This is a genomic window from Nostoc sp., from assembly GCF_036916735.1.
In the GTDB taxonomy this organism is placed as follows: Bacteria; Cyanobacteriota; Cyanobacteriia; order Cyanobacteriales; family Nostocaceae; genus Nostoc.
In genome coordinates, this window is the sequence record NZ_JBALFV010000014.1 from 1 (window position 1) to 57,671 (window position 57,671).

The window sequence follows — 57,671 nt, forward strand, 5'->3', positions numbered from 1 at the left end:
CCTGTTAGAGCAAGTTCTGACGGTGAATGAAGAATCCCCAGCCTTTACGACTAAGTGAGCGAAGCGAAACTTAGTCAGGCTGGGGAGTGTCAACCAGACTTTGACTTACACGACGAGCGATCGCTAGCAGCACATCAGCAATATCGACATCGGTCATTTCCAAGTCATCACTAGACTCAAAATAGACTACATGAAAACCTAACTTTTCTAGTTCTGCCTGTAACCGTAATAGTTCTGTCGATTTCCCACAACCAATATGTCCAGTAAATAAAGTGCAAGTGGGTTCATTCGGTTTAAAAAAAGTAATTTTCTGCTTCAGCCTGCCAAGAATATCACCACCCCGGACTGAGGAAAAATCTATATAATACTTGCCATCAGAGCTATTGCTGACAAACAGAGTTCTGCTGGGATCGCTAGCCTGATAAAATTCCCGTAAATCTATGGGCATAATGCTGGTAGTGCAATTATCTCGTATTGTCCTAGATATCCTTGTTCATAAGGATAAAGTTATTTACATCATTGCATCTCAATATTTCGGATAATTTTCTTTACTCTGTGATCTGTGCGCCTCTGCGGTAGCCTGCGGCAAGCCACTGCGCGTCTACGTTAAAGAAGAATAAAACCACAGAGGCGCAGAGGGCACAGAGAAATAAAATGTAACTAATATGAAGTGATGTGGAAAAACTTAGACTATTTTTTGATACTATTTAAGTCCGGACTCCTTAAATATTGATTGACGTATGAGCAAAGGTACCCTGTTTGACAAAGTTTGGGACTTACACACCGTTGGTACACTTCCCTCAGGGCTGACGCAACTATTTATCGGGCTTCATCTAATTCATGAAGTCACCAGTCCCCAAGCCTTTGCTATGTTACGCGAGAGGGATCTAAAAGTACTGTTTCCAGATCGGACTGTGGCCACAGTCGATCATATTGTGCCCACAGAAAATCAGGCGCGTCCCTTTGCCGATGACTTGGCAGAGGAAATGATTCAGGCGCTGGAAAATAACTGTCAAGAAAATGGCATTAATTTTTATAATATTGGTTCTGGCAGTCAGGGTATAGTTCACGTCATCGCTCCAGAACTTGGGCTGACCCAACCCGGAATGACGATCGCTTGTGGAGATAGTCACACATCAAGTCATGGCGCATTTGGTGCGATCGCATTTGGGATTGGTACTAGCCAAGTCCGGGATGTTCTCGCTTCCCAAACCCTCGCCCTCTCAAAACTGAAAGTCCGCAAAATCGCAGTTTACGGCACTCTCAACCCTGGTGTTTACGCCAAAGATGTAATTTTACATATCATCCGCTCACTTGGTGTTAAAGGTGGCGTGGGCTATGCTTACGAATTTGCCGGTACGACCTTTGAGCAAATGAATATGGAAGAGAGAATGACTGTCTGCAATATGGCGATCGAAGGTGGTGCTAGATGCGGCTACGTCAATCCTGATCAAGTTACCTACGATTACCTCAAAGGCAGAGATTTTGCACCCATTGATGCAGATTGGGATAAAGCAGTAGCTTGGTGGGAATCCATCAAGAGTGATACTGATGCCGAATACGATGATGTAGTGGTATTCGACGCAGCAGAAATTCCTCCTACCGTTACCTGGGGGATTACTCCTGGTCAAGGTATCGGTGTCAACCAGTCAGTACCTCAACCAGAAGAACTGCTGGAAGAAGACCGATTTATTGCCGAAGAAGCTTACCGCTACATGGATTTATATCCTGGTCAAGCAATCAAGGGTACAAAAATTGATGTCTGCTTTATTGGTAGTTGCACCAACGGCAGAATTAGTGATTTGCGAGAAGCGGCAAAAATCGCCAAAGGTCGCCACGTTGCAGAGGGAATCAAAGCCTTCGTTGTCCCTGGTTCGGAAAGGGTGAAGGAAGAGGCAGAAGCTGAAGGATTAGATAAAATCTTTCAAGAAGCCGGATTTGAGTGGCGCGAACCAGGATGTTCCATGTGCTTGGCGATGAACCCCGATAAGCTACAAGGAAGACAAATCAGCGCTTCTTCCTCCAACCGCAACTTTAAAGGAAGACAAGGTTCCTCTTCAGGTCGGACATTGTTAATGAGTCCGGCGATGGTCGCCACTGCTGCGATTAAAGGCGAAGTCTCTGATGTACGCGAGTTACTGTAACCCCATCTTGTGACAAAGAAAACTCTCTTAAACTTTCTTTCTTTCCTTTGCGTTCTTTGCGACGGCAGTCGCTACAACGGGGGGAACCCCCGCAACGCGCTGCCTCTTCTTTGCGGTTCGTTTCTTATATAAATCTATGGTGAGTGAAGTAAAAACAGTTTCAGGGCGCGGTATCCCCTTAGTGGGCAATGATATAGATACCGATCGCATTATTCCGGCGCGATATTTGAAAGCCGTTACCTTTGATGGGTTAGGCGAAGGCGCGTTTATCGATGACCGGACAGCACTTAAAGGCGAACATCCCTTCGATCAACCCCAGTACCAAGGCGCGAATATTTTAATAGTCAATCGTAACTTTGGCTGTGGCTCATCACGGGAACACGCACCCCAAGCGATCGCCAAATGGGGAATCCAAGCTTTAATCGGTGAAAGCTTTGCGGAAATCTTTTTTGGTAACTGTGTGGCAATGGGTATACCTTGTGTGACAGCTGATGCTGTTACTATTAAACAACTACAAGATTTAGTCGCTGCCAATCCTCAAGCTGCCGTAACAGTGAATTTGGAAACCTTGCAAGTGCAAATTGATGATTATATTGTTTCAGTTGCGATCGGTGAAGGTACAAGAAGCACATTTATTTCTGGAACTTGGGACGCTTGCGGTCAGTTAGTAGCTAACGCTGACCAAGTTCAGGCAACAGCTACAAAATTACCCTACGTCGGTTGGGGCAATTTAGCCGCGAGTTAATATTCTCTCGTTCCCTGGCTCTGCCGGAGAATGTTAATTTATAGATTTTACCTACTCTTATTTCAGATTTGGCATAGTAGACATATAGCTCAGTAATTCTAGACTATGCCATTAATAAACCCTCCTCTTACTAAAGAAGATTTTATTAACTCTCGCTGGCAGGACGTGATTAATAGTAGCGAGAGAAAAGAATGTAGTGCTTATAACAGAGTTTTCTGGAACAAGGCACGGGAAGCAAAAGAGGCAGGAAATGTTAGAGAACAGTATGTCTTTGAGATTTTGGCGTTCATAACCGATGCTGCAATCAAGCCAGAATCAACAGAGGAGTTTTTTGCTAAAGTTTTCCAAAATCTTACTGATGAACATTTAAATTTTCTTACTGAAATTGCTCCTGAAGTATCAAATCCAGAACTTCAAGCACGAATTGCGGACATTCTCTGGGTCAAAAAGGGCAATTATCAAATGTCACGGTTAGCTGTTACAGCCTACTTACAATCTGCCGCAGAATTAGAAGATCCTGAAAAATGGAGTCGGTGTTTCGAGAGGATTGAAAGAGCGCTTCGGCTAGCACGCAAAATTAATTATCAACCTGAATTAGTTGTTGCACATATAGAGGCAGTTCTTAATCGCTACAACGGAGAAGATCCACTGTGGTTGTCAGTAAAGCTTATGAAGCTTTTGCAAGAATACAAACTCGGTAATCCAACTAAATATGCTGCTCTGGCTGAGAAAGCAGCAATTATAGCAGAATCTTCCCAAGACTGGGATAAGGCAAGAAACTACTGGGAAATTAAAGCAGAATGGCATCGCATTGACAAAAATGCTGAACAGACACACGCAGCACGAATGCTTGCTGCCGAAACTTATGTAAAGGAAGCTAAAGATTCATTGACAAAACACCCTCAGCCTTATTCAAAGGCATCAGATGATTTACAAAAGGCGTTAGAAGCATTTGAAATATTAAAAAGCCAAGGTACAGAGGAAGGAAAAGCAGCAGCAAAAGCTAGATATGAGGAAGTTCGTAAGCTTCTACCAGAGTATCAAAAACAATCCTTGAATGAGTTAATAACAGTATCTTCTCAGTTTAATATCAGCGCTGAGGTAGAACTAGCTAGAACCTATGTTAAAGGCAAAAAATTTCAAGATGCAATATTTGCCTTAGTTCTTTTGGGAATTCCACCTAAAGTTTCATACCTTCAGCAGAGCGTGGAGAAGACACCTTTGTTGTTTCAGTTCATGCCAATAACAATTATGAATGAGATGAGTAAGGTTGTAGCCCGTCAATCTAGTAATTCAGATGAAGCAGAGAAAGCAATTCGTTTTGAGATGTACAGGAATGCAGTTCTCTATCACAAACTTTACGCCCAAGCTTACATTGAGCCAGCTAGGGATCAAATAAATCTGGAACATAGTGTAGAAGTAAAAGACTTATTTCCATTTGTTTCAAACAACCTCTTTGTACCTCCTGGGAGAGAATATCAGTTTGCAAAAGGGCTTTACGCTGGACTAATCGGAGACTTTTTCACATCCACTCATATTCTCATTCCTCAAATTGAAAATTCTATCCGTTATTTACTCCGAAGGCAGGGTGCGTTACCCTCAAAAATTGACATCAATAAGGGAATTGAAGATGAGCGTGATTTGAATACTACTCTTTTTCCCCGCAACTATCCACAAATAAACTCAATTTTTGATGAAGACACACTTTTTGATCTCCAAGGTTTGTTAATTGAGCGTTTTGGTTCAAATTTAAGAAATCGCATGGCTCACGGTTTAATTAATGATAGTGAGTTCAACAGCCCTATTATGTCTTACTTCTGGTGGGTCACATTACGGCTTTGTTGTTTGCCAATGTTGAAACATGAACAGCAGGTTGAAGAGTCCAATCCTTGGGTAAAATTTGATGGTATTTTCAAAGATGACCCGCTTTTTGATGATTTTGTAGAAGATATGGATGCAAATCGACGTGAATTAGATGCAGAGGTCGCTGCTTCTGAAGCTTCTTTAGAGGAGAATCAGTCAGCTTGAGCCAATATATCCTCGATACTGATCATGTTACTCTTTCTCAACATGGTAATTCTAAAATTATACAACGCGCTCAAGCTGTCGGAAGTTCCAACATATTTATTACAACAGTTACACTCGAAGAACAGTTGAAAGGTAGACTAGCTTCTATTAGCAAGTGTGCTACTAAACCAGAACTGCTAGTAGTTGCTTATCGAAATCTGCGAATAACTCAGATTTACTTTTGTAGTATGAATTTGCTAGATTTTGATGAGGCAGCATACAATTGCTACCAAAGTTTGCGCCAGCAAAAAATCCAGATAGGTACGCAAGACTTAAGAATTGCTGCGTAGGCGTAGCCAGCACTTCGACAAAGCTCAGTGACCACCGTAGGCATCGCTCTCGCCAAGGGAGCAATTCTTGTTACGCGTAATCACAAAGACTTTAGCAAAGTTCCTAATTTATCTCTTTAGGACTTACGCAAAAACCCTCTCAAACTCTCATTTCTCCGTGACCTCTGCGCCCTCTGTGGTTCGTTTTCCGTAACCTGTGCGTAAGTCCTACTCTTCAGGATTGGACTATGGAGGGATATTCTTAAAAGATGGACATCGCATACACAACAATAATTTATCTGCATACCCTGCGAAATATATAATATAAATTTCTTATCTAATAAAAATTAATATTTTGATTAAGTTGTGTTGATTTTACGCGAATAATTCTCAACTATTCCACTAATTTGTTATGTTTGAAGGCTTGACTAAAAACAGTCACTTTTGATATTCTCAAATGACTCGATAAAATTAGGGATAATTATAACTTTTTAAGGTAATTGCTCAGATTTTTGTTGCTACTTTGAAAAAAGTAGCCTTAGCGATCGCAATCTAATTTGTAACACTAAGATTTAACTTGTTACAGCTGGCTTGTAATCATACAACCATTTATAAAAATCTTCGTTGAGCGTCATTTGCCGTTGCTGTGTCTGTTCAGGAGATGTGAATGTGTCGTCATAGTAGCGCATCTCCCCCCAAGCACTGCGAGCTTGGATGATTTTTGTCCGCTCAATGCGACGCTGTTCGTAACTAGTTAAAGCTTCTTGAAGATTAGCTGACTGGGAAAAACACTCTTGCAGTTCGTATGCGTCTTCAAAAGTGGTATTAGCTCCCTGTGCCATAGCAGGTGCCATCGGATGGGCGGCATCACCTAAAAGAGTTACTCTGCCTTGGCTCCAATGGGTTAAGGGTGGGCGATCGCAAATCGGCCCCTCCCAAATTTGCTCGGCTGGTGTCGCTTCGACCATCGCCCGAAAGGATTCGTCCCAGTCGGCTAATTCATGGAGAATGCGAGATTTTACTTCCTCAGCACTGTGAGAAAGGGAATACTCAGGCGATAACTTCCGGCTAATCCAACTGGTATAGCCGCCACCCACATTGAGAATGTACATAAACTGTTTATTGCCTTTGACAAAAACTAGTTCATAGTCATTAAATAGCTCGTGGTGATATTTGATGACGGCACGCCAACACATACTACCGATATAATTAGGCTTACCCTCGCCAAATAAAGTTTCTCTAATTACAGAGTTGACGCCATCAGCCCCAATCAGCAAATCTGCATATACCGATTTTTCGCCATCAAAATGAATTTCCACACCGTTTTCATCTTGCTTAAAGCCGATGCAGTGATGATTGAGGTGAATGATGTCAGATGGCAATCTAGACGCTATAACTTGCTGCAAACGATACCACCAAACAGTCAACAACGGTTGTCCGTATTGCTCCAAGTATTTGGTTGCGTTAGTTCGGATTGTTTCTCCCTGAATATTCTTTAAAACTGTGTGGTGAACCTCACATCCTGAACTTTTGAGGGTTTCGACAATTCCCGGTGCGATCGCATCTAAAAAATTCAAGCCATTAGGAGCTAGTCCTAGTCCAGTTCCAGCCGGACGAAATTCTTGGGCTTTTTCATATACTTGAACGTCTATCCCTTGGCTTATCAGTGCTATTGCAGCAGCCAAACCGCCTGGGCCAGCACCGACAATAGCAACTTTCTCTACTATCGGTTTGGATAATTTTTGAGTTAGATTTGTGTTCATATTCTGAGGTTAATTCTATGAGTTAAAAATATCAGAATATTATATCAAATAAAAGATATAGATTGATGTTTTTATTATATTTGATGAGCTTGATGACAATTTATTATCTGAATTAAGCTCCGATGAAGTCTCTGAAATTATTGGAGTTTTACAGTTCTCAATGATTAAAAGGGTACGAGAGCTTTTTATACTTTTGGAACGTTTGTACAGGCAGAACGCCAACTTTTATAACCTGGAGAAAGCACTGATTATGATGGACAATATATTTTATATAATTCTTCAATAAGCGCATTTATACCAATTCTCTATAAGCTTGTACTAAATAATTACCTCTATCTTCCTTGGCGTTCTTGGCGGTTCGTTTTTCAAGATTAAGTGCATCTTCATGGAGAATTGGTATTAGACCAATATTATCATCGAAACTCGATTCAGATGACATAGTAAGTTTTCGTCGGGAGCAAAATACAATAACTCTTGGTACTGGATTTACAACTCTTGCTCTCACTGCTGAAGGCTAAAAACTAAAACTGGCGTAGGTTGGGGAGCCACTGCACCCTTGCGGTTTTCCCTATGAGCAACTCGCGTGCGAATTCTATTCGCCTTGGCTGTGCCTCTAGTACGTGGTCTATTTACCGAAAATAGCTGTAAAACATGATCAAAACGCCCAACTCATCATAATACAGGTGGGTTAGGCTAAACCCAAACCCTGAAGAGTTAGGAGGCTGGGACGAGATTCAGGCGAAATTATTTGATAAAGATGCAATTTATGACAAAATTCGAGCGAAAAAGTCAACTTAAGGTTAAAAGAGTGGTTAAAAACCGTGTCTAAACAGTCAAAACCCGCGCAGGCAGGTTTTAGTTTAAATTTAGGTTAATAAAAAATTATTTATTCTTAACCACTGTTTTATAATGCCCCTTAACTACAGCATCTTGCTCAAGTTATCGCAGATTAAGGGGAAAATTTGATGAACCAGGGGCAACGTACTCCGAAATCAAGAAGATATTTGACTGAATTAGTTCAGACATATATTATGAAAGCTTTGCACACTGCCAGACAGTGGCGCGTACAACTAATCCGATGGTTGTATAAGTATTCTTCGTGGGGTGTTGCGTCTCTATTCTTAGTCGGACTTAGCTTAAGTATCGTGATGGCTGCCTGCTCTCCACGTAATATTGATAATACTGGTAATGCTGGCGCAGCTTCCCAGAGTGATGTAACTCTAACGTTTGTTTCTTACTCGGTTACTAGTGCAGCATACCAGCAGATTATTCCCAAATTTATCGAACAGTGGAAGAAAGAACATAACCAAAACGTCACTTTCAATCAAAGCTATGATGGCTCAGGTTCCCAAACTCTTGCCGTGATTGACGGTAAAGAAGCTGATGTGATACACCTGTCACTTGCTCTTGATATTAATAAACTTGTTCAGGCAGGTTTTATTCAATCGGGATGGGAAAAAGAAGCACCTAATGATGCAATTGTGACCAAATCTGTAGACGCGATCGCTATCCGTGAAGGTAATCCCAAAAATATCAAAACTTGGGCAGATTTGGCACGAGATGGCGTAAATGTGATGATGCCTGACCCCAGAACCTCTGGCGGCGCTCGCTGGAATTTCCTTGGTCTGTGGGGTTCTGTGACAAAAACCGGCGGAAATGAAAATCAAGCAATGGACTTTATCTCCAAAGTTTATAATAATGCACCTTTGTTGCCCAAAACTGCTCGCAATGCCAGCGAAGTGTTCTTCAAAGATGGTCAAGGTGATGTTCTGCTCAACTATGAAAATGAGATGATTTTATCGGCACAAAATGGTGAAAAAGTTGCATTTGTTGTGCCTGATGTAAATATCTCCATCGACAATCCTGTTGCTGTTGTAGATAAAAATGTCGATAAACACGGAACTCGCCTGATTGCGGAAGCGTTTATCAAATTTCTTTACACCCCAGACTCGCAACGAGAGTTTAGCAAATTGGGATTTCGTCCTGTTGACTTGACGATCGCCAAAGAAACGGCAGCCAATTTTCCCAAAATTAAAACTATCTTCAAAGCTGAAGATTTAGGAGGCTGGGATGAAATTCAGAAGAAATTCTTTGATGAAGGTGCAATTTTTGACAAAATTCGAGCTAAAAAGTCTTAGAATTTTTGTTATTTAATCATCTTCTCTAAAGCGATTTGCAAATCTTTTGTCAAATCGCTCACACCTTGTCTAGCTGCATAGCGATCGCCTTGAGAATTTTTCCAGCGTTCGGTTACTGAAATTGGCTCTCCCACAGTGATTTGTGCCTCTCGCAAACCTAACCGAGGTCGCCCCGGAAGTGTTGTATCCTGAATTCTAGAAAGCATATCGAATACAAGCAAAGCTGTTTCTGCAAACCGTTCCGCCGTCGGTTGTTCTTGAATATAAGTAGCTGTGACTGCAACAAAACTTTCCACTATCCGCATGTGCCGCATTCGCAAGTCTGCTTCTTGGGCAATCCAGTCTGCCAAACCACGTTTAAAAGGTGGTAAAGCATTGATATCTGGCAAATCTTCCCGATAAATGTAATTCCAGCCAGCCTCTTCCAAGCGACGACAGCGATCGATAGAATTTCCCTGCGCTTGAACTCCAAAATATTGTTCGGCAACTTGTAAAGCCTTATCTAGTAGGCGATGAAGTCGGGCAACCAATACCTGATTAGGACTAGCAGATTCATCAGTTGAGATGGTTTTTGGGATATCTTGATGATAGAAGCGACGATAAAACTCTTCCATCTCGGTAATCAGATATTCAGCCAACCTACAGAGGCGTTGATAGTAAATTTCTTCGCTTTTACCCTGCTCAATTTCTATTGCTGCCAAGCCACTATCAGCTTCTAACTTACTCAGCAGCAAATCCAGTTTAGACCAAGGTGGCTCAACGTAGCGATACTGGATAGCGATCGGTACAATAATCACAGTCTCAGTCCGATTAGCTTTTTGCAAGTCTTCTACACACCAGAACCCCATTTGAGCAACACCAGGTTCTAAGGGGCTAACAATACCACTATGACCATTAGTACCGCCTTCTGGTGCGACTGCGATCGGTAGTTTGCCATTAGCAAACAACTCCCGTGCAGTTTGAATAGCTTGGCGATCTAGTCGCCTACCGCGATGAACCGGCACACCCCCCAACTGTGAAAACAACCAACCCAGCCACTTTCCAGCCCAAATCGTCATACCGCGATCGTAGAGAAAATAGCTGTGAACAAGGGATTGCAGTGTAATATCTTTTTGACGAGCAACCTGTGGCACAATGCGGGAAAGCAAATATTGCATACACAGAGGATCTTCCACCTCTGGATGGCGAAATGCCAGCAAAAAGCGAATTTTCCCAGCCTGAAATTGTTGATAAAGTTCAGCTAATACCTCAACATTCTTGGCTTCAACACGGATAATACCAGCCGTTAGCCAAGGTCGAGTGCGAAACCGTAGTGCGATCGGCAGTAACCACCGAAAAATCTGGAGTACCAGTGGGTTCAAACGTTGGGGAATGAATTTTAATGGTGGTTGAGTAGACTGAATCGATCTAGACAAGTCGCTCTCCAGATTATATTTTTAGCGATTGTACAACGTGGGGTCTTGGTTTTGCGTAAACTCAAAGAGAAGTCTATGCAACGGAAGCCACTTGCTGATAAAAATTAGTTTGGATGTTTAGGAAAATTTCGGAATAAATAGCCAAACACTGCTAAATTCAACACAAGAATCAATATTTTTATCAGAGAAATCCCCCGAATTAATTCATAAATTTCTGGTGGAATACTGATACCGACAAGTCCTAACACCAAGACATGTGCCCAACGCTTTTCGTACCATAAACCAATGGCTTCAATACTAGTAACAATAGCATAGACTCCTGTTCCAATACCGCTAAATGCCAAAGTTCGGGGATTTAAATTGAGAACTTTCTTTAAAAGCCAATCAATAATTATCGATTTACCTTCTAAAACATAATTTTCTGAAAACACCTGTAGAGCTTGATAATTTTTTAATGTCAATAATAAAGCGATCGAAGTAACCATAAGCAGCAAGGCGGTAAATGATTTGTAGAGAACAATTGCCACTAAACCCAATGGACGCTTTTTCAAACAACCTCCTAAGTAAATATAGTAATCCGATTTGATTTTTAAACTTCTTTGCGTGGTGCGCGAAGCGCTATAGGCAGGGAGTTGGCTTGCCGTGACTTGTCCTGAGCTTGTCCTGAGCTTGTCCTGAGCGTAGTCGAAGTAGCATAGCTCAACGGGAGTAGGGAATCAGCCTTTTCCAGCTGAGGGCAAGTTTTTTCAGGGCAATTAAATGCAATAAGTTAATGAGCATTTAAGTTGCATAAAACCAGGGCTAAGGCCCTTACTACAAGCGAATCAGTTTGGAAAAATGAATGGCGATTAGCTTACTAACTTCCCTCTGCCTTAACTTCTTGCCTACCAAGGCTAGCAAAAACCGCAAGCATTGCAAATTAAGATAAATTATATCGAATGGAGGTTAGCGGACTCGAACCGCTGACATCCTGCTTGCAAAGCAGGCGCTCTACCAACTGAGCTAAACCCCCATAAAATTAAAATAGTAGGTAAGTTTGGTTGTCGAAGTTATTGTAACTTATATTGTTCCATTACCAAAGGGATGAAGCCAGAAAATATCCAAGTTGTTGCAGCACTGTATAAATTCGTCAAGCTGCCAGATTTTGCCCAGAAACGAGATCCTTTGCTGTCTTACTGCCAAGCGCAAGATGTGAAGGGGACAATTTTGCTAGCACAAGAAGGCATTAACGGTACAATTGCCGGTTCGCGTCAGGCAATTGATTCTGTTCTTTGGTTTCTGCGTACTGACCTTCGTCTAGCAGACCTAGAATATAAAGAGTCCTATACCGAAACTTTGCCCTTTGAGCGGATGAAGGTGCGGTTAAAGCCTGAAATTGTTACTTTGGGATTGCCTGAAATTGACCCAAATGAACAAGTTGGCACTTATGTCAGTCCTCAGGAATGGAATGATTTGATTTGTAATCCAGAAGTAACCGTGATTGACACCCGAAATGATTATGAGGTGAATATCGGTACTTTCCAAGGAGCAGAAAATCCCCAAACTAGCTCATTCCGGGAATTCCCCGATTATGTGCTACGCCACCTCGACCCAACTAAACACAAAAAAGTTGCTCTGTTTTGTACAGGCGGCATTCGCTGTGAAAAAGCCTCATCCTTCATGCTTGCCCAAGGCTTTGCAGAAGTTTATCATCTCAAAGGCGGGATTCTCAAGTATTTAGAGGAAGTTCCAGCACAGGAAAGTTTATGGAAAGGGGAATGTTTTGTCTTTGACGATCGCGTAGCTGTCAGTCATGGGTTAGAGAAAGGAAGTTATGAGTTGTGCTTCTGTTGTGGATATCCGATTTCTGAGTCAGATAAGGTATCTCCAAAGTATGAACAAGGTATCTCCTGTCCCTATTGTTTTGATAGCCTCACCGAGGATAAAAGAGCGCGTCAGCAGGAAAAATGGCGGCACTACCAAACCCAAGTTCTTAATTTCAAAAATCGGAATGTGAGTTAATCACAAAAGCGAGTTTGAAATGCGATCATTCATGGTTCTTCAGTCAAGGATAATTCGGAATTTAAGGGTAAAATTACTGTGAATGTCGTACCGATTCCAATTTGACTTGTGACGCTGATTTGACCTCTGTGAGCATCAACGCACCTTTTAACGATTACTAATCCTAATCCTGTACCCTGAATTGATTGGACATTTGAGGCTCGATAGAATGACTCAAAAAGTCGCGCTTGGTCTGATTCGGGAATGCCTATACCTTGATCTTGAATATAAAAGATTGCTACTTTATTAATCGGGTCGCAGATTAAATCAAACTGAATCTTTCCACCTGTTGGAGAATATTTAACAGCGTTTGAAAGTAGGTTTTCAAACAGGTAATGTAAGAGTCCTTCATCCATTACAGCGTCGGTGCGATCGCTATGACAGGTAAAAACAATTTCATACACGCTACTTTCAACAATAGAAAAATCTTCAATTAACTCTCGACAAAATTTTTCTAAGTTAAGTGGCACAGGGTTGTATACGAGTTTTTCTGCTTCCGCTCGACCCATAAATAACACCTCTTCCATCAGTTTTTCTAGAGATTGCACAGCACCTTGAATTCGCTTTAAATAGATGGCTCTTTTTGCATCTGTCAAATTCGCTCCTTGCATTTCTATGAGTTCTACTGCTGTTTGAATAACAGTCAAGGGATTACGGAACTCATGAGATACGGTCGAGATAAATAAAGACTTGAGACGATTAAGTTCTTGCTCTTTCTGCAATGCTTGCTCTAGCAATTTTGTTTGGCGTCGTTCACTAAGATCCCAGAAAACAATTACTACACCATTTATCTGGTTAAATCGTCGCTTTAGTGGTGAAGCACTATCGCCAATTGGAACTCTTTTTCCGTCTCTTGTAATCAGAGATGTGAATTCCCCTAAATAAACAACCTGTTGCTCTTGCAACACTTTTGTTACCGGGTTTTCTAATGTAGTCCCTGTAACTTCATCGACAATATGAAAAATCTTCGCCGCTTCATTTCCTAAAGCATCTTTTTGCTGCCAGCCAGTCAGCGCTTCAGCTGCGGGATTCATGAATGTCATTATTCCCTGCTCATCTGTAGCGATTACGGCATCACTCATTGAATTTAAAAGGGTTGCTAACTGATCTCGATTTTCTCGCAGTTCACGCTCTAATTGGTGTTGTAGAAGACCGATTTCGATCGCTATTCTTAAATCTTTTATAGTAAAGGGTTTAACAATATATCCGAAAGGTTGAGTAATTTTGGCTCTTTCTAAAGTATGATCGTCACCATAAGCAGTTAAAAAAATTACAGGAACGTCTAACTGCTCACGAATCAGACTGGCAGTAGCAATACCGTCTATCTCACCTTTAAGAATAATATCCATTAATACTAGCTCTGGTTGAGTTTCCGATGCCTTGGCAATGGCAACTTTTCCAGATGAAGCTGTACCCGTAACAATGTATCCTAGTTGACTGAGTTGGCTGGCAATAGTTCTAGCCACAATCACTTCATCTTCAACGACTAAAATCCTAGCTTGACCCATTTGATATTTACTAATGCAAAGTTAACTGCGTAAATTGAATTTTGAATACTGTTCCATGATTGCGTTCTATAGTAATGTCACCTTCTAGTTGTTCTGTAACCAAGTCATATACTAACGACAGTCCCAAAGAATCAGTAGTTGTCCAATCTAAATTATCTGGTAAACCAATCCCATTATCTCGGATAGTCATCTCGATCCTATTACCAACATTACGTAAAGCAATACTGATTGTGCCTGCTTCTTGGTTAGGAAAAGCGTGCTTGAGAGCATTGGAGATTAATTCGTTAATAACTAATCCACAAGCAATAGCTTGGTCAACATTCAAACTCACTGAATCTATATCAGTTTCTAGACCAATTTTCCCAGGCCATATTTGATATGAAATTAGCAAGCTTGCTGCCAAATTCTCGATATAGTCAGCAACATCAATTTGCCCAATGTTAGCGGAAGTATATAAATTTTTATGAATTAGAGATATTGATTCAATTCGATTTTGACTTTCTCGAAGGACTTTGATGGCTTCTGGATCTTTGAGTGTTTGAGACTGAAGTTGTAATAAACTAGAGACAATTTGTAAATTATTTTTAACTCGATGATGAACTTCTTTTAATAGAACTTCTTTTTCAGCCAAGGCATTTTTTAACTTGACTTGAGCTTTTTGTCTTTGAACAAGTTCAGTTTGAGCTTGCTCAAGGATGCTGGATTGTTGAATGGCGATCGCTAATTGGACTGTCAGTTGATCGAGCAAATCTAATTGATTTTCTTCCCACTCGCGGTAATCAGAGCATTGGTGAGCAATCAGTAAACCCCAAAGGTGAGAGCCTGGGTTTTGAGAGCTTACTTCTAGTAAAATGGGCACGACTAAATTTGCTTTGACTTCAAACTGTTCTAACAAACGAATATGGCAATCACTTAATCCGGCTTCATAAATATTAGCGATCGCTCGTTTGCGTCTTTGATAATACTCCACTCCTGCGCCTGTTTGAAAACACGTATCATAAATCTGGACGTTCAAAGAAACTGTCCATCCAGGTTCCACCGATTCCGCTACAATCGTGCCGATCATCTCTGGGTTAAACTGATAAACTACCACTCGATCAACCCCAAGTAAATCTCGCACTTCTTGAACTGTTGCATTCAGAATATCTTGGAGATTTAATGATTGACGAATTCGTTGAGCAACGGTTCGCATCAATTGCTCCCGCTCGGCTTGAGCTTTTAGAGCCAGTTCAGTTCGCTTACGTTCTGTGATGTCTTGCCCAATACCGATAATTTGACCATTTGAAAGTTTAACATTAGTCCAAGATGTATCGAGTAAATTACCATTTTTCATCTGAGTTTTGAAATCTCTCCAATTGCTTTGTGCAGACTGAATAAAATTAATTACATACTGTCGATATTCAGGATTAGGATATAGCGCTTCTAGGACATTGGTAGCTTGGAAGCTTTGAAGTTTCCAGCCTAAAACACTTTCCCATTCTTGGTTCACCCATTGAAGTTTACCATTGGTATCAATTAGTGCAATCATCAACGGTATACTTTCAAAAACTATCTGCAAAAACTTATTTTGTTCTTGAAGTTTGGTTTCTAAGCCTTTGCGTTTTGTAATGTCACAAAAAACAGTTAAAATCGCTGCTTCATTATTAAAATTTAAATATTGCAGTGAAGCGATCGCCCAAAAATAAATCCCATCTGCTCTTTTTAATTGAAGTTCATAATTATGAATAAAGCCATATTGATTCAGGGCTTTTAACAGAAATTCTAAATCGGCTGATTTATGATATAAATCTAAAACTTTTCGATTAATTAAATCCTTTGGTAAAAATCGAAAAGTTTTAATTAACTCTGGATTAGCATATAAAATCAACCCGTCAGACACACGCGAAATAATAAAGGGAACAGGAATGGCTTCAGAAATGACTCGAAATCTAGCTTCACTTTCCTGAAGGGTTCTTGCTATTCGTTTGTGTTCTGTTATGTCTCGTATATTAACCAACCGAGCGTTATAACTGGCATAGTCTATTTTATGTGTGACAATTTCAACATCAATAATATCTCCGCATTTTCGCCGATGTTGCCATTGTCCAGCAAAATGTAAGTTAGAGTGCCTTTCTCTTAAATATTCTATGAAGATAGGCACATCTTCTGAAGGTCGAATGTCAGTTATTCGCATTTGCAAAAACTCTTCTCGTGAGTAGCCATAGTGGACAACAGCAGCTTCATTTACATCTAAAAATTGCAGATTATTCTGGTTATATACCCACATTGGATTAGGATTTTTAGAGAAAAGAAGATTAAAACTCCTTTGGCTATCATCAATAACTTTTTGCCGATGTAACTCTAAATATCTAATTACTTGCGCTGCTAACTGTTGTAAAGCTACTTGCTCTTTAACACTCAAATTTCGCGGAAAAAAATCAAGTACACAGAGACTACCTAATGCAAAGCCGCTTGAAGTAATTAGGGGAACACCTGCATAAAAGCGGAAATAATGATTTGATGTTACAAGGGGATTTGTCGCAAACCGTTCATCTGACAAAGTGTCCGAGATGATTAATATTTGATTTTGTAAGATAGTATAACTACCAAAGGAAATACTTCGAGGAACTTCTGATATAGTTACTCCGATTTTCGATTTGAACCATTCCCGCTCTGTATCAACTAAGCTAATAAGAGCGATTGGTGTTTCACAAAAGTTAGCAGCTAGTTGAGCTAGTTCATCAAAAATTTCTTCTGGTGGGGTATCTAAAATTTGATACTGATTCAGTACTTTTAAACGTTGGCTTTCATGCTCTGTAAATAGCATTATTGATTGTGATAAAAAATATTTTGTAGTACTAGATTTAATTTGCGAAAATTTTAAAATATAATTAATTATTTATAAATAATGTGAGTTTTGTAATTTATGAAATTTGCTGAAAATTTAAATGTATAATAGTTGATAATTTTCCATAAAAAAACTTAAGAACAACACCTATGCTTTTTGATAGTTAAGAATAAAAACAAGGGTCTGTACTTAAAGAGATTTGCCAAACAAGTATATATTGGTTCAATTTTCATCGGAATCTGGCAGTGTAAAGTATGTCTGATAGTTTACACTAAGTAAAGACCACTTGTAGATAGACGCAAAGAACATAGAAAAAACTCTCTGCACCTTTGCGCCTCTAGGATTTTTATCTTGGGCGTCCCAAAGTAGTAATGTATAGAACAGCTTCATCAGCAGGGATACCCAAAACTTCATTTACTTGGTCATCAAAAAAACCACCGATACCACTGACGCCTACATTCAGATGTATGGCTGCTAAATTCAAGCGTTGTCCTAAATGACCGGCATCCAGATGTAAGTAACGGTAAACGCGATCGCCATATTGGGCGATCGCAGCTTTCAAATCGGCTGTATGAAACAACACTGCTGCTGCATCCCGCCCTAATTCTTGCCCTAAACAGAGAAAATGTAACTCTCGCCGAAAGTTTTTAAAGCGAATTTGGCGTAATTCTTGGGCTTTGGGTGCGTAATAATAACAACCTGCCTCCAATCCTTTCACTCCGCAAACAGCAATAAATGTTTCTATTAAATTCAAATCAAAGTAATCTGGAGAAATATCTAAACTTTGGTCGATGTAATTTTGCGGTTGGTAAGTGAAATCGAGTAAACCTTTTAATTCATCGAAAGTTAAATCATCACCATTATAAGCGCGGGTAGAGCGTCGCTTATACATAGTGGTTTCTAATTCTGATAGCTTTTGTCCCCAGTTTATCGGTGCACTATTGGTAGGAATTTTCAAACAGAAAGGAAAGTTATATTTATCCTCTAAAGATTTTTCTTGTTTGATAGTTGGTAAATTAAGATTGCCAGTGACACCTGATGGAATCTGGGTGTGTCGATGAAAATATGTCAGCAATTCACCATCGGGGATTTGGGGATAACTGGTTTCGGTAGTGGAAGGAAAAGCAGTACATCCCAATGGTAAATTTTGATTCACATCTAACAAATCTGCCAGAGGTAAGACAGCGATCGCACCTTCTTGTTGCGGATCTATATAAAGCAGATCGTTTACCGATTCATCCACAAAACCGCCGATTAAGTGAGGGCGATAGTCAGTAATCGCACCAGCTAACTCGATATTGCCCAATAGGTGTCCCGCATCTAAAAAAATCCGCCGATAAGCCCGATCTTCATAGCGCCACGCAGAACGATAAAATACCGCAGTCACAATTATTGCTAATTGGGTATTTTCTAGAGAAGGATGCCAGAAACAAGCTGCTTGGAGATTTTGCCAAACATCACTTTCCCAATAATGCATGAGAGAATGAGTGCGACACTGGTAATTATATAGACCGGGTGGAAAGAATGCCGTACCACGGGAAACCACATACACTTCAGCCGGGTATAATCCGCCTGCACTGGGAGCAGCACGTAAATATACCGCGCTACCCATAGAAGGCATTCTCGCTGTTAATCCATAGCTACGAAACAGCAACCGTGAAAGTCTTTGCCACCATTGAGCATCTGAGTTATTAGCAAATCCCTCTGTTTTTTCTTGGATATAGGGTTTGAGATCAAAAGTAGAGCCAATTTTGTACTCTTTGAAAGGCACTGGCTGTTTAGCCCAGTCTAACTGGTGATTTTTGGAGGCGAGAGTCTCAGGATTGTATTTAGTCCGTTCGTGGTAATGCTGGGCAATTGATTGGTGTAATTCTGGCATAGTACTTTTAATATCCTTGGGGCATCCTTTTTTTGATCTTGGCATTCATTAGCCTCATTGTTTCGTGTCAATTCGTACAATCCTCATAGTCTACAAAGTGGTGATTGGTAACAACTGCATTGGGGAATGGAAAATGGGCATCTGGGCAAAAAGAATGTAGAGAAGTAGCACTGCTACCTCTCTACAAGGGTTCTGGATAATGCATATTTAATTTTTGGATATGTCTAATATTTTCACAACCGCCGAATTGCAATTTCCAACCCTTCACATACACCGCTAAGAAAATCTAAATTCAAAGTAGCGATCGCATCACTAGCTTTGTGATAATGTGGATTTCGCAAGAATGCCGTATCTGTCACCATCATTGCCGGATAGCCCAAATCCCAGAAAGGTGCATGATCGCTAAGTCTAGTTTGGGGAACTATTAAACCTCGATTCGGCACAGGTAGCCACTGACTAGGTACGCCAGCCTTGCGAATATTACGGCTCATGCCAATTAAATCAGGCAATGTCCGCAAATTACCAATTAAAGCAATAAAATCGCCTCTGTCTGGGTAGAAGCGTTCCAGAGGAGGGGGGTAACTTTGGGAACCAGGCACAGAATCAGTATAGCCCAGCATTTCTAGGGAGATCATTAAGCGTAGCTGTTGCTTTTGTTCGTGCAACAGCGCTGCATAATCAGCACTACCCAGTAAGCCGTATTCTTCCATATCGAAAGCAACTAGCCTTAAGGGATATCTTATCGCTTGGGCAGCAAACTTCCTGGCTAATTCCAGCAACACCGCCACACCGGTGGCATTATCATCAGCCGCTACTGTTCCCGGAACGCCATCATAATGAGCGCCAATTAAGATAGGTGGCAAATCCTTTTTTTGTCGTCGCCCTTGAGAGGGTAAATTTAATATCAAGTTATTACAAGCTTTTCCCCTGACTTCAAAGGTGTGGATTTCCACACTCCCCCATTGGGAAAATTGCTGGCGAATGTATTCTTGGACAAAAAAATGTCCAGCCGTTGCCATGTAAGGATCGCGTTCTCGCGCAATCTCAGTTAAGGAAGTTTGTAATCGCTCTGTTAAATTCAAATGGTTAAAATAGTTGCAATATTAAGATTTTCCGCCACTCAAAGAAGCAAGTATTATTAAGGTGCATTTACAAACTTGCAGATACAGTACATAGAAGTAGCTGGATAACAAGAATTGAGGCTGCTTGGACATACCAATCATCGTCAATGCTATCCTAGTCTTGCAACTATCTCCTCTAGCTGCACTTCTTAGCTTATTGCCTTAATGATCACTATTATACCATTGAGGTGTTTTCATCTACTAGCACAAAGCTAGAGGTAGTTCCGCCCAATCATAATAAATATATAAGACACTTTAGGAGAAGAGTAACGCATGGGCAAGGTAGTCGGCATCGACTTGGGTACAACCAACTCAGTAGTCGCCGTTATGGAGGGTGGCAAGCCGGTGGTGATTGCCAATGCAGAAGGAATGCGAATAACCCCCTCCGTAGTTGGCTTCAGCAAAGAAGGGGAAAGGGTGGTTGGGCAAATGGCACAGCGACAAACCGTCCTCAATCCCCAAAATACCTTTTTTGCAGTAAAACGCTTCATTGGGCGCAAATATGCCGAACTGAGTCCAGATTCCAAGCGTGTACCCTACACCATCCGCAAGGACGAAGTAGGCAATATTAAAATTGCCTGTCCCCGTCTCAATAAGGATTTCGCTCCAGAAGAAATTTCGGCAATGGTGCTGAAGAAATTGGCCGACGATGCTAGTCGCTATCTGGGTGAATCGGTAACAGGGGCAGTGATTACAGTACCCGCTTATTTTAACGATTCTCAACGCCAAGCAACCCGCGATGCTGGCAGAATTGCCGGTTTGGAGGTGCTACGGATTCTTAATGAACCAACTGCTGCATCTTTGGCTTATGGATTAGATCGGGGTGACACGGAAACTATCTTAGTCTTTGACTTGGGTGGTGGTACTTTTGACGTGTCGATTTTAGAAGTAGGCGATGGGATATTTGAAGTTAAAGCTACCAGTGGAGATACGCAACTTGGTGGTAACGACTTTGACAAAATAATAGTAGATTGGTTAGCAGAGCAATTTCTAGAAGCCGAAGGGGTAGATTTAAGACGCGAGAGACAATCTTTACAACGTCTGATGGAAGCGGCGGAAAAAGCCAAAATAGAGCTTTCTGCTGTCAGCATCACCGAAATTAACTTACCTTTTATTGCTGCCGATCAGGAAGGCCCCAAACATTTGGAAACTCGTCTAACGCGTTCTCAGTTTGAAGGCTTATGTGGTGATTTGGTAGGGCGATTGCGGACACCAGTAAAACGCGCCCTCAAAGATGCCGGACTCTCACCTAGAGACATAGAAGAAGTGGTGTTAGTTGGCGGTTCTACACGGATGCCAATGGTGAAGCAGCTAGTACGGGACTTAATTGGCATAGAACCTAACGAAAACGTCAACCCCGATGAAGTAGTGGGAGTGGGTGCAGCAATTCAAGCAGGTATTCTCGCGGGCGAACTCAAAGATGTGCTACTTTTGGATGTCACACCCCTTTCTATGGGGTTAGAAACCATCGGCGGCGTGATGAAAAAACTTATTCCCCGCAATACCACCATCCCAGTCCGCCGTTCTGATATTTTTTCCACATCGGAAAATAACCAGAATACTGTGGAAATCCACGTAGTCCAGGGCGAACGAGAAATGGCAGCAAACAATAAGTCTTTAGGGCGTTTCAAGCTGTATGGCATCCCGCCAGCGCCACGAGGAATTCCCCAAGTTCAGGTGTCATTTGATATTGATGCTAACGGTATTTTACAGGTAACAGCCCTAGATAGAACCACTGGGCGAGAGCAGAGTATCACCATTCAAGGCGCTTCTACCTTGAACGAGTCGGAAGTGAATCGGATGATTCAGGATGCTCAGAAATACGCCGATGTTGATCGCGAACGTAAAGAAAGGGTAGAAAAGCGGACTCGTTCTGAGGCGTTGATTTTCCAAGCAGAACGACAGCTTAGAGAAGTAGCACTAGAATTTGGTATGCAGTTTGCCCGCAGCCGCCGCCAAAGAATTGATAATATTTGCCGAGACTTAAAAGAGAGTCTTAAGGAAAATAGCGATCGCGGTATTGATCAAGCCTACGCCGATTTGCAAGATGCTCTCTATGAGCTAAATCGGGAAGTCAGGCAAACTTATGCTGAAGATGAAGATGACGACTTGTTTGGTACAATCCGTGACATCTTTACTGGTGATAAAGATAAAGAACGCGACTTTCCTAGAGATACATATCGAGAACGCGACTTATACAGTAAGGACTATGGCAGAGATTACGGTAAAGACTATGGCAGAGACTATAGCCGAGACAGTCGTTCTTCCTCCTATGAAAGCCGTCCGCCACGCAAATCCCGTCCCAGCTACCAAGATAACTGGGATGATGAAGAAGACAATGATTGGTTGTAATACTCTTAATAAAAGTGAGAAATCAGAAGTGAGGAGTGAGGAGTTACAAATTAAATCTTTTAACTCCTAACTCATAATTCCTAACTTCTAAGTGTTGTGTCTTAATTAATTCAAAATCTAAAATCTAAAATTTAAATAACTGAACTATGCAAAATTTGTCGAATTTCCGCGATTACTACGAAATTTTGGGAGTATCTAAAGACGCCTCTGGTGAGGAAATTAAAAAAGTTTATCGGCGGTTAGCAAGGCAATATCACCCCGATCTCAATCCGGGAAACAAAGAATCTGAAGAAAAATTTAAGGATATCGGCGAGGCTTATGAAGTCCTTTCAGACTCAGCCAAGCGATCGCAGTACGACCAGTTTAGCCGCTACTGGAAGCAAAAAGGCTTTGCAGGCAACCCTAAGACGCCAAAGGCTAAAACTTGGCAAAGTGGCGCTAGCGATCGCAACGCCAATCAGGACGTAGATCCAAGCCAATTCTCTGATTTTGAAAGCTTTATTAATCAAGTTATTGGTGTCAAAAATAAAAATGCGGCAAGTAAGTCTAATAATGGCAATAATAGCGATCCGTTTCGTTCCCCCAGAACAAAAGTTGCCTACACAGTTAGCACCCCACCTCGCACTACCCGTCGAGATATAGAAGCCAGATTAACGCTCCCACTAGAAAAAGCTTATCAAGGTGGTAATGAACGCATTCGTTTGGAAGATGGGCGATCGCTAGAAGTTAGTATGCCTCCAGGTATGGTAACAGGTCAAACCATCCGTTTGCGGAATCAAGGCGTTGGTGGTGGCGATTTATACTTGAAAATTACTGTTAATCCTCATCCATTATTTAAGCTAGATGGTTTAAATATCCTCTGCCAAGTACCTGTTACTCCCAGCGAGGCAGTTTTAGGAGGACAGGTAGAAGCACCAACTCTCGATGGCCCTGTAAAAATGACCATCCCTCAAGGAGTTAGGTCGGGTCAAAAATTCCGGCTAGGAAATAAAGGCTACCCTAGCGATGATGGTAAACGTGGCGATCAATTAGTAGAAATTCAAATAGTTACCCCGAAAAACATTAGTCAAGAAGAACGGGAACTGTACGAAAAGTTACGGCAAATTGAAATCTTTAAACCCCGTGCTGATTTACTGAGTTAAGGATAAGGGAGTATATCTCGATTATTTAATGAATCGATATTTACCCTGTATAAATTAATCAAATGAATAGTGAAATTTCCATCAAACGAATCTTAATTTTGGCAGCTAATCCAAAAGGGACAACATAACTGCGTTTAGACGAAAAATCTCGTGAAATTGAAGAAGGGCTACTGCGGTCAAAAGAGCGGAATAAATTTCAAATAAGAACCAAATGGGCAGTTCGTCCTGACGATCTTCGTCGGGCAATGTTAGACTTTGAACCGCAAATTGTTCATTTTTCCGGACATGGTGCAGGTGAGGGAGGATTAGCACTTGAAAACAATCAAGGAGAAGTACAGTTAGTTACAACTAGTTCTCTAGCAAACCTATTTAAGTTGTTTGCAAGTCGGGGAGTGCAGTGTGTTGTTCTAAATACTTGTTATTCAGAAGTCCAAGCAGAGGCTATTGCCCAGCACATAAGCTGTGTGGTGGGTATGAAAAAGGAAATTGGAGATAAAGCCGCCATCAAATTTACAGTAGACACAATTTACGACAAGATACCCAGTTTTGTTTACAGCCAGGAATAAATACTGATAGAACTGTACATGCTGTTAGTCAAGAAAAAATATTACTTTATGATGAATTAAAAAATGAGATGTATTCGTATATAGACAAAATAAGGGAATTATACGAGGCATATAGACACTTAGTAAAAAAATACTGATAATATAATCCATAGAATAAAACAGTATTATTTGATTTATTAGTACTGATTCAAAAGTTTTACCTTAACTAAAAACTAAAGCGGCGATTGTGGTTAAAATATATGAAAAACGTATAAGAAATCTCCAACTCTGCGATATTGTGGGTTTGAAATCAAATGTGGGAATAAAAGCGGTTAGCCTCTATGCCATTAGCAGGTTTACAATATTAGAAAAAACTTGATTGCAAGGTGACTCAAACAGCCGTGAATCACAACGGGGCAATGCCACAAAGCAGTAAACCAACTTATTACTCCCTGCTAGGACTGCATCCCTCGGCATCGGTAATCGACATTCGTCGTGCTTATAGGGAACTGAGCAAACGCTATCATCCTGATACTACAGATTTGCCTACTGCGATCGCCACTCCCAAATTTCAGCAAATCAACGAAGCCTACGCTACCCTTAGCCATCCAGAACGGCGCTTGGGCTACGATTTAAAAATTGGCTATTCTCGCTTTGCGGTGATTCAACCACCTCCTGACTTGAACCGTCCCGGATCGCGTTCTCATGACTGGTCAAAATCAGCTTACCTCGATCCTAGCGATCGCCCCCTCTCATCTGGCGAAATCTTTGCTCTATTTATACTGGTGTTAACATTTGTAGGTTGTCTAATACTAGCAGTTGCCATTGGTTTAACTCGTGGTGAGGCTGCTTTCCAAACGCCTTTGCTACAGCCAACTCCATCTGTACAACAGCAGATTACCCATCTATCTCAACTAATTAGTTTTATAGTAATTAAAAACTAAAAAATTTCCTAATCCAAAATTCAAAATCTCAAATCTAAAATTCCTATGCCTCTTCTTCCCTCTGATACCCCTCTATATAATCATCCCCTGCCACAAATTGAACAGTGGTTAAAAGACCAAGGCTGTCAACAAGACGACACACAGAGGCATTGCTGGCATGTACAGCGCTCTAGTTGGAAAGCTGAACTATGGCTCGATGTTGAGCAAATTGTAGTGCGATATGTCCAATCTGGAGAAAATGGGCAAGATATTCAACGTTCATTCAAGTATTCTCTCAGTCGGGATGATGTAGAACAAGCCGTGTTTTCTGGGCCATAAGGAAGTGCGAAGTACAATTTACTATAAATTTAGACTAATTCATAGGAAGTTTAGCTATTAGACAAAACTTCCTATATTTTTACTCTTATTATGGGGTTATTTTAGGGTCATACTATACTATAGACAATTTAGATAAAATTGAAATGAAAATAAAATTCTCAGATGGTAATATTTCCAACTTTTATTAACCTCAATATTATTATTAAAAACTACCAAGTTACTAGCTGTAGCGCTCAAAGAGGTCAGTTACTCCACCAAAGCAGTTAACCGCCCCGATACCCGCTAAGTTTACCGTGATCGCTATGGCTGCTGAATGGGATCGCTAGCCTTGTTTTCGCTCTCCATCAAGGACGTACCATTCTTCCAAAGTTCATACTCGCTAAGATCAATCTCCTCATTCCACACAATCCCATAACCCCCTGGCTCGACTTTAAAGTTCTTAAAAAAAGCGGGTTGTCGAAGTGGAGAAAACATTGGAGTATCTAATAGATGACGAACATCGTATTTTTTCACCTCTTGATTGGTAAATTCAATCACTAAAGTAGTATCATCCATTGCTTTGGCTTAATGAATTCGGGGATACTTCATACTGCTCCTAACTAAATTTACTTTAAAGGAGGTCGCTTACGAAACTCTTGGGTATTCCACATTTGTAACAGTTATTACTGGTATAAAGTTGCCCACTTTTGGACTAGCTTTTGTGCCCGATTTGGTAAATCTCCTTCAATGGTTTCAAGTGATTCAATGCTGACTAAGGCATTGTACTCGCCATAGATTGCATGAAAATGAGGTGGAGGGTGATCGCCAAAGAACACTTTAATCACAATTCCATAGAAGCGTGCAACCTCTGGCATAACAATATTTAACAAATACTGAACCGCTTGATTCTACCAAAATGCATAGTTTACCACCGCAGGCATCGCTCATTGTTTGAGGGCGATCGCCAATTTTGTAGCTTCGCTAACGCATCCTAAAGATTTAGTAAATGTACTATTTTACACTTTTCCAAATCGCCGCTCGCGTTGCTGGTAGGCACACAAGGCGCGATGAAACTCAGCTCGGTCAAAATCGGGCCAGAGGGCATCAGTAATGTAAATTTCTCCATAAGCCATCTGCCAGAGGAGAAAATTTGAGAGGCGCATTTCTCCACTGGTGCGGATTAACAAATCTGGGTCAATAATTCCGGCTGTGTACAAGTGGCTTTCAAATACTTGTTCATTAATTTCGTCGGGTTCTAGCAGACCTTGCTGGACTTGTTTTGCGATCGCCTGACAAGCTTGTAATATCTCCTGCCGTCCACCATAATTAGTTGCTACTGAAAACCGGATACCACCATTATCTTTGGTTGCTTCCACTGAACGAGATATTTCTTGTTGGAGCGATCGTGGGAGAGCCTGCAAATTTCCTACGAACTTAATTTGCACATTCTCTTCGACCATTTCTCGCAGTTCTTGGCGCAAAACTCTTTGAAACAAAGTCATTAAAAAATCCACCTCTTCCTGCGGTCTTTTCCAGTTCTCCGTTGAAAAAGCATAAGCCGTCAGCGCCTGAATTCCCCAATCCTGACAACAGCGAAGTAAATCCTTGAGAGTATCTACTCCGCGCTTATGGCCCATAATCCGAGGTAAACCCTGACGTTTAGCCCATCGACCATTACCATCCATAATCACCGCAACGTGCTGCGGCAATAGTTCTCGTTTTAAGTCAGTAGGCAAATCTTGCAGTTTAGTTTGTTGTGCTGTCATTTTTTATCTCGAGAAGCGGTCGATGGTAATCTGAGTAAACGTGAAACCAGTGCTAGTGTCTTCCCACCTATCTGATGAACAAAACTTAACAGACCAGGAGCTACAGCTTCCCTATCCACGATTGGGGACAAAAGAGCTTCTAATGACTCTTTCAGTTTCCTAATCGTCAGGGGTCTATTTAGGGTTCCCCGTTCCGCTAAGGAAATGGAACCCGTTTCTTCAGACACAACGACACAAATGCAATTTTCGACCCGCTCAGTAATTCCCATTGCCGCCCGGTGGCGTGTTCCCAACTGGCGCGAGGCTGTGCGTCCCGAAAGTGGTAAAATTATACCCGATGAGATGATCCGTGAGCCACGAATCAATGTAGCCCCATCGTGTAACAAAGTTTTTGGTTGAAAAATTGTCTGGATTAGTTCTTTAGAAACCTCCGCATTTAGCTTTACTCCTGGCACAGAAAAATCTCGCTCATCAATTGGTCCTGTGGTTTCCACAATTAGTAAAGCTCCAATGCGGTTTTTTGACAATTCTTTAACAGCCTCAACAATTTCATCAATTACACTATCAGATTTGGGGATTGCCAGCCGATCGGGTTGAAACAGTTGGCGGAATTCGCCACGTCCTAATTGCTCCAAAAACCGCCGAAACTCTGACTGTAAAGCAACTGCCATCGCTACAGCACAACCAATTACCAACTTTTCCAATACAAAACTTAGCAGAGGTAGTCCGAGTCTGCCACTTAGTGCAGAGGCTAGCATTAAGATAATGAATCCCCTCACCATCCACAATGTCCGGCGCTCACTAATAATGACTAGTATCATGTAGGTCAGCGCCAGCACTAACACAACATCCAGAGTCCCAAGTAGCAAGGACTGTGACCATCCCAGGTTTATCAGCCATTGCTTCCACCAATCTCTCATGACATCTGGATTACACTTTTGCCTCTAATTACATTTAGTCATTAGTCATTAGTAATTAGTTCCTGGCTAATGAACGCCACTTGCTTTAACGGGGGGAATTCCCCTCTGGGTTCGCCAGTCGCCTACGGCGGGAAACCCGCCTACAGCGCTGGACTCACTGCAACACAGTGGTTCCTAATGACCAAGGACAAATGACTATTTTTTTAGCCTTTCTGGTAGACGATCTTGTCGAATTAAATCTTGATAAGTTTCACGTTGCAAAATTAAATTTGCTTCGCCATTCGCCACAACAACTGCTGCCGGTCGGGGCAAACGGTTGTAGTTAGATGCCATACTGTAATTGTACGCACCAGTTCCCATAACTACGAGAATATCTCCTGGTTCAGTCTTTGGGAGTAGGGTATTGTGAATCAAAATATCTCCTGATTCACAATGTTTACCAGCAATTGTAACTGTTTGGGTTAAGGGTGAAGACATTTTATTGGCAACTACTGCCCGATAAACTGATTGGTAAGTAATCGGGCGGGGATTATCAGACATTCCCCCATTGATCGCTACGTAGGTACGAATTTCTGGGATAACTTTGGATGAACCAATAGTATAGGCGGTGACGCAAGCTGTGGCAATTAGCGATCGCCCTGGTTCACTCAGTAATTTCGGCAAAGGCAGATTTTCGGCTGCACAAGTTGCTTGAATTACTTCACAAATCGCCTTCACCCACTCTTCAATACTAGGGGGATCGTCTGATTCTGTGTACTTAATCCCTAAACCGCCACCAACATTTAACTCTGTAATATTTAAACCATACTTCCCAGCATCCCGCAGCCACTGCACCATGACAGCCGCCAAATCTTGATGCGGTTGGCGCTCAAAAATTTGGGAACCAATATGAGCGTGTACTCCTATGCAATTAAGGGCAGGTTGTTGACTGACAAAGGTAAAAACTTCATCTAAATCATTCGGATCAAAGCCGAATTTGCTATCTAAGTGTCCCGTCCGAATATATTCGTGGGTGTGACACTCTATACCGGGAGTTAACCGTAGCATGATGCGGATTGATTGACCAGGTTGGGCAATTTCCACAAGAGTACGCAACTCATACCAGTTATCCGCCACAAGGATAACACCAGACTTGATCGCTAAAATTAATTCTTCACGAGATTTATTATTTCCGTGAAGGTAAATTTTATTGGGACTAACACCCGCTTCTAAGGCTGTGTAAAGTTCTCCCCCAGAAACTACATCGATTCCCAGTCCTTCAGAGGCTGTGATCGCACAAACAGCTAAACAATTCCAAGCTTTTGAGGCGTACAATACTTGAGATTCGCCCTTGTAGTATTGCTTGAAAGCATCTCGGTATTGCTGACAAGCCGAACGTAGGGTTTCTTCATCTAAAATATATAAAGGTGAACCAAACTGCTTAACTAAGGTTGTGACATCACACCCACCAATTTCCAGGAGGTCATGATTATGAACTCTGGCAGTTAAGGGTAAAAGTTCCTGATTAGGTGATGGATTTGCCTTGGTGTCACGCTTTTGAGGTAAATATTGACTTCCAGAATGTTGAACCCCAGTGGGGTGAGTCGATACCATAACTATAAAAGTTTTCCTTGTTCAAATTAGGGGCTTTGAGTTCGTCTCCCGATTCCCAGTGTACAAAGGGTTTGTAACGTTATTCAATAAATGTGATCTCATTAGACTTAGAAATTAAATTACTGACATTAGAAAATCTCAGTGCTATTGTGGAACTCGATCAAGCCTGTTTTGGTGGACTTTGGACTCTGGAGGGCTACAAACGAGAATTGGATAGTCCCAATAGCGATATATTAGGCTTATTTTCCCCCTCCTCCAGCACCAGTTTGCTAGGAATCGGTTGCTTTTGGTCTATTTTAGAGGAAGCCCACATTACAATTTTGGCGGTTCATCCTCAATATCACCGTCAGGGTTTGGGTGCGGCTTTATTATATTCACTCATTAAGACAGCTTGTGATCGCAAAATGGAGCGAGCTACCCTCGAAGTTCGAGCTTCTAACTTGGCGGCAATATCTTTATATCAAAAATTTGGCTTCAAAACAGCTGGGCGGCGGCGACGTTACTACCAAGATAACGATGAAGATGCCCTGATCCTTTGGCTTCCAGATTTACAACACCCCAAATTTAAAGCAACTTTAGACCAATGGTATTCCATTGTCAGCGATCGCCTTGAAAAATTCTCTTGGCAGTTGCTTTTTAACTAATTCGTAATTCGTAATTATTAATTATGAATTATTTTAAGTGTTGGACATTATTAATTTTTTAGGACTTACGCAAACTCTACGATTCTTGGGGTTCTTCTCTAACGAGACGCTACGCGTTGGCAAAAGCCTCTCGTAGAGAAGGCAATTTGATAAATTAAGCTTTTTAGCACTTTTTGTGTAAGTCCTATTCTTAAATTATTGGGGCTTGCGAGCGGCTTCAGCAAAAAAATGTTACTTTGCTACACTTATTTTTATTTAAACATTTTATATAAAATTAAATTTAAATAAATAATATATATATTATTTATTTTTGCTTGACATTAAAAAAATATATATGTTAGATATAAGTGTTTGGGATTGAGTCAAGAAACCCTTAATCTAAGCAGTCAGCTATTTGTAATAAATCCCAAAAAGGCTGGTGAACTAAAGCTCCTCAGTATACTAGCCAGATAAGAGTAGTTAATAGTTAACAATTAGCCCATCAACCCAAGTCATAGGTTCAGGATGTCTATAATCTGTTATACAGGCATCCAAAAGCTTTGCCTGTGCTAAAATCAGCATACCGGCACGACCGCAGATGATGGGATAAAGCCATGTTTGAGCGCTTCACAGAAAAAGCCATTAAGGTAATCATGCTGGCCCAAGAAGAGGCCCGCCGTTTAGGTCACAACTTTGTCGGAACCGAGCAGATCCTCCTGGGTCTGATTGGCGAAGGCACAGGAGTGGCTGCCAAGGTGCTGAAATCAATGGGCGTCAATCTCAAAGATGCCCGAATTGAAGTTGAAAAAATTATAGGACGGGGATCAGGCTTTGTTGCCGTGGAAATTCCGTTTACGCCACGGGCGAAGCGAGTTTTAGAACTCTCCTTGGAAGAAGCACGCCAACTGGGGCACAACTACATTGGCACCGAGCATCTGCTGTTGGGCCTAATCCGCGAAGGGGAAGGCGTTGCAGCCAGGGTGCTAGAAAACCTCGGTGTGGATCTATCTAAGGTAAGAACCCAAGTCATTCGGATGTTGGGAGAAACTGCCGAAGTTTCACCAGGCGGTTCATCCGGGCGCACGAAAACCCCGACTCTGGATGAATTTGGCTCCAACCTCACCCAGATGGCAATGGATAATAAGCTCGATCCAGTGGTGGGACGCGCCAAAGAAATTGAGCGGGTGATTCAGATATTGGGTCGCCGAACTAAAAATAACCCAGTGCTAATTGGGGAACCAGGGGTTGGTAAAACAGCGATCGCTGAAGGTTTAGCTTCACGCATTGCCACAAAAGATGTCCCTGACATCCTGGAAGATAAACGCGTCGTCACCTTGGATATTGGTTTGCTCGTAGCAGGAACCAAGTACCGGGGTGAATTTGAAGAACGCTTGAAAAAAATCATGGATGAAATCCGCTCTGCGGGTAATGTCATTCTCGTGATTGATGAGGTACACACCTTAATTGGTGCGGGTGCAGCAGAAGGTGCGATTGACGCAGCGAATATCCTCAAGCCAGCTTTGGCCAGGGGTGAGTTGCAGTGCATCGGCGCTACAACCCTAGATGAATACCGGAAGCACATCGAGCGAGATGCAGCGCTAGAGCGACGTTTCCAACCAGTGATGGTTGGCGAACCTACAGTTGATGAAACAATTGAAATTTTATATGGTCTGCGCGAACGCTACGAGCAACACCATAAACTGAAAATCTCCGACGAAGCATTGGTGGCGGCGGCGAAATTGTCAGACCGTTACATTAGCGATCGCTACCTTCCAGATAAAGCCATCGACTTAGTTGATGAAGCTGGTTCTAGAGTGCGCTTGATTAACTCCCAACTACCACCCGCAGCCAAAGAGTTAGACAAAGAACTGCGTCAGATATTAAAAGAAAAAGATGACGCGGTGCGCTCTCAAGACTTTGACAAAGCTGGAGAATTGCGCGATCGCGAAATGGAAATCAAAGCCGAAATCCGGGCGATCGCTCAAAGCAAAACCAATGCAACTGGCTCTGAACATGAAGAACCCGTAGTTACAGAAGAAGACATTGCCCACATTGTCGCTTCCTGGACTGGGGTACCGGTGAACAAACTCACCGAATCTGAATCTGAAAAGCTGCTGCACATGGAAGACACCTTGCACCAACGTTTAATTGGTCAAGATGATGCTGTGAAAGCAGTTTCACGGGCAATTCGTCGCGCTCGTGTTGGTTTGAAAAATCCCAATCGACCCATAGCTAGCTTTGTCTTCTCTGGGCCCACTGGTGTAGGTAAAACCGAGTTGGCGAAGTCCTTAGCTGCTTACTTCTTCGGTTCGGAAGAAGCAATGATCCGCTTGGATATGTCGGAATACATGGAGCGTCACACCGTCAGCAAGCTGATTGGTTCGCCTCCTGGTTATGTTGGTTATAACGAAGGTGGTCAGCTGACCGAAGCCGTGCGGCGGCGTCCTTATACGGTGGTGTTGTTCGACGAAATCGAAAAAGCACACCCGGATGTATTCAATATGCTGCTGCAAATTTTGGAAGACGGTCGGTTAACCGATGCCAAAGGGCGCACGGTGGACTTCAAGAACACCTTGCTGATTTTAACTTCCAATATTGGTTCTAAGGTAATTGAAAAAGGTGGTAGCGGTATCGGCTTTGAATTTGCTGAAGATGTCACTGAGTCAGCTTACAACCGGATTCGCTCCTTGGTGAATGAAGAACTCAAGCAGTACTTCCGTCCAGAGTTCCTCAACCGACTCGATGAAATTATCGTCTTCCGTCAATTGAGCAAGCCTGAAGTGACACAAATCGCCGAAATTATGCTCAAGGAAGTATTTGGTCGTCTAACCGAAAAGGGTATCACCTTAGAAGTCAGCGATCGCTTCAAGGATCGTTTGATCCAAGAAGGTTACAGTCCCAGCTACGGCGCAAGACCATTACGTCGGGCAATTATGCGCCTGTTAGAAGATAGCCTAGCAGAAGAAATTTTGTCTGGTCGCATTAAGGATGGCGATACTGCCCTTGTTGATGTGGATGAAAATGGCGTTGTGCAAGTTAGTTCTCAACAGCGTCGGGAATTGTTACCCCAAGGTGTTGAGTAAGATTTAGGGTTTGGGATTTGAGTCTCAAATTAAAAATTGGAAAACGGTAGAGGGATTCAAACCTTTACCGTTTTTTTTGTTAATAATGGAAAACGGTAGAGGGATTCAAACCTTTACCGTTTTTTTTGTTAATAAAACTTCTTAAGGAACACTTGCGTTAGTCATGGGTGATTTACACAAGTGTCACAAACCCCGAATAAGGTCAGTAGCTACTCGTCAATTAGCCACCCACGCTCTATGCCGTGTTCAATTCCGCCAGTCCAATCCATTTTCAGATGCTTCCGCACTTTATGGAATAGATGTTGAACTACAACTGGGTTAATTGAATTTTTAATATATTTTTCTTCATACCTAAATTCTCGGTCAGTGTTTTTTTGCTGACGTAGTACGTAAATTTGATCAACTTTGTATTTCCGAAGATTAACATCACTGGTCAGCTTGATCCACTCCATAAGTACAACATATAAACTATTTGGATTTCTCGCCTTTAAGTCCTCTGCTGCTCGTGATGAACCTTCGAGCATAGTTTTATCGAGATATGTTTTACATTCAATTGCAACAACTGGAATATCGAAAATGTGCGTTTCGGTGTTTCCCGTAACTGTAACTTCAGAGTAGTTTTCCGGTTCCTCTTTAATAAGTGGGAGTATTTCACCAGGATTTTCATCTTTCTCTGGTGGTGTTGCTGCTTCAAATGATACTTGAATAGTCGCTCCAATTACAAAGTCATGATCTTTCTTTTCAATACGTGCATACGGTCGCTTCAGCATCTCAGAGTATTTTGGCGGCACAAAGAAAATATCTTTGAATGTATGTGATTTGCCGATGAGAGCATTTTCTCCAAAGTCTCTTACTAAATCTTTAAACAGATAGTAGAGAAATTCTTCCACCACGCTAGAGTGAAGGTTCGATCTAGAATCAAACTTCTCAGCATAGTGCTGCTGGTCTAAAAAGTCCTTATATTTTGATAGAAGTTCTACCCTAGTAGCAATAATTGCGTCATCTTGATCAGTAGGTGTTGATGTAGGGCCAACTAATTCGAGATTAGCTGAACGCCACTTATCATACTCAGTTCTAATCTCACTGAGATATTTTTTACTCTCAACATTTCTGTATTTTGTGCGGTGATTCTCCTTTTGTTCAAGATTAGAGCCGTGAACTAAAGGATTCCTATCGCTTTTGGGCATAGCTCTAATTTATCTTGAAGATGAAGTGCGATCGCTTTAGCAAGAATAGGTGGTACAGCATTACCTACCTGATTGTACTGGCAAAGAAACTTCTCGTCGAATCTCTCTTCTCGATGTAATAACTTGTGAGATACAACAGTTTTCTTCCCTAGAAAACGATAAGTGTCAGGAAAAGATTGAACACGTGCCCCTTCACGGGCTGTCAAATTGCGATGCTGGAAAGGATGAAGAAAATTGGCGTAAAACGAAGCGGCTATTGTATGTGATGGTTTATATGGATTTAAACGTCGGTTATTCTGGTCATAACTTATCTCAGATAACTCACCATTTCCACTACGGCGTCTAGCCCCATGTTCTTTTGGTGCGTTTGAACTTGATTCACCCCATTTAATATGTTTGAAGCGTTCTACAAGTCTCTGGGAATGATCCATTGCAACATGATTGTAAAGTGTTTGATTGCTATTCCTGATCCAGCTTTGATAGTTATTGAGAGATTCTGAAATATAAGGTTGTTCCTCTTCACCTTCATGTGCATTCAGTGGTGGTAAATCTGATATAGCATCCCACAAGCTGATGGCAGGAAGTAAATCCGTGCGGGTAAATATTGATAATTGAGAGCTATTTACATGCAATAAATCTAAGGAGTGTGTTTTTGGAGGAATACCTAATTCTTTTCCTGTTTTATTTCCAACAATAAAAATCCGCTCCCTAATTTGTGGCACACCATATTCGACAGCATTTAATGACCATACTTCTACAAAATATCCTAGATTCTCAAAAGTTTCTTTAATAATATTTATTACCTTTCTGCCTTCAATATTTTGGCGTGAAAGTAAACCTTTGACATTCTCCATTACAAAAGCTTTAGGTTCAAGGAAACATATCCACTCAGCAAAGTTAATAAATAAACTATTTCTAGGGTCTTTAGGATCTTTTTGTGCTGGTCCGGCAATACTAAAGCCTTGACATGGAGGCCCACCAATAATAATATCTGGCTTGAAGAGACATATATCCTTAACGGTACTTACAGTGTTTAAATCACGGATATCCTGTTGAATAACTGTCATATTAGGACAGTTGTAGCGCAGTGTATCACAAGCCCAGGCATCAATCTCAACGGATAAAGGAACAGAGAAACCTGCCATCTCGAAACCTAGACCAAAGCCGCCAGCCCCAGCAAACAAATCAATAGTGATAGGTTGTGCTGTTACCATAAACTCTTAATGTGGTTACTCATGTGGTTTACTTCTAAACACTCTAGAATGATACCCTTATAGGGCTTTGTCAACCTCTACACAGTTATTCTGGTAAAGCATGTAGCTATAAGTAATTTTTAGTATTTTTAAAGACAAACTGTGTGTATCTTCAATCAATCGACTGATTCTGAATCAGACCTGATATACCTTTAAAATGGGAAAATATCAAGAATCATTGGGAGGAATCAATCGTCATGAGTGTGATTGTTGCTAAGTGGACGATTGACGAATATCACCGCATGATTGATGCTGGCATTTTGAGCGATCGCCTTTTATAGGTAATTTCAGATATTATTCACCGATATAATCAGTAGGTAAATCAAGTAAATGTGACAGTTAAATTCCTTAGACCTTACTGCTTGCGATCAAATACAACAGCGCCATGCGAACGGCAACACCACTGGTAACTTGCGATTGAATAAGACTAAATTCTGGGTCATCCATCAATTCAGAACTAATTTCGACACCACGGTTAACTGGGCCTGGATGCAAAACTTTGACATTAGGTTTACAAAGTTGCAACTTTGTGCGGGTAATGCCAAATAATTGATGATATTCTCGCAAACTTGGCAGTAAATGAGCTGTCATACGTTCCTTTTGCAGGCGCAAAGTCATGACAAAATCGGCATTTTGCAAAGCTGGTTCTAGTTGCCAATGTAGAAATAGTTGGGGAGTGGGCTTGCCGTGACTTGTACTGAGCGTAGTCGAAGTAGCGTAATCGAACGGGAGTGGGCTTGCCGTGAGCGTAGCCGAACGGGACTGGGCTTGCCGTGAGTGTAGTCGAACGGGAGTGGGGGATGAGGAGATAACAAAATCCTGATTTCTGACTCCTGCCTCTTCCAAGATATACTCGGCAAATAATTTGGGTAAGAGGGTGGGTGGGGCTGCCAGATGCACTTCGGCACCACTGGCAATTAAACTCCAAATATTTGATCGCGCCACACGAGAATGGAGAATATCCCCAACAATGGCAATCTTTTTCCCCTTTAAAAGTTCTAGTCGGGGACTAGCTGGATCAATTAGAGTACAAATGGTAAATAAGTCTAGCAGTGCTTGGGAAGGATGCTCATGTTGACCATCACCAGCATTGAGGACGCTAACTCGTACACCTAAACGATCCATTTCAGCTGCGATCGCATTCGGTACTCCTGCCTCTCGATGGCGGACTACCATAATATCAGTTCCCATAGCCAAATAAGTTTTCGCCGTGTCGAGAATTGTTTCTCCCTTAGTCATAGAAGATGTGGCTGCGGCAAAGTTCAGTGTATCTGCACTTAAGCGTTTCGCGGCGAGTTCAAAACTGCTGCGAGTGCGGGTAGACGATTCAAAAAATAAATTCGCCACCACCTGTCCCTGCAAGGTTGGTACTTTCTTCGTCCGCCGCGATAGCACCTCTTGAAAACTGGCAGCAGTTTGCAAAACTGTATCGTATTCAGCCACCGTGAAGTCAGCTAGGGAAAGAATGTGATGACGATTCCAAGTGGTAGTAGGCATAGAATTTGGGGTGTGGGGAGAGACGCGATTAATCACGTCTGTATAAAGGAGTGGGGAGATGAGGGAGATGAAGGGACAATTGATGCCCAATGCCCCATGCCCAATGCCCAATCTTTTCAAGTTGGTAAATGGAAAACGTTTAAAGCTAGAGAAATTAGGCTGAGGAAGGTTAAAAACCCAATTGTATCTAGCATTGTAGTCACTAATGGGCCACTAACCAAAGCAGGGTCAAGCTTCAGCCGTGTCAAACCCATTGGCAGTAAAGTGCCGAGTGTAACAGCCACGATTGTATTAGTTGCCATTACTATTCCGGCAATTAAAGCCACCCATCGTTCTTGGGGTCGCGCCCAAATTAAGGAAAGCAAGAACATTGTTGCGGCTAAAGCTACGGCTGTACCTAAACCAGCTAGAATTTCCTTGCGGAGAATTTTTAAGGTATCTTTGGATGTTATTTCTCCTACTCCTAAGCCACGGATTGTCACCGTTAATGATTGAATCCCAACAGTACCACCAGTGTTAGAAAAAATCGGCATGATTACTGCTAGAACTGGCACTGCGGCAATTACAGATTGAAAAGGTGCGATCGCACTGGCTGCACCAATATATAGTGCCATGATGCCCAATAGCCAAGGTAAGCGGTTACGGATGGTAAGTAAGGGAGAAGATAAAGCTGCTTCATCACCACTGACACCCGCCAGTTTTTGGATATCTTCTGTAGCTTCCTCTTCTAAAATATCCATGACATCATCAATAGTGACAATGCCTACCAATCGGTCTTCTCGATCAACTACGGGGATAGCGATTAAGTCGTAGCGCTGCATGATTCGCGCCACTTCTTCTTGGGGAGTTTCGGTTCTAACTTTGATGACGCGATCGCTAGAAATATCCTTGATGAAAACATCGGGAAAGGTAAACAGCAATTGGCGCAATGAAACTACTCTCACCAGCGTCCGATTGTCATCTGTGACGTAGGCGTAGTAAATCGTCTCTTTGTCTTCATCCTGACGGCGGATCTTGCTTAAGGCTTCACCTACAGTTAATCCTTGGCGCAACCGGACATATTCGGTTGTCATCACCCGCCCAGCCGTGCCTTCTGGATAGCCGAGAATCGTTGCTGTTGCTTGCCTTTCTTCTGGACTCAGTTCTTGCAATAGCCGTTTGATTACCCCAGCAGGTAGTTCATCAAACAATTCTGCCCGTTCATCGGGACTCATGGCTTCTACAAGCTGCACTACCTGGACATCATGCAGAGAATTAATTAGTTCTTCTTGCACTTCTGTTGGCAGATATTCAAATACATCAATTGCCTGAGCTTTGTTGAGTAAACGGAATGCGATCGCGCGTTGTTTTTCAGGCAATTGTGTAATGTAGTCTCCCACATCCACAGGTTGCAAGCGATTTAAATCCCATTTCAACTGGTTTAAATCGGTAGTATCAGTCAGCAAATCACGAATATCTTGTGTCAGCATGATTATATCTCCTAAGTCTCCCCCGCGCTGGGAGACTTCCTCGCCAGATCAGAGGAGGTTGATACTGCCATCTGGTGGACTATTGCCCATAAAATTTCAACAAATCAATATCGATATCTAAAATTAAGGCATCGCTAGTCATCATCCTAACCCGGAATAGCGCTCTCCGGGAGATACTGAATATTATCACTTATTTATTGTAGTATTTGCTACTAATATTTAATTTAATTACCCCGAAACTTAGGTAATTTTTGTCTAGCTTAAAGTAGATTTTACTATTGCTATAAGCTATGTGTCTTGCCAATCAAAGATTTTTTTTGCAAACTTTATACAGTTAAAATATTTACAACATTAACAAGCAATATTTTATATCAAGCAACTTTATGCATAGTTATCTGGATGATGGAGAATCAGAAATACGTTAAGGTTTCACTTCATAGTTGCGATAAGGTGTTTGAGCTTTGGTGATCGCTTCTGATCTAATCCACTGTTGGCGGTCATTGGGCGTACAGGAAAGCGGGTGTAAAGCGATAGCACCCACGTCGGAAAACCAAACATCGGTAATAACCCTACATTTGCCAGATGTTCACTTAACTTATCTAGAGTCAAAGAGCTAATAGCTTTCAAGAAAAAACTGACAATAGATAGTTTCTAACCCTTAATTTATAATTATCATCCAATAGACCGCTTAAGCGTACCATCAGCGTATAGCTCCAATGGTACTAACTCAATTTTGCCGTTAACTTTAACTTGGGAGTAAACAACTTTTACCAAGGGAGCATGATTTTCGTTGTAACGCAGAGACATAATTAATTTCCTTTTCTACAAACTTTTCTTATGTTAAAAGGTTTTTATACCTATAATTTAGTCAAGATTTTTTTACCTAATGTTGCCTCTTTTGAAAGATTTTTGATCCTTCTTTAGAATTAACAGAAATCGTGTGAAGACAGGTATAAACTCTACATAAGTAGTGATGAAGATTTGAACAAATATCGTATTTTCGTTTGCGATCGCTAAAATTCAGTACCCAGAAGCGTATTAACAGGAGATAATAAAAAACTCACACACCCTTAGCTGTTGTCCCATCAACCATTACAGAACTTATTCTGGCTTGGTTTAGATAATTTGCTTCACAGCCATAGGGTCAAATTTTGCAAGTTGTTTTAAACCAAACCATGAAAACATCTACCAAATTGCTATCTCGCTTGGACTATTACTACCAGCAAATTAAAACGATCGTACTGACTCGCCAGAATCCGATTACTGGTTTGTTACCTGCGAGTACAGCGATTACAGCCCACGGCGATTATACTGATGCCTGGGTGCGAGACAATGTTTACAGCATTTTGGCAGTTTGGGGTTTAGGACTTGCATACCGCAAGATTGACGACGACGAAGGACGCACCTATGAACTAGAACACAGCGTCATCAAACTGATGCGAGGGTTGCTGTTTGCAATGATGCGACAGGCTCATAAAGTAGAGACATTTAAACATACTCAATCGCTACTGGATGGACTGCACGCCAAATATAATACCGCGACTGGTGACATTGTTGTTGGTGATGACAAATGGGGACATTTGCAACTTGATGCCACATCTATATTTTTGCTGATATTGGCGCAAATGACGGCAGCAGGATTGCAAATAATTTATACAATTGATGAAGTGAATTTCGTCCAAAATTTAGTTTATTATATTGGACGAGCTTACCGCACACCAGATTACGGCATTTGGGAACGTGGTAATAAAATTAATCGTGGTAGTGCTGAGTTAAATGCCAGTTCTGTAGGCATGGCAAAAGCTGCTTTAGAAGCTATCAATGGACTGGATTTGTTTGGTGTGCGTGGTAGTCAAGCATCGGTAATTCATGTGCTACCAGATGAAATTGCCCGTGCCCGAATTACTTTAGAATCACTATTACCGAGAGAATCTGGTTCCAAAGAAATTGATGCGGCGCTGTTAAGTATTATTAGTTATCCTGCCTTTGCGGTAGAAGATTTGGAGTTACGCGATCGCACTCTCAACGATATTATCAATAAACTCGCTGGTAAATACGGCTGCAAACGTTTTCTGCGCGATGGACACCAAACCATTTTAGAAGATCATCAGCGCTTGCACTACGAACCGTGGGAACTCAAGCAATTTGAGCATATTGAATGCGAATGGCCGTTATTTTTCACTTATTTAGTTCTAGATGGATTATTTCGTGGCGAACAAGAACAAGTTAAAAAATACCAAGAGCTTTTAGAATCATTACTCATAGAACAAGATGGTTTGCGTTTATTGCCAGAACTTTATTATGTTCTGGCAGAAAACATCGAAGCAGAAAAGTTATCACCCCAAACGCAACCACGTTTGCCCAATGAAAATATTCCTTTGGTATGGGCGCAGAGTTTATATTTTCTCGGTGAAATGTTGAGTGAAGGTTTAATAGCGGTTGGTGATATTGACCCTTTGGGAAGACATTTGTGTGTTGGCAAACAGCGTGAGGCATTGGTACAAATTGCCTTGTTAGCAGAAGATGAAGATTTACAGACGAAACTAGAAGTTCATGGAATTGAAGCGCAAACACCCGCCCAAGTAGAACCGATTCAAGTGAGAAAAGCTGGAGAATTTTCTGCTATTTATACCCAAATCGGACGTAACAATAAACTTGGTTTAACTGGGCGGCCAGTGCGGCGGCTGCGGAGTTTGACAACATCTAGAATCTTTCGGATTAGCGGTGAAACAATTGTATTTTTGCCTTCATTTTCAGATTCTCAACAGTTTTACTTAACCCTTGATTACCATTTTTTGCTGGATCAAATTAGAAGCGAACTAGCTTACATTCAAAAATATTGGAGTGATTTAGGACGTCCGACTCTGACTTTAATGTTAACGCACACCATGTTAGAAGCAGGTTCAAAAGCATTACTAGAACTGATGCAAGAACTCAAAGATGGTGTTTGTAACGGTGTGCGGGTAAAATTAGGGCGGCTAAATCAGCTAATGCTAACAGCAGGAATCCAAAGAATTGATTTTCTGCCAAATGCAGAATTTTCGCGATCGCCAGTCAAAAATGCCAGCCCACATTGCTATTATCTAGCTTATCATCCTGATAAAAACTGGCGTTTAGGACATACCCAAGAATTTCAAATGGAGTATGAAACTAACTTGGGATTATTACTTTCTTATTTGCGTTCATCAGAGAATATCTACGAGCAAATTGAGTTATTGCAAACTTTAACTCGCTTGCAGGGAATGAAATTTGATACTGGGTATGGTGGCCCAGGATATCCTGTCACCGTAGCCAATTTACTAGATGAAGTTTACACCAAAGCCGGAGATTTAGGCATTTGGGCAGTAGTGCGTCGGGCTGCGGGGTTACGGCAAATGGTTGATATTAGCCTATCAGATGCAGTCACGAGTATTTTAGTGCGAGGTAAGCAAATTGCTGTGGGTAAAGCTTACAGTGAAGCGTCCTTGATTAGCGTACCCATGTCTCACGATGAAATTGCCGATAAAATTAATCATTTTTGTCGTGAGGATATACGCGATCGCGTCCTCACTCAAGAGATTTTAATCTATATTGGCATTTTAATTCGCTCAGAACCCAAACTATTTCAGGGACTACTAACGCTGAGACTCGGCTATCTCATCTTATTAATCACCAGCGAACTAGCACGGGAACTGCATGTCACTCAAGATGAAGCTTACGATCGCTTAATGCAACTTTCTCCCTTTGAAGTTAAAGTGCGCTTGCGTCAGGTATTAACTGGATATACTGGCATGAGTAACTTGTTACGCCAGCAAGAATCACTGCACGTCAAACAAAAAGAAAGTGATATTGCTTGGGTAGTGTCACCAACAATAGGAGAAGGAATAGAAGTTCCACCAGGCGGTTGGCGACGGTTTCGCCAAGCCGAGGGTGCGACAGGGCGCGTACCAAAAGAATTTTTTAAGCAAGTTTGGCTATTAATGCAACATTGCAAAGGTTTAGTGATTGGCGATAAATTAGAGCGCCGCAATCGTTTAGATAGTGAGATAATGCTGTCGGAAATGACAGCAGGTGAAAGAAATTTTGCTCTGTTAGTTGAGCATTTGCTGAATAAAATCGAAGCTCCAGAATATCGCCAAGTTAATATTGAAGCATTAATCGAATTAGGAGCGATCGCTGCCAATAATCCCAAGCTGCAAATTGAAGAATATATTGTGTTGGATGTGTTGATTGGCCATGCAGTGCGATTGGCATGGCTGGAAAACCATACTCATCGCAGCGAACGATATGACGAGGATAAGGCGAGTGCGTGGCGATCGTTTTACAATACTTCTCCTAGAGATTGCGCTAGTTATATTTTGAAGGCATTTAGATTCTTGACAAAATTTGGTGAAGTGAGTGCAGCTTAATTAACACAGGTATATGCTGGATTACACTATGTTCACAAACCTAAAAAGGGGGGTTATAGCGATTCGCAATGACGCTCGTACCTCACTAACGCAATTTGCAATTAAGAAACTAAGATTTAGTAAGACTTTCATGGCTTCCATTTGTTGCCTTATTTTAAAGAATTGGTATTAAGGGTAGGGCGAACGCACGGGTTTTCTCCCGCATTTATCACAAGCTTTGCGATAGCTAAACTGTTACACACACAGGCATTGCCTATTTCGTAATGCTTTATCCAGACTAGGCTTCGAGCTTTTTTGCGGCTAATAATTTTAAGCTGTTGCGCCTACAAGTTGCACTATTTTCATTGTTAAAAAAAGAAAAAAGCTGCAAACCCTCTCCCTTGCTCCCAACAAGAACTGTCCCACTGCGGTCTCAATTTATTAACATCATCTTAACATCATCTTAAGTATATTTTCTTAGCATAGAAATATAAAAATAAGTCAATCCAAAGGTTGTTTTCAACTAATTAAATTTATCATAGAATTTTTTATATTAATTCTTTATGAAGATGCACAAAATATTAAACGAACCGCCAAGTACGCCTTCTCTGCAAAAAAACTTTGCTAACGCGTATCGTCTCGTTAAAGAAGAGCGTCAAGAATAGAGAGTTACTGATGTAATGCAGCTTGACATTAAATTGATATTAGTCATTCAACTAACCATAACTTAGGTTAAAGTATGCAATTAAGTATTTATTCTGATAAAAGTTATCTTCCTAAACAAATAGAGCCAGTTCCAATACTTTATCCTTTTTGGACAGAATTTATCCCTACTGAAAAATACTCTTGGTCTAGATTGTATAGCAAGTATATAGAGATAAGTAATTCTCTTTTTAAAATGACTTCGCTACAGGAAGCTGATTTAGTTGTCATGCCTATAAACTGGAGAGCGATCAGAGGAGAGAGTTGGAGAAGTAAAATTAATAAAGAAGCAGAAAGCATATCTATTGAATTTGCAGAAAAAGTAGCTAATAGCGGCAAAGAATTAGTTATTTTTTTTGCGGGTGATTGTTGCACTGAAGAAATTACTGTCAAGAATGCAACAGTATTTCGGATGGCAGTATATCGGTCGAAAAAGAGGCAAAATGATATTATTATGCCTTCTTTTACTGAAGATTTTGTTGAAGAATATTTAGGAGGTCAAATGTCTGTCAGGCATAAATCTGAGAAGCCTGTTGTTGGATTTTGTGGCCTAGCAATGACAGATTCATGGGAAAAGAAACTAAAAACGGTTTTATTTCATGGGGCAATGTTAACCAAATCATTAGAGTTTGGAGTCTCGCCTTATAAAGGACAAATTTTGCGTAGTCTAGCTCTGAAAGTACTTACAGAAAACCCCTCTTTAGTAAATACAAACTTCATCATCAGAGACCAATTAGCATTTTTAACTATACAAGATGTAAAGTCAAGACAGAAGGCTCGTGATGAATATGTGAAAAATATGGTTGATAGCGATTATATTTTGTGCTGTCGTGGTTCTGCAAACTATTCTATTCGACTATATGAAGTCCTCAGTTGTGGTCGTATTCCAATTTTTATTGATACAGACTGCGTTTTACCTGACGATTCTACAATTGATTGGAAAAAATATTGCGTATGGATAGATGAGAAAGAGATACCAAATATTGCAGAGAAAGTGGCTGAATTCCATAGCAATATTTCAGACCAAGAATTCTTAGATTTGCAGCATGAATGCCGAAAACTCTGGAAGAATAGGCTTTCTGCTGAAGGATTTTATACTAATTTTCATCATTATTTTTCCAAAAAATAATTAATCTAATACCTCTAGGAGACTCCCGCTATACACGAAGTGTATAACGGTTTTTTAATTGGTATGAAGCTAAACACAAAGGTGCTAAAGTAAACTTTAGCACCTTTGTGTTTAGCTTGAGGTAATTAGCTGCCCTTGAGTACAGTCTCTCCAGGGCCAGCAGTGACAATTATCAGATTTTGCGGCTTAATTAAATCTTCAATTGCCTGTTGCATTTGAGCCATTGTGACTGCTTGTATCCTCTGGGGAAAGTCTCGGATTTCTGATCGTGAAAGTCCTAAGACAGCATTATCTAAAATGATGCTTGATACATCACTAGGATTTGCTAAATCCACAGGATAACTATTAGTAATTGAGCGTTTTGCTGCGTTGAATTCAGCCTCAGTCACTCCTTGTTCGCGCAACTGTTTGAGTAAAGCGAGAGTGCTGGTGATCGCTTTTTGGGTATCAAGAGGAGCAGTCTGCATCTGAATCAAGAACGGGCCGGGATTGATTCCGGCAGCAAAACCACTATAGATACCGTAGGTTAGACCCTGGCGATCGCGCACTTCCGTACCTAAGCGACTCGCTAAGGTATCACCACCCAAAATTTGATTCAGTACTAGTGCTGCATAATAACGTGGGTCTTTCCGTGAGATACCGTTGTAGCCGATATAGGTAACAGCTTCAGACTTACCAGGTATCACTTTGTTTAAACGTGTCAAAGTTTCCGGCAATGACACGGATGGTATTTTGAGAACAGGTGGCTTACCTGTGGCTGACCATTTGCCAAATGCCTGATTGAGCAAAGCTTTTACCTTACCTGGATCAAAGTCTCCCACTAAGGCAATGGTTGTGCTATCTGGTCGGTAATGTGTCTGGTAGAAGCCAAGCAAATCATCACGAGTAATACTCTTTAAACTTTCAGCTGTGGGAAAGCTGTGGAATGGATGATTTTCTGGGTAAATTGCTTGCTGAAATACTTGTCTTCCTAAACCTCTGGGGTCATCTAGCTGGACTTTGAGACTTGTCAGTGCCCGTTGACGACTCAGTTCTAACTGGTCGGCTGGGAAAGTGGCGTTTTCTAATACATCTGCCAGAGTTTGAATCAATATCGGCAGGTTCGCTGAAAGTCCCTCACCGCTAACGTTAACTCCCTCGCGGGTGGCACCGAAGTTCAAATCGGCTCCTCGATCTTCTAAGGTTTTTGCTAGGGTAAGAGCATTTTTAGTCTGCGTTCCATTCATTAAGTTGGCCGCAGTCAAATTCGCTAATCCGGCTTTTTGGTTGCCGTCAAATTCACTACCTGCGTCAATTTGTCCACTCAGGTTAATAGTGGGGAGGTTGCGATCGCGCAAGAGCAAAACCCGCAAACCATTATTTAAGGTAAACTCTTCTGGTAATGATTGTTTGCTCGAATCTGTAGCTGATGTGGCAGGTGGCAGATATTTAGCCAGTTCTGCTGGATCTACAGGCTTACCAGGGCTGAAATTTTCTACTGTGCGACCAGAACCAGCGCTAGAAGTTCCTGGTTTACCATCTGGTTGAGTTGGTTCAAAGAAGCCGATGGTTTGTTTGGCTGGATTCAGGTAAGTTTTTGCTACTTTCTGTACTTGGGCTGGGGTGACTTTTGCGATCGCAGCCAAATACTGTTCAATAAAACGATAATCGCCGGCTACTGTTTGGTTATATCCCAGCTGGGTTGCCTGACTAGTAATGTCTTGGTTACCCAAGATATACGAGGCTTGCAGTTGCGTCTTCGCCCGGTTCAATTCTTCAGTAGTAACTGGCTGTTCTTGCAATTTTGCTAAAGATTCCTGAAGCACTTGGCCAATTTTCTCTAACTCTTGACCTGGAGCCGCCGTAGCATTAATTTCATACCAACCTGGTTCGATCAGTTCGGCAGCACTGCCATTCACTGAACTAGCGAGTCCAGATTCCACCAAAGCTTGGTAAAGCCTAGAGCTACGTCCGCCTGTAAGGATGGCATCCATCACATCAATTGCTGGGACATCAGGATGCTTGATATCTGGCAGAGGATACACTGCTTGCAGTAGTGCTGCACTTCCAGGTTGCTTGAGGACAATCGGTGCTTTTTTCGCAGCAGAGGTAGAAGCAGTCACCTGGGGGGAATTTTTAGCCACAGCCGTCTTGGCTCGTTTGGGCAACTTTCCATAAGTTTCTTTAACAACTTTCAGTACAGGTTCTGTAGCAAAATCCCCTGTAATCACCAATGTGGCATTTTCTGGGCTGTAGTAGGTTTGGTAATAATTCCGCACCTGCTCCACCGTGAATTTCTGTACATCTGCTTTTGTGCCTCCCACAGGTAAGCCATAGGCTCTATTAGGGAAAGCATCTTGCATCACTGCCCGACTCAGACGATAGCCTGGTGAATTTTCGTACCCCTGTAACTCGGAGATCACCACCCGCTTTTCACTTGTGAGTTGATCCGGCCCAACTAAAGAGTTTTCCATGCGATCAGCTTCCAGTGTCAACAATGCTTCGAGTTTGTCTCGTTGCACAGTGCCAAAATAAGCTGTTTCGTCATAACTAGTAAAAGCATTAAACTGGCTACCCAAGGCACTAAATAACCTGCCAAACTGCACAGGACGGTCAGTTGTACCCTTGAACATTAAATGTTCTAGCTGGTGAGAAATGCCATTCTGTCCCTTAACCTCATTACGTGAGCCAACTTTATACCAAACTTGTACGCTCACTACTGGAGCGGTATGGACTTCTTTAGTTAGCACTGTTAAGCCGTTGTCTAATACCGTTTTTTGTACCCCTTGGGTGAATGAAACAGCAGATACAGGTGCGACTGCTGTTGGTGTTGCACCATTGGTGAAATTGCCCGAAAAAGGCACAATACTTAGCAAAAGGCTAAGAAAAAAACCTACGAGTATATATGAACGTAGCTTCATAAGCAATGGGGTATGCAAAATTTCTAATTATAAAACAAAACCTTAGTATCGCCTTCTGGAAGTCAAAAGACTTACATTCTCGCCTTTTTTACCATTTTTAATGGTAGCTTTATTTCCGCTATCCCGTAATAGTCGGTTTTTTAGTTGACCTATTTGCAAGACATTTACGACCAATAGCCTACAAAAAGGGTATAAAAATCCCTTTTTTTATTCCTTGCCACTTATTCTCTATTTTCAAGATAAATGTAGCTTTATATACTATTACAATTTATTATAATTATGTTAATAACAATTACAATGTGTTTTATTTGAAAAGTTTTGCGGAATATCCACTTTTAAGATTGGTTCCATTCCTTGTCATCCCATCAGGGTAGATATCTTCGGCAAACAATTTTAGATTTCAGATTTTGGATTGCCGATGGCGCAGCGTAAAACCTTTTCTTATATGAGACGCGAACGCAAACAGCATAACTTTGCTTAGAGCGAGTTTGCGTATCTTTATAAGGATCTTGCTACGCGCAGCGTTTTGTAGAGAGTGCCTTTTGGATTTGTTCTGCCCACAAAGGGCGGGGAATGAACCGAAATCATTTTTAATCTAAAATCTAAAATCTGAAATTGGCACGGTCAGACTAGCAATAACTTATTGAAATATGCAAACAAGAAACTTAATTACATCATTGACATTAGGTATAACCTTAGCCGCAATCCCTGTATTACAATCTCATGCCCAAGTCGTAAGAACACCGAACTTGTATAATTTTACAGGGTATAATTCAAATGGCAATAAAGTCAGTGTTAATTACTCAACGTCAAGCTTTACTGGTAAGCCCCTTTTCAACTATCAAGAGCAGAAACAGACATTAAACTTTACGGGAGATGAGATCCGTACTGTAGATACGGAAATCGGTACGCTAGTAACTGTGACTATTAAAAAGACAGTAGATGCTGGCAACACCACATTTACCTTGCTCATACCTCGTGTAAACCTTGGAAATAACAACGGAGCAAAAGTTGAAACTAAAGGAATCACCACAAAAAACCGCTTTTCTGTAATTTCTCAATTCAACCAGGGGCAGCAACAAACTTATACAACAATCCAGCTCAAGGGGACAGCCCAAGCTGTCGCCTTTTAAGCACAAGAGGGATATATAAAAAACTCCATACCACTTGCTCTCTGGAGTTTTTGGGCATGGGAAATAGGGCACTTGTACTGAGCGACTCGTGCCAAGCAAAGCCGAGGTAAGTTGAAGTATGGGGCATGGGCAAGAAACTACCAATGCCCTGTTTGTTTGGCCCAAGCGACGGGGGGAACAACCTCATCCACCCACGGAATGCGTAGCAAGACCAAGTCTGGGGATAGAGTTTCCCGTCGCTTTCAATAAATTAAACTTCTTGCTTAGATGGAGGAAAGCAATAAGGGTGGAGATAAATAATTGTTTCTCTCCACCCTTATTGCTTAACCTGATTCCCTTTTAATTTGGTATCTGGGTGATCACATCTTTTGATCAATGACTTATTACAACAAATTTTTTAACTTGTAATTTTTACGAGCGATCGCTTTTACATAATTATTTAATGCTTAGTACAGCTGTGCCTAAATTCATAGCGAATTGACTAGAGTAAATTGTTGATGGTAAAGTGAGGAGCATACGTAGACTATCCCTCAAGCATTCGGTAGTATGGCTGGATCTTAAATTTTCGACTATTTTAATCAACATAAGGCATTTGCAAGTATATCTGCGGTTCTAGCAGTACCAGCAATCACAACAATTAATCTTCCAGCATTAACGCCAGAAAACACATCCTTAAAAATACATTCATTTACAACATAACCTGCCAAACTTTCGGCGATGGGGCTAAAACTTCAGTAAACAACCCTTAGATACGAGCGTAGAACTTCGTAGCTATCTTCTGCCAGCGTTGTATTACGCACAGTCAATTACCGAAGCGTTCAGCTTTTTGTCCCACAGAGGGACGATGTGTCCGATGGTCACTGAGCGGCTGGTGAGCGGAGTCGAACCATGTCGAAGTGCGGGCTATTCGGCGTCGCAACAAGCTTTATTTAGCGCAGCTTCAAAAAGCAACGTTATGATAATTAATCGTCTAATAATAGATAAGTTGGCACAAATAAACCTCAATAGTACGGAGACGATTAATCGCCTCTGTAGAGCAGTCAAAAATCATTGAACTATAGACTTTGGGCTATAAACTCTTGAAAGTAGACTTTAGGTGTTGCACCAACCAAAATCAGCCGTTGTACAAATTTCCATAAGGATAATTGAAGTGACTAAGACTAACTCAGACTTTCTTACCTCCACCGATCCAGCGATCGCGGAGTTAATCAACGACGAACTACAGCGTCAACGAGATCACTTGGAGTTGATTGCTAGCGAAAACTTTACCTCTGCTGCTGTACTGGCGGCTCAAGGTTCAGTACTGACAAATAAATATGCCGAGGGATTACCTGGTAAACGCTACTATGGCGGTTGTGAGTATATCGACAAAATCGAGCAACTAGCGATCAATCGTGCTAAACAGATATTTGGTGCTGCTCATGCGAATGTGCAACCTCATTCTGGTGCACAAGCCAATTTTGCAGTGTTCCTGTCGCTGTTGGAACCAGGAGACAAAATTATGGGGATGGATTTGTCTCATGGGGGACATCTCACCCACGGTTCACCTGTAAATGTCTCAGGTAAGTGGTTCCAAGTTAGCCACTACGGCGTCAGCCAACAAACAGAACAACTTGACTACGATCAAATTCGGGAGCTGGCGCTGAGGGAGCGTCCTAAGCTCTTGATTTGTGGTTATTCAGCTTATCCTCGTATAATTGATTTTGAAAAGTTCCGTAGTATTGCTGATGAAATCGGCGCTTACTTACTTGCCGATATTGCCCATATTGCTGGTTTAGTTGCTAGTGGTCTTCATCCCGATCCCATTCCTCATTGTCATGTAGTGACAACAACTACACATAAGACTCTACGCGGCCCTAGAGGTGGTTTAATTTTGACCAGCGACGCAGAACTAGGTAAAAAGCTAGATAAATCTGTTTTTCCTGGCAGCCAAGGTGGGCCATTGGAACACGTTATTGCTGGTAAGGCAGTAGCTTTTGGAGAAGCCCTAAAGCCTGAGTTTAAAACCTATTCTGCCCAAGTGATTGAAAATGCTCGTGCTTTGGCAGATCAATTAGAAAACCGGGGTTTAAAGCTAGTCTCAAATGGCACTGATAACCATTTAATCCTCGTGGATTTACGCTCTGTCGGTCTAACTGGTAAACAGGCAGATCAGCTAGTTAGTACCGTGAATATTACTGCTAATAAAAATACTATTCCCTTTGATCCGCAATCCCCATTTGTTACCAGTGGTTTAAGGTTAGGTTCGCCTGCAATGACCACGCGAGGTTTAGGAGAAGCAGAATTTACCGAGATTGCAAATATTATTAGCGATCGCCTGCTTTCTCCAGATTCCGACGTAGTAACCCAAGATTGTCGGCAACGGGTAGCAGTATTGTGCGATCGCTTCCCCTTATATCCTCACCTGGAAATTCCTGTACCAGCATTAGCCTGAGATGATAATTAGTTAGGAGTTAAGAGTTAAGAGTGATGAGTTTTAAGTTTTGAACTCCTAACTCCTAACTTCTAACTCCTAACTCCTAACTTCTAACTCTTAACTATTCCTTCCAATGAGTGCAGAAATTATTTGTGTTGGTACAGAATTGCTACTAGGAGATATCCTCAACGGCAATGCTCAATTTTTGGCGCAACAATTAGCGCAACTCGGAATTCCCCACTACTATCAAACAGTGGTTGGGGATAATCCAGAACGGTTGAAGCAAGTTATAGAAATTGCTATTTCCAGAGCGCAAATTCTCATTTTCACTGGTGGACTCGGCCCAACACCAGATGACCTCACCTGCGAAACGATCGCCAATTTTTTTAAAGTCCCGTTGGTAGAACGCTCTGACATCATTGAAGACATAACCCAGAAATTCGCGCAACGTGGTCGGGTTATGTCATCAAGTAACCGCAAGCAGGCTTTAATTCCCCAAGGTGCAGAAATTCTCCCAAACCCCACTGGAACAGCACCCGGTATCATTTGGCAACCCCGTCCTGAAATCACGATTTTTACCTTTCCCGGTGTTCCTAGTGAAATGCACCTGATGTGGGAAGAAACAGCCGTCCTATTTCTCAAAAGTCAAGGTTGGGGTAAAGAAATTATTTACAGCCGGAGTCTAAAGTTTTGGGGTATTGGTGAATCGGCTTTAGCCGAAAAAGTTGCATCCTATTTGAAGTTGCCAAATCCCACAGTGGCCCCTTATGCAGGTAAGGGGGAAGTAAGATTGCGAGTTTCTGCTAAAGCAACTTCAGAAGCAGCAGCAGAAGCCTTAATTGCGCCCATTGAGAAACAACTTACAGAAATTGCCGGACTGGATTTTTACGGGATTAATAATGATACTCTTGCTTCCGTAGTTGGTCAGTTGTTGCGGGCATTAAAAGAAACGCTTTCGGTGGCAGAATCTTGTACTGGTGGTGGTTTAGGGCAAATGTTGACTGAGATTTCTGGAAGTTCTGATTACTTTTGGGGTGGAGTAATTTCTTATGACAATTCGGTGAAGGTTGGGCTGCTAGGGGTTAACCCAGAAGATTTAGATAAATTTGGGGCGGTAAGTGCTACTGTTGCACAGCAAATGGCAATTGGAGTCAAAACCCGCCTTGCAACAACTTGGGGATTAAGTATTACTGGTATTGCTGGCCCAACTGGAGGGACGGATACTAAACCAGTGGGTTTAGTTTACGTTGGTTTGGCTGGGCCAAAAGATGAAGTGACAAGTTTTGAATATCAGTTTGGTACAGTACGAGGACGCGCTCTAATTCGTCATGTTAGCGCAAATGCAGCGTTGGATAATCTGCGGCGGAAGTTGTTGACGAGGTAGGAGATATGTTATTTTTGTCATACAAATTGTATGACAAACGAACCTAACAATGCGAATTAATGCGCGATTAGATGAAGAGTATGCTAACAAACTAGCTTACATTCAACAGCAGACTAATCAGGCAGTAACAGATGTGATTAAGTCTGCTATTGAATTGTATTACCAGCAGCTTCAACAGGAGCAAAAGAACGCGTTGTTCATGCTGACCCAAACAGGTTTTATTGGTTGTGGTCATACAGATTCGGATTTGTCTGTAAATTACAAATTAATTTTGAGAGATAGCTTGAAAGCTAAGTATGATTATCGTTGATACTGGCTTTTGGTTAGCCTTAGCAAATCGAAATGACTTGTACCACACTCAAGCAATAACAGTACTTGCCAATGTCAACGAACCTCTGATTACGACTTGGATTGTTGTTACAGAAACTTGCTATCTACTGCTAACAAAGATGGGAAACCACGCAAAATTAAGTTTCATTAATAACTTATTTTTAAGGGTATTTACGGCTTTTGATTTGCAAACCCATCATGGTAAGCGCATTTGTGAACTGATGGAAAAATATGGGAACTTACCAATGGATCTTGCCGATGCTTCCTTAGTAGTTTTGGCAGAACATCTGAGGCATGGAAGAATTTTGTCTATAGATTTCAGAGATTTTAATGCTTACCGTTGGAAAAATCAGTATCCGTTTGAAAATCTGATGGTATGTTAAAAAACTCAATTATGAATTATGCAGCTATGAGCAAAATTCCCATTCTTCAATCAAATCACTCATATACTTTTAGAAGCTATTTTGAGATGTCATTTGAGCCAGAAGATATACTGGCTGAATTTGGCTATTCTTTAAAACGTTCCTCTCTTAATCTACAAAAATCCAGCATTGAATTAGACAGACTCGCAAATCTCAAATCTAGAATTGAAGAGAGTTTACCATATATTAGTTTGACTAGTGAGGCAGCCCGTAGAGAGTTACTAATTGCGCCAATTTTATTGGATGTTGTTCATTACACTCAGGCTCAACTTAGAATCGAATATCCTCTTATAGTTACAGAACAGTTAAAAGGTTCCCTTGACTATTATCTTCATGCAGACCGTAAGCTTTTAGTTGTAGAAGCTAAAAATGCTGATCTGGCAAGGGGTTTTACTCAGCTTGCGGTAGAACTGATTGCTATTGATGCGTGGACTGACTCTCAAGAGGTAAATTTACAAGGGGCTGTTTCTACAGGGGATATTTGGCAATTTGGTCTATTGAATCGAGAAACTAAACAAATAACTCAAGACCTGAATTTATATCGTGTTCCTGCTGATATAGAAGACTTGCTTCGGATTTTGGTGGCGATACTCGGTTGCTGAGAAATATAGCGATGTATAATCACAAGCTGCTTTGCATCTACACGCTTTTGATTTTGTGATGATAAAGTGTATAAATGTCGAAAAAACGTAAATTGTTAAAGAAAGTTATTTCTAGCTCTAAAAATATTCAATTTAATGAACTGGTGACTTTGGTTGAGGCTTTTGGATTTTCTCTATCACGGGTTAATGGCAGTCACCACATATTTACTAATCCAGATATTCCTGAGCTTGTTAACCTGCAAAATCGAAAGGGCTTGGATGTTCTTGCTGTAACTTTCTCACAGCAGCCTCAGCTTTCACTAAATCAACCTGTTCAATTAAAGGATTTAACCAATCTTTATTTAGAGATTTTATTGCTACTTGCAATTGGGGATTATTGCCAACAATTGCTAGTGCTTGCCCTGCTATTTATGTTGCCTGAAAAGCTGCGCCACCAATCGGACCGCCAATATCTACAGCCGCTCCTGCAACAGCTTGCCCAGCTTGAACAGCAGCACTGCCAACTACTTCGGCTGTTCCTGCTACTGTTTCAAATAATAAATTCCAAAAAGATGGTTCTTTTACAGTTAATTTATTATCTGTTTTGCTTTTATTAATCGCAATTGAAGTTGAATATTCAATATTTATTTTAGATGTTAATACATGTGAATTTACTAGTGCTTCTATCTCAATTTCCTGTTACCAATCTGGAAAATCCTCGCCTGTTACTCTACTGTAGATTTTGACATTTTTAAAAGATTGGATGCTTAAATTAATTAATCCATCACAAATAAGTGGGACTACCAACTGTTGTACTGGAACTTCAAATGATTCCAGCATTTTCTGTAGACAATTTTGTTTTAAACTAGTTTTTGGCGTAACTTTGGGTAAATTTAACCACTGACTTACTAGAGTGTTAATCGCATTTGTATCACCCTGCTTGGCATGTTCTAGAATGTTTAGCTGTATCATAATTACTATTGGTGAGAATCTTACCGATAACCTAGTTTAATTATTCCCATCACTAGCTTTAAAGTAACATCTGATACAGCGACCTTGTAACCATCAGCCATCCTATACCTACCCATCAGCACAATTAATCACGGGATCGCTTGCTGTATTCTTCACAGTTTGTTACAAAAGTACAAAGAACTTCTAGAGACCCAAAACCACATGTTCGGCGGACTTACTGGTTTACAAGATCCTAAAGGTACAGATTGGGGAGAGCGGATGCTCAACACGGTCGCTAGCCAAACGATTCGCCACCTGTTTAGCCAAAGCGAGTCAGTAGAAGTCTTTGTGCGCTGCTACCCCTCCAGCAAGCTTTTGCAAGGCAGCATTGATAGCTTCAAGATGAGCGGTCGTGGCTTGGTGATTCGGAAAGATTTCGCGGTAGAGGAGATGTCTTTTGAAACTGATGCGGTTGCCATTGACTTTGGCTCGGTTTTAAGTGGCAAACTCAGTCTTAAGCAACCTACTCAAGCGATCGCCCAAGTAATCTTATCAGAAGCAGGCATCAATCAAGCCTTTAATGCGGAACTGGTGAAAAAGCGCCTGCTTAACCTTACCGTACCTTCACTGACAGAATTATCTGGTGGTGAACCAGTTTCCTTTACGGAAGTACAGGTACAGCTATTGCCAGAGAGTCGCTTACAGCTTCTAGCAAAAGCAGATTTAAACAATGGCGAACTTGTTCCCCTGAACATGAGCCTAACTCTAGGTATCCAAAGGCGGCGGCGAGTTTCCTTCAAAGATCCAAAAATTGAACTTGACCAAGTGCCAGAAGCACAACGCGAAATCTCGCAAACCTTAAGCGTGGCGCTAGTAGAAATTTTAGATAATATGGTCGATTTGGATCGTTTTGACCTTGATGGAGTGAAAATGCGACTTAACCGATTAGAAACTGAAGGTAAAAAACTTATTTTCAGTGGATATGCTGAAATTGAACGTATTCCACGTAGTTCTTGATAAAAAATTATCATGTAAGTCAAGCGTATTAAAATACCGCCTAGAATTATCTAGGCGGTACTGTAAATCTTTAAGTTTTGAACGGAGTTAAGGATAAGCGATAACTCCTAACTCCTGTACAGACGCAATTAATCGCGTCTGTCCTAAATCTCTATCTTCCAACGCCTACATATTGGAATCCAGCCCGAATCATTACTTCAGGGTCGAGGAAGTTACGACCATCGATAATAACGGGGTGGGCCATCAATTTTGCCATCTTCACATAGTCGAGAGTGCTGAACTGCTGCCATTCGGTGACGAGTACCAACGCATCGCAGCCATCAGCTAATCTTTCGGCATCGGTTTCTACTAGCACACCAGAAAGCCCATGACGTAAACCTGTTTGGGAAACAATGGGGTCAAAGGCTTTAACTTTGGCTCCTAGTCGATTTAGCTGCTCAATTAGGTTGAGGGCTGGGGCGTCGCGCAAGTCGTCGGTATCGGGCTTGAAGGTCAGTCCGAGTAGTCCAACTGTTTTGCCTTTAAGAATTTTCAAAACTTTTTGGAGTTTTTCTAAAGCAATCATTCGCTGGCGTTCGTTGACACTGACAGCAGCTTTGAGTAATTGGGCTTCATAGCCATAATCATCAGCAGTGTGAACTAGAGCGGAGACATCTTTGGGAAAACAAGAACCACCCCAACCAATACCAGCTTGTAAAAATTTGTTACCAATACGGGAGTCTAGACCGATACCTTTAGCTACTTGGGTGACATCAGCACCGACGCGATCGCAAATATTAGCAACTTCGTTAATAAAACTAATCTTAGTGGCTAAAAAAGCATTAGCGGCGTATTTAATCATTTCCGCCGAACTCAGGTCTGTTGCCAGAATTGGCACAGGGGGTAAAGAGTGATCCTCAGCGTACTTGCGTTCTACAATTGGGGCATAGAGTTGTCGCATTAAGGCTACTGCTCTTTGACTATTACCTCCTAGTACAATGCGATCAGGGTTGAAGGTGTCGTACACTGCCGAACCTTCACGCAAAAACTCTGGATTGCTGATTACATCAAACTCGGCAGCAAACTCAGGTAGTTTACCATCGCTCGGAACCCCACCTGCGGGTACTAATGCTTTCTGCCGTTCAGCAATACCATCTAGAACAAGCATCCGTACCCAATCACCTGAGCCAATGGGCACTGTAGATTTATTCACTATGACTTTATAACCACCATTGAGATTTTCTCCAATCCCACGGGCTACAGCTTCAACATAACGAGTATCACTTTCACCAGTGGGTAAAGGTGGCGTTCCTACAGCAATAAACAGAACTTCTCCGTGGCCAACTCCAGCAGCAAGATCGCTAGTAAAATGAATTTTCTCTGCTTGAATTGCAGATTGCATAATTTCTGAGAGTCCCGGCTCAAAAATTGGAGACTGCCCAGACTTCATTAACTTAACTTTTTCTTCATTGTTGTCTACGCAAATTACATCATGCCCAATATGAGCCAAGCAAGCACCTGTAACTAAACCAACGTAACCAGTACCAATCACGCAAACACGCATTTTTTAACTCCTCACTTTTCTTGGGGTTAGTTTTCTAAAAGAAGTATCAATATTACACTGAAACACTGGCAGTCAACTCAGCCACTAAGCACACCAGCTACCGATAGGGTGAGCTTGCATGAAATTTAAAGCAACGCTACGCGCTACTCAGGTGGTTGAATTATTTACATCGCTTTGAATGCGATCGCGAAAATCTTCTATTGTTAGTT

General features: G+C 41.5%; 46 protein-coding genes, 1 tRNA gene and 1 pseudogene (1 of these 48 running past the window's edge). 23 read left to right on the forward strand and 25 right to left on the reverse strand.

All coding sequences use genetic code 11. The annotated features are described in order from the left end of the window. Nucleotides 1-94: 94 nt before the first annotated feature. Nucleotides 95-448, reverse strand: a pseudogene (locus V7L20_RS03325) (ATP-binding protein); the annotation flags it as partial. 292 nt (nucleotides 449-740) lie between these two features. Here V7L20_RS03325 and leuC point away from each other — a divergent pair. The 4 genes from leuC (at nucleotide 741) to V7L20_RS03345 (ending at nucleotide 5,246) form a co-directional block, all read left to right on the forward strand. Beyond that, nucleotides 741-2,144 (forward strand): 3-isopropylmalate dehydratase large subunit, encoded by a 1,404-nt coding sequence (gene leuC / locus V7L20_RS03330; RefSeq protein WP_334742703.1) that lies wholly within the window; start codon nucleotides 741-743, stop codon nucleotides 2,142-2,144. A gap of 136 nt (nucleotides 2,145-2,280) precedes the next feature. Beyond that, on the forward strand, nucleotides 2,281-2,889 hold the full coding sequence (gene leuD / locus V7L20_RS03335; RefSeq protein WP_334742704.1) for a 3-isopropylmalate dehydratase small subunit: 609 nt from the start codon (nucleotides 2,281-2,283) through the stop codon (nucleotides 2,887-2,889). Between the two features lie 105 nt (nucleotides 2,890-2,994). After that, on the forward strand, nucleotides 2,995-4,917 hold the full coding sequence (locus V7L20_RS03340) for a DUF4209 domain-containing protein (protein WP_334742705.1): 1,923 nt from the start codon (nucleotides 2,995-2,997) through the stop codon (nucleotides 4,915-4,917). Next, nucleotides 4,914-5,246 (forward strand): type II toxin-antitoxin system VapC family toxin, encoded by a 333-nt coding sequence (locus tag V7L20_RS03345; protein ID WP_334742706.1) that lies wholly within the window; start codon nucleotides 4,914-4,916, stop codon nucleotides 5,244-5,246. The genes V7L20_RS03340 and V7L20_RS03345 overlap by 4 nt, the downstream gene beginning before the upstream one ends. 551 nt (nucleotides 5,247-5,797) lie before the next feature. Here the strand turns inward: V7L20_RS03345 and V7L20_RS03350 are convergent. Both V7L20_RS03350 and V7L20_RS03355 read right to left on the reverse strand, forming a co-directional pair. Further along, entirely contained in the window at nucleotides 5,798-6,988 is a 1,191-nt protein-coding gene (locus tag V7L20_RS03350) for an FAD-dependent oxidoreductase (RefSeq protein WP_334742707.1), read from the reverse strand. 292 nt (nucleotides 6,989-7,280) lie between these two features. Further along, nucleotides 7,281-7,427, reverse strand: coding sequence for a hypothetical protein (locus tag V7L20_RS03355; protein WP_334742708.1), 147 nt, complete (start codon nucleotides 7,425-7,427; stop codon nucleotides 7,281-7,283). Between the two features lie 592 nt (nucleotides 7,428-8,019). Between V7L20_RS03355 and V7L20_RS03360 the strand changes: the two genes are divergently transcribed. Then, nucleotides 8,020-9,126: a sulfate ABC transporter substrate-binding protein gene (locus V7L20_RS03360; protein WP_334742709.1), complete on the forward strand. Its 1,107-nt coding sequence runs from the start codon at nucleotides 8,020-8,022 to the stop codon at nucleotides 9,124-9,126. Nucleotides 9,127-9,134: 8 nt separating this feature from the next. On the opposite strand, the gene V7L20_RS03365 is transcribed toward V7L20_RS03360, so the two are convergent. From V7L20_RS03365 to V7L20_RS03375, 3 genes are all read right to left on the reverse strand, one after another. Beyond that, nucleotides 9,135-10,541 carry a lysophospholipid acyltransferase family protein gene (locus V7L20_RS03365; protein ID WP_334742710.1) on the reverse strand — a complete coding sequence of 469 codons (1,407 nt, stop codon included), beginning with the start codon at nucleotides 10,539-10,541 and terminating at the stop codon, nucleotides 9,135-9,137. 104 nt (nucleotides 10,542-10,645) lie between these two features. Beyond that, complete coding sequence (locus tag V7L20_RS03370) at nucleotides 10,646-11,092, reverse strand: DUF2127 domain-containing protein (protein WP_334742711.1); 447 nt, start codon at nucleotides 11,090-11,092, stop codon at nucleotides 10,646-10,648. A 388-nt stretch (nucleotides 11,093-11,480) separates the two neighbouring features. Continuing rightward, nucleotides 11,481-11,553: transfer RNA gene (locus V7L20_RS03375), tRNA-Ala, on the reverse strand. Nucleotides 11,554-11,624: 71 nt separating this feature from the next. Here V7L20_RS03375 and trhO point away from each other — a divergent pair. Next, on the forward strand, nucleotides 11,625-12,542 hold the full coding sequence (gene trhO, locus V7L20_RS03380) for an oxygen-dependent tRNA uridine(34) hydroxylase TrhO (RefSeq protein WP_334742712.1): 918 nt from the start codon (nucleotides 11,625-11,627) through the stop codon (nucleotides 12,540-12,542). Between the two features lie 29 nt (nucleotides 12,543-12,571). Here trhO and V7L20_RS03385 read toward each other — a convergent pair whose 3' ends face one another. The 4 genes from V7L20_RS03385 to V7L20_RS03400 form a co-directional block, all read right to left on the reverse strand. Further along, the gene (locus V7L20_RS03385; protein ID WP_334742713.1) at nucleotides 12,572-14,089 is read right to left on the reverse strand and encodes a hybrid sensor histidine kinase/response regulator; all 1,518 of its coding nucleotides are present in this window, start codon (nucleotides 14,087-14,089) and stop codon (nucleotides 12,572-12,574) included. 10 nt (nucleotides 14,090-14,099) lie between these two features. Then, complete coding sequence (locus V7L20_RS03390; protein ID WP_334742714.1) at nucleotides 14,100-16,895, reverse strand: PAS domain S-box protein; 2,796 nt, start codon at nucleotides 16,893-16,895, stop codon at nucleotides 14,100-14,102. A gap of 367 nt (nucleotides 16,896-17,262) precedes the next feature. Continuing rightward, nucleotides 17,263-18,795 carry a SagB/ThcOx family dehydrogenase gene (locus V7L20_RS03395; protein ID WP_334742814.1) on the reverse strand — a complete coding sequence of 511 codons (1,533 nt, stop codon included), beginning with the start codon at nucleotides 18,793-18,795 and terminating at the stop codon, nucleotides 17,263-17,265. 233 nt (nucleotides 18,796-19,028) lie between these two features. Next, nucleotides 19,029-19,877 (reverse strand): M28 family peptidase, encoded by an 849-nt coding sequence (locus tag V7L20_RS03400; RefSeq protein WP_334742715.1) that lies wholly within the window; start codon nucleotides 19,875-19,877, stop codon nucleotides 19,029-19,031. A 312-nt stretch (nucleotides 19,878-20,189) separates the two neighbouring features. Here V7L20_RS03400 and dnaK point away from each other — a divergent pair, with 312 nt between their 5' ends. From dnaK to V7L20_RS03425, 5 genes are all read left to right on the forward strand, one after another. After that, nucleotides 20,190-22,268, forward strand: coding sequence for a molecular chaperone DnaK (dnaK, locus tag V7L20_RS03405; protein ID WP_334742716.1), 2,079 nt, complete (start codon nucleotides 20,190-20,192; stop codon nucleotides 22,266-22,268). Nucleotides 22,269-22,414: 146 nt separating this feature from the next. Beyond that, entirely contained in the window at nucleotides 22,415-23,410 is a 996-nt protein-coding gene (locus tag V7L20_RS03410) for a J domain-containing protein (protein WP_334742717.1), read from the forward strand. 200 nt (nucleotides 23,411-23,610) lie between these two features. Next, nucleotides 23,611-23,976 (forward strand): CHAT domain-containing protein, encoded by a 366-nt coding sequence (locus tag V7L20_RS03415; protein ID WP_334742815.1) that lies wholly within the window; start codon nucleotides 23,611-23,613, stop codon nucleotides 23,974-23,976. A 398-nt stretch (nucleotides 23,977-24,374) separates the two neighbouring features. Beyond that, nucleotides 24,375-24,899, forward strand: a complete 525-nt coding sequence (locus V7L20_RS03420; protein WP_334742816.1) for a J domain-containing protein — start codon at nucleotides 24,375-24,377, stop codon at nucleotides 24,897-24,899. A 45-nt stretch (nucleotides 24,900-24,944) separates the two neighbouring features. Continuing rightward, nucleotides 24,945-25,217: a DUF3143 domain-containing protein gene (locus V7L20_RS03425; RefSeq protein WP_334742718.1), complete on the forward strand. Its 273-nt coding sequence runs from the start codon at nucleotides 24,945-24,947 to the stop codon at nucleotides 25,215-25,217. 300 nt (nucleotides 25,218-25,517) lie between these two features. Here V7L20_RS03425 and V7L20_RS03430 read toward each other — a convergent pair whose 3' ends face one another. From V7L20_RS03430 to lysA, 5 genes are all read right to left on the reverse strand, one after another. Continuing rightward, nucleotides 25,518-25,772, reverse strand: coding sequence for a DUF2442 domain-containing protein (locus V7L20_RS03430; RefSeq protein ID WP_334742719.1), 255 nt, complete (start codon nucleotides 25,770-25,772; stop codon nucleotides 25,518-25,520). A 107-nt stretch (nucleotides 25,773-25,879) separates the two neighbouring features. Continuing rightward, on the reverse strand, nucleotides 25,880-26,071 hold the full coding sequence (locus V7L20_RS03435) for a DUF4160 domain-containing protein (protein WP_334742720.1): 192 nt from the start codon (nucleotides 26,069-26,071) through the stop codon (nucleotides 25,880-25,882). 141 nt (nucleotides 26,072-26,212) lie between these two features. Then, complete coding sequence (locus tag V7L20_RS03440) at nucleotides 26,213-26,962, reverse strand: isoprenyl transferase (protein WP_334742721.1); 750 nt, start codon at nucleotides 26,960-26,962, stop codon at nucleotides 26,213-26,215. Then, complete coding sequence (gene cdaA, locus V7L20_RS03445) at nucleotides 26,959-27,882, reverse strand: diadenylate cyclase CdaA (protein ID WP_334742722.1); 924 nt, start codon at nucleotides 27,880-27,882, stop codon at nucleotides 26,959-26,961. Before cdaA ends, V7L20_RS03440 begins: the two co-directional genes overlap by 4 nt. A gap of 195 nt (nucleotides 27,883-28,077) precedes the next feature. After that, a complete protein-coding gene (gene lysA, locus V7L20_RS03450) occupies nucleotides 28,078-29,475 on the reverse strand; it encodes a diaminopimelate decarboxylase (RefSeq protein ID WP_334742723.1) in 1,398 nt (465 codons plus the stop codon). A gap of 92 nt (nucleotides 29,476-29,567) precedes the next feature. Between lysA and rimI the strand changes: the two genes are divergently transcribed. After that, complete coding sequence (rimI, locus tag V7L20_RS03455; protein ID WP_334742724.1) at nucleotides 29,568-30,119, forward strand: ribosomal protein S18-alanine N-acetyltransferase; 552 nt, start codon at nucleotides 29,568-29,570, stop codon at nucleotides 30,117-30,119. A gap of 593 nt (nucleotides 30,120-30,712) precedes the next feature. Further along, nucleotides 30,713-33,181 carry an ATP-dependent Clp protease ATP-binding subunit gene (locus V7L20_RS03460; RefSeq protein ID WP_334742725.1) on the forward strand — a complete coding sequence of 823 codons (2,469 nt, stop codon included), beginning with the start codon at nucleotides 30,713-30,715 and terminating at the stop codon, nucleotides 33,179-33,181. A gap of 209 nt (nucleotides 33,182-33,390) precedes the next feature. Here V7L20_RS03460 and V7L20_RS03465 read toward each other — a convergent pair whose 3' ends face one another. From V7L20_RS03465 to V7L20_RS03490, 6 genes are all read right to left on the reverse strand, one after another. After that, nucleotides 33,391-34,368 (reverse strand): Bpu10I family restriction endonuclease, encoded by a 978-nt coding sequence (locus V7L20_RS03465; RefSeq protein ID WP_334742726.1) that lies wholly within the window; start codon nucleotides 34,366-34,368, stop codon nucleotides 33,391-33,393. Beyond that, on the reverse strand, nucleotides 34,341-35,582 hold the full coding sequence (locus tag V7L20_RS03470) for a DNA cytosine methyltransferase (protein ID WP_334742727.1): 1,242 nt from the start codon (nucleotides 35,580-35,582) through the stop codon (nucleotides 34,341-34,343). Before V7L20_RS03470 ends, V7L20_RS03465 begins: the two co-directional genes overlap by 28 nt. 387 nt (nucleotides 35,583-35,969) lie before the next feature. Then, the gene (locus tag V7L20_RS03475) at nucleotides 35,970-37,118 is read right to left on the reverse strand and encodes an aspartate carbamoyltransferase catalytic subunit (RefSeq protein WP_334742817.1); all 1,149 of its coding nucleotides are present in this window, start codon (nucleotides 37,116-37,118) and stop codon (nucleotides 35,970-35,972) included. A gap of 116 nt (nucleotides 37,119-37,234) precedes the next feature. Continuing rightward, entirely contained in the window at nucleotides 37,235-38,587 is a 1,353-nt protein-coding gene (gene mgtE, locus V7L20_RS03480) for a magnesium transporter (protein ID WP_334742728.1), read from the reverse strand. Nucleotides 38,588-39,016: 429 nt separating this feature from the next. Continuing rightward, complete coding sequence (locus V7L20_RS03485; RefSeq protein WP_334742729.1) at nucleotides 39,017-39,214, reverse strand: hypothetical protein; 198 nt, start codon at nucleotides 39,212-39,214, stop codon at nucleotides 39,017-39,019. A 45-nt stretch (nucleotides 39,215-39,259) separates the two neighbouring features. Further along, entirely contained in the window at nucleotides 39,260-39,394 is a 135-nt protein-coding gene (locus tag V7L20_RS03490; RefSeq protein WP_334742730.1) for a hypothetical protein, read from the reverse strand. Nucleotides 39,395-39,762: 368 nt separating this feature from the next. Between V7L20_RS03490 and V7L20_RS03495 the strand changes: the two genes are divergently transcribed. Together V7L20_RS03495 and V7L20_RS03500 are read left to right on the forward strand one after the other, a co-directional pair. After that, nucleotides 39,763-42,975: a glycoside hydrolase family 15 protein gene (locus tag V7L20_RS03495; protein ID WP_334742731.1), complete on the forward strand. Its 3,213-nt coding sequence runs from the start codon at nucleotides 39,763-39,765 to the stop codon at nucleotides 42,973-42,975. 718 nt (nucleotides 42,976-43,693) lie between these two features. After that, nucleotides 43,694-44,785 carry an exostosin domain-containing protein gene (locus V7L20_RS03500; RefSeq protein ID WP_334742732.1) on the forward strand — a complete coding sequence of 364 codons (1,092 nt, stop codon included), beginning with the start codon at nucleotides 43,694-43,696 and terminating at the stop codon, nucleotides 44,783-44,785. 125 nt (nucleotides 44,786-44,910) lie between these two features. On the opposite strand, the gene V7L20_RS03505 is transcribed toward V7L20_RS03500, so the two are convergent. Further along, the gene (locus tag V7L20_RS03505; RefSeq protein ID WP_334742733.1) at nucleotides 44,911-47,685 is read right to left on the reverse strand and encodes a M16 family metallopeptidase; all 2,775 of its coding nucleotides are present in this window, start codon (nucleotides 47,683-47,685) and stop codon (nucleotides 44,911-44,913) included. Nucleotides 47,686-48,335: 650 nt separating this feature from the next. Between V7L20_RS03505 and V7L20_RS03510 the strand changes: the two genes are divergently transcribed. From V7L20_RS03510 to V7L20_RS03540, 7 genes are all read left to right on the forward strand, one after another. Next, nucleotides 48,336-48,818 carry a hypothetical protein gene (locus V7L20_RS03510; RefSeq protein ID WP_334742734.1) on the forward strand — a complete coding sequence of 161 codons (483 nt, stop codon included), beginning with the start codon at nucleotides 48,336-48,338 and terminating at the stop codon, nucleotides 48,816-48,818. A 1,150-nt stretch (nucleotides 48,819-49,968) separates the two neighbouring features. Continuing rightward, the gene (gene glyA / locus V7L20_RS03515) at nucleotides 49,969-51,252 is read left to right on the forward strand and encodes a serine hydroxymethyltransferase (protein ID WP_334742735.1); all 1,284 of its coding nucleotides are present in this window, start codon (nucleotides 49,969-49,971) and stop codon (nucleotides 51,250-51,252) included. Nucleotides 51,253-51,367: 115 nt separating this feature from the next. Beyond that, entirely contained in the window at nucleotides 51,368-52,618 is a 1,251-nt protein-coding gene (locus V7L20_RS03520; RefSeq protein WP_334742736.1) for a competence/damage-inducible protein A, read from the forward strand. Nucleotides 52,619-52,667: 49 nt separating this feature from the next. Next, the gene (locus V7L20_RS03525; RefSeq protein ID WP_334742737.1) at nucleotides 52,668-52,928 is read left to right on the forward strand and encodes a CopG family transcriptional regulator; all 261 of its coding nucleotides are present in this window, start codon (nucleotides 52,668-52,670) and stop codon (nucleotides 52,926-52,928) included. Next, nucleotides 52,915-53,331, forward strand: coding sequence for a PIN domain-containing protein (locus V7L20_RS03530; protein WP_334742738.1), 417 nt, complete (start codon nucleotides 52,915-52,917; stop codon nucleotides 53,329-53,331). Before V7L20_RS03525 ends, V7L20_RS03530 begins: the two co-directional genes overlap by 14 nt. A gap of 26 nt (nucleotides 53,332-53,357) precedes the next feature. Further along, on the forward strand, nucleotides 53,358-53,972 hold the full coding sequence (locus V7L20_RS03535) for a hypothetical protein (protein WP_334742818.1): 615 nt from the start codon (nucleotides 53,358-53,360) through the stop codon (nucleotides 53,970-53,972). Between the two features lie 74 nt (nucleotides 53,973-54,046). Next, nucleotides 54,047-54,568, forward strand: coding sequence for a type II toxin-antitoxin system HicA family toxin (locus tag V7L20_RS03540; RefSeq protein ID WP_334742739.1), 522 nt, complete (start codon nucleotides 54,047-54,049; stop codon nucleotides 54,566-54,568). A gap of 82 nt (nucleotides 54,569-54,650) precedes the next feature. Here the strand turns inward: V7L20_RS03540 and V7L20_RS03545 are convergent, their stop codons facing one another. Further along, complete coding sequence (locus tag V7L20_RS03545; RefSeq protein WP_334742740.1) at nucleotides 54,651-54,923, reverse strand: hypothetical protein; 273 nt, start codon at nucleotides 54,921-54,923, stop codon at nucleotides 54,651-54,653. Nucleotides 54,924-55,124: 201 nt separating this feature from the next. On the opposite strand from V7L20_RS03545, the gene V7L20_RS03550 reads away from it, so the two are divergent. Next, nucleotides 55,125-55,919 carry an LmeA family phospholipid-binding protein gene (locus tag V7L20_RS03550; RefSeq protein WP_334742741.1) on the forward strand — a complete coding sequence of 265 codons (795 nt, stop codon included), beginning with the start codon at nucleotides 55,125-55,127 and terminating at the stop codon, nucleotides 55,917-55,919. 151 nt (nucleotides 55,920-56,070) lie between these two features. Here V7L20_RS03550 and V7L20_RS03555 read toward each other — a convergent pair whose 3' ends face one another. Further along, the gene (locus tag V7L20_RS03555; RefSeq protein ID WP_334742742.1) at nucleotides 56,071-57,462 is read right to left on the reverse strand and encodes a UDP-glucose dehydrogenase family protein; all 1,392 of its coding nucleotides are present in this window, start codon (nucleotides 57,460-57,462) and stop codon (nucleotides 56,071-56,073) included. A gap of 147 nt (nucleotides 57,463-57,609) precedes the next feature. Beyond that, a protein-coding gene (locus V7L20_RS03560) for a UDP-glucuronic acid decarboxylase family protein (RefSeq protein WP_334742743.1) crosses the window boundary here: on the reverse strand, nucleotides 57,610-57,671 show its final stretch. Its footprint extends 889 nt past the window's final position; 62 of the gene's 951 nt are visible here — the last part of the coding sequence; its start codon lies off the right edge, out of view; the stop codon is at nucleotides 57,610-57,612.

What these genes read in the sequence shown, in the direction of transcription:
- V7L20_RS03555 (WP_334742742.1), bottom strand. Translation starts at nt 57,462, where the DNA reads ATGCGTGTTTGCGTGATTGGTACTGGTTACGTTGGTTTAGTTACAGGT.
- V7L20_RS03545 (WP_334742740.1), bottom strand. Translation starts at nt 54,923, where the DNA reads ATGATACAGCTAAACATTCTAGAACATGCCAAGCAGGGTGATACAAAT.
- V7L20_RS03395 (WP_334742814.1), bottom strand. Translation starts at nt 18,795, where the DNA reads ATGCCAGAATTACACCAATCAATTGCCCAGCATTACCACGAACGGACT.
- V7L20_RS03500 (WP_334742732.1), top strand. Translation starts at nt 43,694, where the DNA reads ATGCAATTAAGTATTTATTCTGATAAAAGTTATCTTCCTAAACAAATA.
- cdaA (WP_334742722.1), bottom strand. Translation starts at nt 27,882, where the DNA reads ATGAGAGATTGGTGGAAGCAATGGCTGATAAACCTGGGATGGTCACAG.
- V7L20_RS03470 (WP_334742727.1), bottom strand. Translation starts at nt 35,582, where the DNA reads ATGGTAACAGCACAACCTATCACTATTGATTTGTTTGCTGGGGCTGGC.
- V7L20_RS03350 (WP_334742707.1), bottom strand. Translation starts at nt 6,988, where the DNA reads ATGAACACAAATCTAACTCAAAAATTATCCAAACCGATAGTAGAGAAA.
- V7L20_RS03385 (WP_334742713.1), bottom strand. Translation starts at nt 14,089, where the DNA reads ATGGGTCAAGCTAGGATTTTAGTCGTTGAAGATGAAGTGATTGTGGCT.
- trhO (WP_334742712.1), top strand. Translation starts at nt 11,625, where the DNA reads ATGAAGCCAGAAAATATCCAAGTTGTTGCAGCACTGTATAAATTCGTC.
- leuD (WP_334742704.1), top strand. Translation starts at nt 2,281, where the DNA reads ATGGTGAGTGAAGTAAAAACAGTTTCAGGGCGCGGTATCCCCTTAGTG.
- dnaK (WP_334742716.1), top strand. Translation starts at nt 20,190, where the DNA reads ATGGGCAAGGTAGTCGGCATCGACTTGGGTACAACCAACTCAGTAGTC.
- V7L20_RS03535 (WP_334742818.1), top strand. Translation starts at nt 53,358, where the DNA reads ATGAGCAAAATTCCCATTCTTCAATCAAATCACTCATATACTTTTAGA.
- V7L20_RS03390 (WP_334742714.1), bottom strand. Translation starts at nt 16,895, where the DNA reads ATGCTATTTACAGAGCATGAAAGCCAACGTTTAAAAGTACTGAATCAG.
- V7L20_RS03550 (WP_334742741.1), top strand. Translation starts at nt 55,125, where the DNA reads ATGTTCGGCGGACTTACTGGTTTACAAGATCCTAAAGGTACAGATTGG.
- V7L20_RS03360 (WP_334742709.1), top strand. Translation starts at nt 8,020, where the DNA reads ATGAAAGCTTTGCACACTGCCAGACAGTGGCGCGTACAACTAATCCGA.
- V7L20_RS03475 (WP_334742817.1), bottom strand. Translation starts at nt 37,118, where the DNA reads ATGCCTACTACCACTTGGAATCGTCATCACATTCTTTCCCTAGCTGAC.
- V7L20_RS03410 (WP_334742717.1), top strand. Translation starts at nt 22,415, where the DNA reads ATGCAAAATTTGTCGAATTTCCGCGATTACTACGAAATTTTGGGAGTA.
- V7L20_RS03355 (WP_334742708.1), bottom strand. Translation starts at nt 7,427, where the DNA reads ATGTCATCTGAATCGAGTTTCGATGATAATATTGGTCTAATACCAATT.
- mgtE (WP_334742728.1), bottom strand. Translation starts at nt 38,587, where the DNA reads ATGCTGACACAAGATATTCGTGATTTGCTGACTGATACTACCGATTTA.
- V7L20_RS03525 (WP_334742737.1), top strand. Translation starts at nt 52,668, where the DNA reads ATGCGAATTAATGCGCGATTAGATGAAGAGTATGCTAACAAACTAGCT.
- V7L20_RS03520 (WP_334742736.1), top strand. Translation starts at nt 51,368, where the DNA reads ATGAGTGCAGAAATTATTTGTGTTGGTACAGAATTGCTACTAGGAGAT.
- leuC (WP_334742703.1), top strand. Translation starts at nt 741, where the DNA reads ATGAGCAAAGGTACCCTGTTTGACAAAGTTTGGGACTTACACACCGTT.
- V7L20_RS03530 (WP_334742738.1), top strand. Translation starts at nt 52,915, where the DNA reads ATGATTATCGTTGATACTGGCTTTTGGTTAGCCTTAGCAAATCGAAAT.
- V7L20_RS03540 (WP_334742739.1), top strand. Translation starts at nt 54,047, where the DNA reads ATGTCGAAAAAACGTAAATTGTTAAAGAAAGTTATTTCTAGCTCTAAA.
- V7L20_RS03465 (WP_334742726.1), bottom strand. Translation starts at nt 34,368, where the DNA reads ATGCCCAAAAGCGATAGGAATCCTTTAGTTCACGGCTCTAATCTTGAA.
- V7L20_RS03490 (WP_334742730.1), bottom strand. Translation starts at nt 39,394, where the DNA reads ATGTCTCTGCGTTACAACGAAAATCATGCTCCCTTGGTAAAAGTTGTT.
- V7L20_RS03435 (WP_334742720.1), bottom strand. Translation starts at nt 26,071, where the DNA reads ATGCCAGAGGTTGCACGCTTCTATGGAATTGTGATTAAAGTGTTCTTT.
- V7L20_RS03495 (WP_334742731.1), top strand. Translation starts at nt 39,763, where the DNA reads ATGAAAACATCTACCAAATTGCTATCTCGCTTGGACTATTACTACCAG.
- V7L20_RS03340 (WP_334742705.1), top strand. Translation starts at nt 2,995, where the DNA reads ATGCCATTAATAAACCCTCCTCTTACTAAAGAAGATTTTATTAACTCT.
- V7L20_RS03460 (WP_334742725.1), top strand. Translation starts at nt 30,713, where the DNA reads ATGTTTGAGCGCTTCACAGAAAAAGCCATTAAGGTAATCATGCTGGCC.
- V7L20_RS03510 (WP_334742734.1), top strand. Translation starts at nt 48,336, where the DNA reads ATGCAAACAAGAAACTTAATTACATCATTGACATTAGGTATAACCTTA.
- V7L20_RS03505 (WP_334742733.1), bottom strand. Translation starts at nt 47,685, where the DNA reads ATGAAGCTACGTTCATATATACTCGTAGGTTTTTTTCTTAGCCTTTTG.
- lysA (WP_334742723.1), bottom strand. Translation starts at nt 29,475, where the DNA reads ATGGTATCGACTCACCCCACTGGGGTTCAACATTCTGGAAGTCAATAT.
- V7L20_RS03430 (WP_334742719.1), bottom strand. Translation starts at nt 25,772, where the DNA reads ATGGATGATACTACTTTAGTGATTGAATTTACCAATCAAGAGGTGAAA.
- V7L20_RS03425 (WP_334742718.1), top strand. Translation starts at nt 24,945, where the DNA reads ATGCCTCTTCTTCCCTCTGATACCCCTCTATATAATCATCCCCTGCCA.
- V7L20_RS03420 (WP_334742816.1), top strand. Translation starts at nt 24,375, where the DNA reads ATGCCACAAAGCAGTAAACCAACTTATTACTCCCTGCTAGGACTGCAT.
- V7L20_RS03440 (WP_334742721.1), bottom strand. Translation starts at nt 26,962, where the DNA reads ATGACAGCACAACAAACTAAACTGCAAGATTTGCCTACTGACTTAAAA.